General features: G+C 39.8%; 62 protein-coding genes, 1 tRNA gene, 1 other RNA gene and 1 pseudogene (1 of these 65 running past the window's edge). 14 read left to right on the top strand and 51 right to left on the bottom strand.

Going from position 1 to position 57,157, the window contains the following annotated elements; genetic code table 11:
* Nucleotides 1-2,562 carry the 5' portion of a DNA polymerase III subunit alpha gene (locus tag IGI38_RS04570; RefSeq protein ID WP_438727260.1) on the bottom strand. Its footprint begins 696 nt before the window's first position, so the window shows 2,562 of its 3,258 coding nt (coding positions 1-2,562); its start codon is at nt 2,560-2,562; the stop codon falls past the left edge of the window.
* 211 nt (nt 2,563-2,773) lie between these two features.
* On the opposite strand from IGI38_RS04570, the gene IGI38_RS04565 reads away from it, so the two are divergent.
* Nucleotides 2,774-2,953, top strand: coding sequence for a YjzD family protein (locus IGI38_RS04565; protein ID WP_438727258.1), 180 nt, complete (start codon nt 2,774-2,776; stop codon nt 2,951-2,953).
* 191 nt (nt 2,954-3,144) lie between these two features.
* Here IGI38_RS04565 and IGI38_RS04560 read toward each other — a convergent pair whose 3' ends face one another.
* A complete protein-coding gene (locus tag IGI38_RS04560) occupies nt 3,145-4,347 on the bottom strand; it encodes a multidrug efflux MFS transporter (RefSeq protein WP_438727254.1) in 1,203 nt (400 codons plus the stop codon).
* A 293-nt stretch (nt 4,348-4,640) separates the two neighbouring features.
* Between IGI38_RS04560 and IGI38_RS04555 the strand changes: the two genes are divergently transcribed.
* Complete coding sequence (locus IGI38_RS04555) at nt 4,641-5,447, top strand: Cof-type HAD-IIB family hydrolase (protein ID WP_438727252.1); 807 nt, start codon at nt 4,641-4,643, stop codon at nt 5,445-5,447.
* A 45-nt stretch (nt 5,448-5,492) separates the two neighbouring features.
* Here IGI38_RS04555 and IGI38_RS04550 read toward each other — a convergent pair whose 3' ends face one another.
* From IGI38_RS04550 to IGI38_RS04520, 7 genes are all read right to left on the bottom strand, one after another.
* On the bottom strand, nt 5,493-5,993 hold the full coding sequence (locus IGI38_RS04550) for a flavodoxin family protein (protein WP_438727249.1): 501 nt from the start codon (nt 5,991-5,993) through the stop codon (nt 5,493-5,495).
* An 86-nt stretch (nt 5,994-6,079) separates the two neighbouring features.
* Nucleotides 6,080-6,862, bottom strand: a complete 783-nt coding sequence (locus IGI38_RS04545; protein WP_438727247.1) for a hypothetical protein — start codon at nt 6,860-6,862, stop codon at nt 6,080-6,082.
* A 216-nt stretch (nt 6,863-7,078) separates the two neighbouring features.
* Complete coding sequence (locus IGI38_RS04540; protein ID WP_438727244.1) at nt 7,079-7,714, bottom strand: DUF2922 family protein; 636 nt, start codon at nt 7,712-7,714, stop codon at nt 7,079-7,081.
* A gap of 54 nt (nt 7,715-7,768) precedes the next feature.
* Nucleotides 7,769-8,152: a hypothetical protein gene (locus IGI38_RS04535; protein WP_438727242.1), complete on the bottom strand. Its 384-nt coding sequence runs from the start codon at nt 8,150-8,152 to the stop codon at nt 7,769-7,771.
* A 337-nt stretch (nt 8,153-8,489) separates the two neighbouring features.
* Nucleotides 8,490-8,717 (bottom strand): hypothetical protein, encoded by a 228-nt coding sequence (locus tag IGI38_RS04530; protein WP_438727239.1) that lies wholly within the window; start codon nt 8,715-8,717, stop codon nt 8,490-8,492.
* A 173-nt stretch (nt 8,718-8,890) separates the two neighbouring features.
* Nucleotides 8,891-8,978: transfer RNA gene (locus tag IGI38_RS04525), tRNA-Ser, on the bottom strand.
* Nucleotides 8,979-9,019: 41 nt separating this feature from the next.
* A complete protein-coding gene (locus IGI38_RS04520; RefSeq protein WP_010746292.1) occupies nt 9,020-9,592 on the bottom strand; it encodes a TetR/AcrR family transcriptional regulator in 573 nt (190 codons plus the stop codon).
* A 393-nt stretch (nt 9,593-9,985) separates the two neighbouring features.
* Between IGI38_RS04520 and IGI38_RS04515 the strand changes: the two genes are divergently transcribed.
* From IGI38_RS04515 to IGI38_RS04500, 4 genes are all read left to right on the top strand, one after another.
* Nucleotides 9,986-10,738 carry a threonine/serine exporter family protein gene (locus IGI38_RS04515; RefSeq protein WP_438727236.1) on the top strand — a complete coding sequence of 251 codons (753 nt, stop codon included), beginning with the start codon at nt 9,986-9,988 and terminating at the stop codon, nt 10,736-10,738.
* 27 nt (nt 10,739-10,765) lie between these two features.
* Nucleotides 10,766-11,215, top strand: coding sequence for a threonine/serine exporter family protein (locus IGI38_RS04510; protein ID WP_438727233.1), 450 nt, complete (start codon nt 10,766-10,768; stop codon nt 11,213-11,215).
* A gap of 188 nt (nt 11,216-11,403) precedes the next feature.
* A complete protein-coding gene (locus IGI38_RS04505; protein WP_438727231.1) occupies nt 11,404-12,003 on the top strand; it encodes a TVP38/TMEM64 family protein in 600 nt (199 codons plus the stop codon).
* A 191-nt stretch (nt 12,004-12,194) separates the two neighbouring features.
* Nucleotides 12,195-13,769, top strand: a complete 1,575-nt coding sequence (locus IGI38_RS04500; RefSeq protein WP_438727228.1) for a glycerophosphodiester phosphodiesterase family protein — start codon at nt 12,195-12,197, stop codon at nt 13,767-13,769.
* Between the two features lie 58 nt (nt 13,770-13,827).
* Here IGI38_RS04500 and IGI38_RS04495 read toward each other — a convergent pair whose 3' ends face one another.
* The 6 genes from IGI38_RS04495 to gdhA all read right to left on the bottom strand — a co-directional run bounded on the left by IGI38_RS04495 (nt 13,828) and on the right by gdhA (nt 20,993).
* Entirely contained in the window at nt 13,828-14,628 is an 801-nt protein-coding gene (locus IGI38_RS04495) for an ABC transporter permease subunit (RefSeq protein WP_438727226.1), read from the bottom strand.
* On the bottom strand, nt 14,621-15,532 hold the full coding sequence (locus IGI38_RS04490) for an ABC transporter ATP-binding protein (RefSeq protein ID WP_438727223.1): 912 nt from the start codon (nt 15,530-15,532) through the stop codon (nt 14,621-14,623). The genes IGI38_RS04495 and IGI38_RS04490 overlap by 8 nt, the downstream gene beginning before the upstream one ends.
* 597 nt (nt 15,533-16,129) lie before the next feature.
* Nucleotides 16,130-16,348 carry a hypothetical protein gene (locus tag IGI38_RS04485; protein ID WP_438727220.1) on the bottom strand — a complete coding sequence of 73 codons (219 nt, stop codon included), beginning with the start codon at nt 16,346-16,348 and terminating at the stop codon, nt 16,130-16,132.
* A 339-nt stretch (nt 16,349-16,687) separates the two neighbouring features.
* Nucleotides 16,688-18,091: an IS1182 family transposase gene (locus IGI38_RS04480; protein WP_438725998.1), complete on the bottom strand. Its 1,404-nt coding sequence runs from the start codon at nt 18,089-18,091 to the stop codon at nt 16,688-16,690.
* Nucleotides 18,092-18,216: 125 nt separating this feature from the next.
* Nucleotides 18,217-19,563: a glucose-6-phosphate isomerase gene (locus tag IGI38_RS04475; protein ID WP_438727217.1), complete on the bottom strand. Its 1,347-nt coding sequence runs from the start codon at nt 19,561-19,563 to the stop codon at nt 18,217-18,219.
* 86 nt (nt 19,564-19,649) lie between these two features.
* Entirely contained in the window at nt 19,650-20,993 is a 1,344-nt protein-coding gene (gdhA, locus tag IGI38_RS04470; protein ID WP_438727215.1) for an NADP-specific glutamate dehydrogenase, read from the bottom strand.
* A 161-nt stretch (nt 20,994-21,154) separates the two neighbouring features.
* Between gdhA and IGI38_RS04465 the strand changes: the two genes are divergently transcribed.
* Nucleotides 21,155-22,411, top strand: coding sequence for an NAD(P)/FAD-dependent oxidoreductase (locus IGI38_RS04465; RefSeq protein WP_438727213.1), 1,257 nt, complete (start codon nt 21,155-21,157; stop codon nt 22,409-22,411).
* On the opposite strand, the gene ybaK is transcribed toward IGI38_RS04465, so the two are convergent.
* Nucleotides 22,408-22,893, bottom strand: coding sequence for a Cys-tRNA(Pro) deacylase (ybaK, locus tag IGI38_RS04460; RefSeq protein ID WP_438727210.1), 486 nt, complete (start codon nt 22,891-22,893; stop codon nt 22,408-22,410). The genes IGI38_RS04465 and ybaK overlap by 4 nt on opposite strands.
* A gap of 131 nt (nt 22,894-23,024) precedes the next feature.
* Here ybaK and IGI38_RS04455 point away from each other — a divergent pair.
* Nucleotides 23,025-24,063 (top strand): annotated as a pseudogene (locus IGI38_RS04455) (tagatose 1,6-diphosphate aldolase).
* A 103-nt stretch (nt 24,064-24,166) separates the two neighbouring features.
* Here the strand turns inward: IGI38_RS04455 and IGI38_RS04450 are convergent.
* Together IGI38_RS04450 and IGI38_RS04445 are read right to left on the bottom strand one after the other, a co-directional pair.
* On the bottom strand, nt 24,167-24,913 hold the full coding sequence (locus IGI38_RS04450) for a type I 3-dehydroquinate dehydratase (protein ID WP_438727208.1): 747 nt from the start codon (nt 24,911-24,913) through the stop codon (nt 24,167-24,169).
* A gap of 25 nt (nt 24,914-24,938) precedes the next feature.
* A complete protein-coding gene (locus IGI38_RS04445) occupies nt 24,939-26,108 on the bottom strand; it encodes a class I SAM-dependent rRNA methyltransferase (protein WP_438727205.1) in 1,170 nt (389 codons plus the stop codon).
* Nucleotides 26,109-26,285: 177 nt separating this feature from the next.
* On the opposite strand from IGI38_RS04445, the gene IGI38_RS04440 reads away from it, so the two are divergent.
* The 3 genes from IGI38_RS04440 to IGI38_RS04430 all read left to right on the top strand — a co-directional run bounded on the left by IGI38_RS04440 (nt 26,286) and on the right by IGI38_RS04430 (nt 30,749).
* Nucleotides 26,286-28,397, top strand: coding sequence for an LTA synthase family protein (locus IGI38_RS04440; RefSeq protein WP_438727202.1), 2,112 nt, complete (start codon nt 26,286-26,288; stop codon nt 28,395-28,397).
* A 121-nt stretch (nt 28,398-28,518) separates the two neighbouring features.
* Nucleotides 28,519-29,175: a hypothetical protein gene (locus IGI38_RS04435; protein WP_438727200.1), complete on the top strand. Its 657-nt coding sequence runs from the start codon at nt 28,519-28,521 to the stop codon at nt 29,173-29,175.
* Between the two features lie 134 nt (nt 29,176-29,309).
* On the top strand, nt 29,310-30,749 hold the full coding sequence (locus IGI38_RS04430; protein ID WP_438727198.1) for an NCS2 family permease: 1,440 nt from the start codon (nt 29,310-29,312) through the stop codon (nt 30,747-30,749).
* A gap of 38 nt (nt 30,750-30,787) precedes the next feature.
* On the opposite strand, the gene IGI38_RS04425 is transcribed toward IGI38_RS04430, so the two are convergent.
* Nucleotides 30,788-32,269 carry an ATP-binding protein gene (locus IGI38_RS04425; RefSeq protein WP_438727195.1) on the bottom strand — a complete coding sequence of 494 codons (1,482 nt, stop codon included), beginning with the start codon at nt 32,267-32,269 and terminating at the stop codon, nt 30,788-30,790.
* Nucleotides 32,266-32,988: a winged helix-turn-helix domain-containing protein gene (locus IGI38_RS04420; protein WP_438727193.1), complete on the bottom strand. Its 723-nt coding sequence runs from the start codon at nt 32,986-32,988 to the stop codon at nt 32,266-32,268. The genes IGI38_RS04425 and IGI38_RS04420 overlap by 4 nt, the downstream gene beginning before the upstream one ends.
* Nucleotides 32,989-33,196: 208 nt before the next feature.
* Here IGI38_RS04420 and ssrA point away from each other — a divergent pair.
* Nucleotides 33,197-33,563, top strand: a transfer-messenger RNA (tmRNA) gene (ssrA, locus tag IGI38_RS04415).
* A 174-nt stretch (nt 33,564-33,737) separates the two neighbouring features.
* Here ssrA and IGI38_RS04410 read toward each other — a convergent pair.
* The 31 genes from IGI38_RS04410 to IGI38_RS04260 all read right to left on the bottom strand — a co-directional run bounded on the left by IGI38_RS04410 (nt 33,738) and on the right by IGI38_RS04260 (nt 55,248).
* On the bottom strand, nt 33,738-34,814 hold the full coding sequence (locus IGI38_RS04410) for a GH25 family lysozyme (RefSeq protein WP_438727191.1): 1,077 nt from the start codon (nt 34,812-34,814) through the stop codon (nt 33,738-33,740).
* Complete coding sequence (locus tag IGI38_RS04405; RefSeq protein WP_438727189.1) at nt 34,814-35,080, bottom strand: phage holin; 267 nt, start codon at nt 35,078-35,080, stop codon at nt 34,814-34,816. The genes IGI38_RS04410 and IGI38_RS04405 overlap by 1 nt, the downstream gene beginning before the upstream one ends.
* 1 nt (nt 35,081) lies before the next feature.
* On the bottom strand, nt 35,082-35,366 hold the full coding sequence (locus tag IGI38_RS04400; RefSeq protein ID WP_438730301.1) for a hypothetical protein: 285 nt from the start codon (nt 35,364-35,366) through the stop codon (nt 35,082-35,084).
* A 57-nt stretch (nt 35,367-35,423) separates the two neighbouring features.
* Nucleotides 35,424-36,404 (bottom strand): metallophosphoesterase, encoded by a 981-nt coding sequence (locus IGI38_RS04395; protein ID WP_438730298.1) that lies wholly within the window; start codon nt 36,402-36,404, stop codon nt 35,424-35,426.
* Nucleotides 36,405-36,486: 82 nt separating this feature from the next.
* The gene (locus IGI38_RS04390) at nt 36,487-38,259 is read right to left on the bottom strand and encodes a hypothetical protein (protein ID WP_438727187.1); all 1,773 of its coding nucleotides are present in this window, start codon (nt 38,257-38,259) and stop codon (nt 36,487-36,489) included.
* A 15-nt stretch (nt 38,260-38,274) separates the two neighbouring features.
* A complete protein-coding gene (locus IGI38_RS04385) occupies nt 38,275-38,442 on the bottom strand; it encodes a phosphoribosyl-ATP diphosphatase (RefSeq protein WP_438727185.1) in 168 nt (55 codons plus the stop codon).
* The gene (locus IGI38_RS04380) at nt 38,432-38,644 is read right to left on the bottom strand and encodes a hypothetical protein (RefSeq protein WP_438727183.1); all 213 of its coding nucleotides are present in this window, start codon (nt 38,642-38,644) and stop codon (nt 38,432-38,434) included. The genes IGI38_RS04385 and IGI38_RS04380 overlap by 11 nt, the downstream gene beginning before the upstream one ends.
* Entirely contained in the window at nt 38,644-40,647 is a 2,004-nt protein-coding gene (locus IGI38_RS04375) for a phage tail spike protein (protein WP_438727180.1), read from the bottom strand. The genes IGI38_RS04380 and IGI38_RS04375 overlap by 1 nt, the downstream gene beginning before the upstream one ends.
* A gap of 12 nt (nt 40,648-40,659) precedes the next feature.
* Complete coding sequence (locus tag IGI38_RS04370) at nt 40,660-41,565, bottom strand: distal tail protein Dit (protein WP_438727177.1); 906 nt, start codon at nt 41,563-41,565, stop codon at nt 40,660-40,662.
* The gene (locus IGI38_RS04365) at nt 41,562-44,294 is read right to left on the bottom strand and encodes a hypothetical protein (protein ID WP_438727175.1); all 2,733 of its coding nucleotides are present in this window, start codon (nt 44,292-44,294) and stop codon (nt 41,562-41,564) included. Before IGI38_RS04365 ends, IGI38_RS04370 begins: the two co-directional genes overlap by 4 nt.
* The gene (locus IGI38_RS04360; protein ID WP_438727173.1) at nt 44,294-44,677 is read right to left on the bottom strand and encodes a DUF5361 domain-containing protein; all 384 of its coding nucleotides are present in this window, start codon (nt 44,675-44,677) and stop codon (nt 44,294-44,296) included. Before IGI38_RS04360 ends, IGI38_RS04365 begins: the two co-directional genes overlap by 1 nt.
* 14 nt (nt 44,678-44,691) lie before the next feature.
* On the bottom strand, nt 44,692-44,967 hold the full coding sequence (locus IGI38_RS04355) for a hypothetical protein (RefSeq protein ID WP_438727170.1): 276 nt from the start codon (nt 44,965-44,967) through the stop codon (nt 44,692-44,694).
* A complete protein-coding gene (locus IGI38_RS04350; protein ID WP_438727167.1) occupies nt 44,967-45,539 on the bottom strand; it encodes a phage tail protein in 573 nt (190 codons plus the stop codon). Before IGI38_RS04350 ends, IGI38_RS04355 begins: the two co-directional genes overlap by 1 nt.
* Before the next feature lie 11 nt (nt 45,540-45,550).
* Nucleotides 45,551-45,886, bottom strand: a complete 336-nt coding sequence (locus tag IGI38_RS04345) for a hypothetical protein (RefSeq protein WP_438727164.1) — start codon at nt 45,884-45,886, stop codon at nt 45,551-45,553.
* Nucleotides 45,886-46,122, bottom strand: coding sequence for a hypothetical protein (locus tag IGI38_RS04340; protein ID WP_438727161.1), 237 nt, complete (start codon nt 46,120-46,122; stop codon nt 45,886-45,888). The genes IGI38_RS04345 and IGI38_RS04340 overlap by 1 nt, the downstream gene beginning before the upstream one ends.
* A complete protein-coding gene (locus IGI38_RS04335; protein WP_438727158.1) occupies nt 46,115-46,453 on the bottom strand; it encodes a hypothetical protein in 339 nt (112 codons plus the stop codon). The genes IGI38_RS04340 and IGI38_RS04335 overlap by 8 nt, the downstream gene beginning before the upstream one ends.
* Nucleotides 46,416-46,835, bottom strand: coding sequence for a phage Gp19/Gp15/Gp42 family protein (locus IGI38_RS04330; protein ID WP_438727155.1), 420 nt, complete (start codon nt 46,833-46,835; stop codon nt 46,416-46,418). Before IGI38_RS04330 ends, IGI38_RS04335 begins: the two co-directional genes overlap by 38 nt.
* Before the next feature lie 4 nt (nt 46,836-46,839).
* Nucleotides 46,840-47,166, bottom strand: a complete 327-nt coding sequence (locus tag IGI38_RS04325; protein ID WP_438727152.1) for a hypothetical protein — start codon at nt 47,164-47,166, stop codon at nt 46,840-46,842.
* A 5-nt stretch (nt 47,167-47,171) separates the two neighbouring features.
* Entirely contained in the window at nt 47,172-48,080 is a 909-nt protein-coding gene (locus tag IGI38_RS04320) for a phage major capsid protein (RefSeq protein WP_438727149.1), read from the bottom strand.
* 3 nt (nt 48,081-48,083) lie between these two features.
* On the bottom strand, nt 48,084-48,554 hold the full coding sequence (locus tag IGI38_RS04315) for a capsid assembly scaffolding protein Gp46 family protein (RefSeq protein ID WP_438730295.1): 471 nt from the start codon (nt 48,552-48,554) through the stop codon (nt 48,084-48,086).
* Nucleotides 48,555-48,629: 75 nt separating this feature from the next.
* The gene (locus IGI38_RS04310) at nt 48,630-50,027 is read right to left on the bottom strand and encodes a terminase (RefSeq protein WP_438727146.1); all 1,398 of its coding nucleotides are present in this window, start codon (nt 50,025-50,027) and stop codon (nt 48,630-48,632) included.
* A 64-nt stretch (nt 50,028-50,091) separates the two neighbouring features.
* A complete protein-coding gene (locus tag IGI38_RS04305; RefSeq protein ID WP_438727143.1) occupies nt 50,092-50,406 on the bottom strand; it encodes a hypothetical protein in 315 nt (104 codons plus the stop codon).
* 5 nt (nt 50,407-50,411) lie between these two features.
* Nucleotides 50,412-51,173, bottom strand: coding sequence for a hypothetical protein (locus IGI38_RS04300; protein ID WP_438727140.1), 762 nt, complete (start codon nt 51,171-51,173; stop codon nt 50,412-50,414).
* The gene (locus IGI38_RS04295; protein WP_438727137.1) at nt 51,166-52,407 is read right to left on the bottom strand and encodes a hypothetical protein; all 1,242 of its coding nucleotides are present in this window, start codon (nt 52,405-52,407) and stop codon (nt 51,166-51,168) included. Before IGI38_RS04295 ends, IGI38_RS04300 begins: the two co-directional genes overlap by 8 nt.
* Before the next feature lie 149 nt (nt 52,408-52,556).
* Complete coding sequence (locus IGI38_RS04290; protein ID WP_438727134.1) at nt 52,557-52,898, bottom strand: HNH endonuclease; 342 nt, start codon at nt 52,896-52,898, stop codon at nt 52,557-52,559.
* A gap of 144 nt (nt 52,899-53,042) precedes the next feature.
* Nucleotides 53,043-53,258 (bottom strand): hypothetical protein, encoded by a 216-nt coding sequence (locus tag IGI38_RS04285; RefSeq protein WP_438727131.1) that lies wholly within the window; start codon nt 53,256-53,258, stop codon nt 53,043-53,045.
* 438 nt (nt 53,259-53,696) lie between these two features.
* On the bottom strand, nt 53,697-54,164 hold the full coding sequence (locus tag IGI38_RS04280) for an ArpU family transcriptional regulator (RefSeq protein WP_438727129.1): 468 nt from the start codon (nt 54,162-54,164) through the stop codon (nt 53,697-53,699).
* Nucleotides 54,165-54,257: 93 nt separating this feature from the next.
* Nucleotides 54,258-54,464 carry a hypothetical protein gene (locus IGI38_RS04275; protein WP_438727127.1) on the bottom strand — a complete coding sequence of 69 codons (207 nt, stop codon included), beginning with the start codon at nt 54,462-54,464 and terminating at the stop codon, nt 54,258-54,260.
* 169 nt (nt 54,465-54,633) lie between these two features.
* Nucleotides 54,634-54,855, bottom strand: a complete 222-nt coding sequence (locus IGI38_RS04270; RefSeq protein WP_438727124.1) for a hypothetical protein — start codon at nt 54,853-54,855, stop codon at nt 54,634-54,636.
* Entirely contained in the window at nt 54,852-55,025 is a 174-nt protein-coding gene (locus tag IGI38_RS04265; protein WP_438727121.1) for a hypothetical protein, read from the bottom strand. The genes IGI38_RS04270 and IGI38_RS04265 overlap by 4 nt, the downstream gene beginning before the upstream one ends.
* On the bottom strand, nt 55,003-55,248 hold the full coding sequence (locus IGI38_RS04260) for a hypothetical protein (protein WP_438727119.1): 246 nt from the start codon (nt 55,246-55,248) through the stop codon (nt 55,003-55,005). The genes IGI38_RS04265 and IGI38_RS04260 overlap by 23 nt, the downstream gene beginning before the upstream one ends.
* Nucleotides 55,249-55,521: 273 nt before the next feature.
* Between IGI38_RS04260 and IGI38_RS04255 the strand changes: the two genes are divergently transcribed.
* Both IGI38_RS04255 and IGI38_RS04250 read left to right on the top strand, forming a co-directional pair.
* Nucleotides 55,522-56,469 carry an IS30 family transposase gene (locus IGI38_RS04255; protein WP_438725454.1) on the top strand — a complete coding sequence of 316 codons (948 nt, stop codon included), beginning with the start codon at nt 55,522-55,524 and terminating at the stop codon, nt 56,467-56,469.
* A 132-nt stretch (nt 56,470-56,601) separates the two neighbouring features.
* Nucleotides 56,602-56,964: a hypothetical protein gene (locus IGI38_RS04250; protein WP_438727116.1), complete on the top strand. Its 363-nt coding sequence runs from the start codon at nt 56,602-56,604 to the stop codon at nt 56,962-56,964.
* The last annotated feature ends 193 nt before the right edge of the window (nt 56,965-57,157 follow it).

The following is a 57,157-nucleotide window of genomic DNA, read 5'->3' as shown; positions in this document are numbered from 1 at the left end:
GACATTTTGAATTTTGCCTTCCAGTCCGTCAGCCAATTCCCGACGATTAGGATGAAGTTCATCAAAAGCCCCAATGAAGATCAATGGCGCAATATAATCATTTTTTAGCCAGCGCGTCTCGATCCTCAGCAGAAATTGATCCAAAGATTTGAAGGGGCCTTCTGCTTTGCGGGTAGTCAAAATATCACTGACAAAGTCACGACGCATTCCCTTAATAGCGTCCAGACCGAAACGAATCAAATCTTTTTCAACCAATGTAAAACTGTAGTTGCTGCGATTGATATCTGGCGCTAATAGTTTTACGCCGGCTCGATTGGCCTCGGCGATGTATTCCCGTAATTTTTTTGGATCGTTTCGCACCGATTGCATTAATGCCGTATAAAAAGCCCCTGGATAATGAACCTTCATATAGGCCATTTGATATCCAACAAAGCTGTAGGCTACAGAATGAGATCGGTTAAATCCATAGTTGGCGAAGCGTTCGATATAATCATAGACCTCTTCGGCGCTTTTTTGACTATGTCCACGATTAACAGCACCACTGACAAAATGACGTCTTTCTTCATCTAATAAATCCTTTTTCTTTTTGCTGACTGCTCGACGTAAGATATCAGCTTCACCTAAACTGAAGCCCGCCATCTGAGCAGCCACCTGCATAATCTGTTCCTGATACACGATAAACCCATAAGTTGGTGCCAGAATCTGTTGAACAGAAACATCGGGGTACGTGACTTGTTCCTTGCCATTTTTCCGTGCAATAAATTGGTCAATAATCTGCATTGGCCCTGGGCGGTACAAAGCATTAACCGCTACGATATCCTCGAATGAAGTTGGATGCAAATTACGCAACACTTTTCGGATTCCCGCAGATTCAAATTGAAACACCCCGCTCGTTTCCCCTCTTTGAAACAATGCCAGCGTTTCAGGATCGTCTAACGGTACATTCTTCAAATCCAGCTCTTCACGATAGACTCGACGAATATTTTGTTGCGCATTATCAATAATCGATAGATTTCGCAGTCCTAAGAAATCCATCTTTAACAGGCCGATCGTTTCAACATCGGTCATAGTAAATTGTGTTAATAAAATGTCCTCAGAACCGTTTTGCAGCGGTACAACACCAATCAAGTCCACATCACTGATGACTACACCGCCTGCATGAGTAGAGACGTGCCTCGGCAACCCCTCTAAAGTCAAGGCGGTTTGAAACAACAGATTACTCCGTTCATCATGGGCTACCAATCGTTTCAACGGCTCGGACTTATCATAGGCCTCGCTTAACGTGATCTTCAATTGATTAGGGATCGCCTTTGACCAACGATTCGCCTCGCTTTGAGATAAACCAAATACTCTGCCGACATCCCGCAAGACCATTTTCGCCGCCATCGTACCAAACGTGGCAATTTGAGAAACGTGGAAGTGTCCATACTTTTCATGAACATAATGCAAGACTTGGTTGCGGCGATTGTCAGGGATATCCAAATCAATATCGGGCATACTATTCCGTTCAGGATTCAAAAATCGCTCAAACAATAAATTATACTTGATCGGATCAACATCCGTGATACTCAAAACGTAAGCAACCAATGACCCCGCCGCTGATCCGCGGCCAGCACCGGAAACGATTTTGCTGCGATGAACATAATCCATCACATCCCAAACGATCAAAAAATAATCATCGAAGCCCATGTTATGGATAATGCCAAGTTCACGGGTCAAACGTTGCCGATATTCTTCTGTTACATTCGCAATTCGCTCCGGCAGTTTCTGCCAGCAAAGCTCCTGCAAATAGGCATCCGCCGTTTGTGGCGTAGGTACAGGATAATGCGGCAATAATTTTTGGTGTAGCGGCAAGTCAAATTGACAAGCTTCTACCAACCTGATCGCGTTCGCCACCGCTTCCTGATCATCAAAACCAGCAGTCAACGTTTGCATCTCTGCCAAATAATTGTCTCCTAGCTGATTCGTCAGCTCTTCTCTAGGTAATTGACTGCCGTTTTGAATGTGGCTCATGACTTTAATCGCAAAAGCCTGAGTGGAATCCAAGTAAGCCACTTCGTGAATAGCGATTCTAGGAAAATCCGCTGGCAATCCAGACGTTTTGGTTGCTGGTGAAACACCTAAATAAAACTCCCCATTTACTTGTTCTGTTACTTTGGGTAAAACGGACTCGATCGGAACGTACAACTCATCTACTGGTAAAACAGTAATCAGGTTTTTCGTATCCAACTGATAATCCGATAAAGCGAATGGTTTTTCCGCCATCATACGAGTACTGGATAGTCGCATCAATTCCTGATACCCGGCAACATTTTTGGCGTAGAATAATAATTTTTCCGTTGCTTCTTCCAGATAAAAATCTAATTCCAGACCAATAATGCCAATCATTTGATTTTTTTGGCAAGTCTGAAAAAATTCTACCGCACCATATAAGACATTCTCATCAGTAATCGCAATCGCGGAATAGCCCCGCTCTTTCGCTGATTCCACATACTCTTTGATCGTCAAGGTGCTTCTCAATAATGAATAGGAAGTTTTTGTATATAGTTGTGGTAAATGCATAATATCCTCCTACTTCGTATTAATGGATTTTTTTCATTAGAAAAATAAATTTGATGTTCTATTGATCTATCATCCTACTCGGAATAATGCTGTTAAAAAGTAGAATGATCCGCCGAACTATTTTCTGGTTTCTTACACAAGACTTTTCTTTACATTTTCAAAAAAAATGCTAAACTAAACCTAGAAATTCCTGCGAAAAGAGGTGCTCTTAATGAAATATCTAGTTACATTTTTCTGGGCTTTCGCAATTGGACAAGCCGTTTGTTATCTAGGCGGTGCCTTGCAAAGCGGCTCTTATAACTTTGAATTATCTACGATTATCTCACTGATCGTTGGTGTTATCGCCCTTATTGCTGCACGTTTCGTTTCACCAAAAAAGGCCAAAGCATAGACAAAACAAAACCAGTTACTATATTGTAACTGGTTTTTTGTTTTTTTCATAGCTAGAAAGCAGCGTTTAAAAACGAGCTTCTTTAAACAATTTTTCCATGTTTAGCTGTTAGTATTATTATTTCTATTGAAGAAAAGAAGAACCCTGCCTGTCTCATCTCTTATGCAGTCTTTTAAACGAATCGATTTCACTTATATCTTCGTCTTAGTAACTAGTAACTTTCGGAAATTAAACACACTCAAAATAATATTCCCAAAAACACAGGCACTCGTTACAAGGAAAACAGCTGGATAGCCCATTGTATGAGCTACCGTCGAACCAAGCATCGGTCCAATAACTTGTCCAAAATTGTTGAACATCTGGTTATAACTAAAGATGCGGCTAACTCCTTCCGGCGGGCTGATTTTACTGATCAAAGTATTAATGGAAGGCATCAATGCTCCAGTGGAGAAGCCCAAGAAGAAGCGTAGTACTCCCAGTTGAAATGGTGATTTAACAAACGCCATTGGGATAAAACAAACTAGCGATAACACAAGACCCGCCAATAGAACTTTGTGATTGCCAATCTTATCGCCGATTTTCCCTAATGTAGGTGATGAGGCAATGGCTGATACCCCCGCGATTGATACAATGATCCCGCTGATCAATAAGGCGTTGTTGCTGCTCCCACTTAGATCCCGAATATAAAGTGTCAAGATCGGGCTAATACTAGTCGCTCCTACCTGTAAAATCAATGTGCTGACAAATAATCCGATCAAGATCGGCATATAATTGATTCGTTTACGCAATTCTCCCATACTAATCACATCTTGTTTTTCGATCGGTTCAAAATCTTCCTTCACCATGAAGATTGTCAAACACGTACAAATCAATAATATAATACCTGTGATAATAAAGACATTTCGAAAACCAAACCATTGAGCTAGCATTCCGCCCAACAATGGACCGATCAAGTTCCCGGCCACACCGCCTGTAGCCAGCGTCCCCAGTGCCCAGCCGCTTTTTTGCCTAGGAGCTTGCGAGGCGATCAATGCGGTCGCATTGGGCATATAACCCGACAAAACACCAGTCATAAAACGCATAATCAATAACCAATACACATTCGGTACAAATGCTAACGAGCCCATCGTGACTGTCATTCCAGCTGCCGCGCGGATCATCATGAGCCTGCGTCCTTTTCGATCAGCAAGATTCCCCCATAGCGGCGAAACAATCGCCGCGGAAAATGCGGTTACCGAGATCGCGAGCCCTGAGAACAGCTCGACCTGGGACTTCGGCGTCCCTAACTGTTCAATATAAACTGGCAAAAAAGGCATCACTAAGCTGAAGCTCGCACCGGTAAAGAAACAACCAATCCAAGAAATCAACAAGTTTCTACGCCAATTAATCTTCATCCTCTTTTCCCTCTTCCCCGCCATTCTTATCTCTATACTATAGCAGAGTCCACCGGAAAAAACTTTTCTTCTCCCTCCGAGGCTCCAGATTGTTTTTAATATTTTCTTCTTTTTTGGGCGCTACAGTTGCGTTTTCTGATGATTATGCTAGACTGAAACAAATTGAAATGAGAATATCAGTTCCACTTTTTTCACAATACGTTGAGGTTCAATATATTAGTGGAATGATTTATATGCTGAGAATCTAACTTATTTTTTTAAAATAAATATATTAATACGAAGTAGGGGTTTATATGAAAAAATTGATCGCTATTGATTTAGATGGAACCACTCTAAATCAAGATTCAAAAATTACTGATAAAACCGCAAGAACTTTGCGGCGTGCAATTGAAGATGGCCATTCTGTCGTAATCGCTACCGGCCGTCCTTACCGCATGAGCAAGAACTTTTATCAAGAATTGCAGTTAACAACGCCGATGATTAATTTTAACGGTGCGCTTGTTCATCTCCCTGGTAAGAAATGGGCTGATGAACAAGAAACATTGATTAATCGGAAAATCGTGTTTGACTTGATGGCAGAAAAGAAAAATTTAAAACTAGATTTTATTGCTGCGGAAAATCGCGAAACCTTTTTTATTGATGATCTGAATTTCTTTGACCAGCATTTCTTTGCTAGCGATAGTGCAACGGCGGATAATCTGTTGACTATCAATACCCTTCAAACGAATCCAACGTCGGTTTTGTTACGTAGTCAGCCAGAAAATGTCGACAGTGTTTCGGAAGAATTAAAACAGCAAATCGGAAACGAAGTTGAAGTCAATACTTGGGGCGGACCAAATCCAATGTTGGAGGTTGTAGCCAAAGGTATCCAAAAAGCGCATGGCTTGAAGCGAGTCATTGAAAGCTTAAATATGAAGCAAGAAGATATCCTTGCGTTTGGTGATGAACATAATGATGTCGATATGCTGAAATTTGCTGGTTGGGGTGTCGCGATGGCCAATGGAACGGACCAATTAAAATCAGTCGCAAACGATATTACTGAAAAAACCAATGCTGAGGACGGTATGGCCGATTATCTAACTAAATATTTAGACCTATAAAAAGCTGAGGGATGGAATCAATCACGATTCTCTCCCCCAGCCTTTCTATTTTTCAAATAGTTCTTTTGCTTTTTCCGCGAAGCGCTGACCAAAAATTTCAAACATTTGTTTTGATTCTTCATAATGATTTCCAACAGCATCTAACGCTACCGGGCCATGATGAATGAAGGGCTGTCCATGAGCTGAACCGCCAGAATAAACGATCATCCCTTTTACTAATAACATCCCTAACATGGAAAGGATCGCACTGTCACTTCCCCCCTGCGCATAATGCGCCGTTGCGAAGCCGCCGCCCAATTTCCCAGCCAACGAAATTTCGCCGCTTTCCTTCAGCAACCACTGAGTGATTCGCCAATGACTTGTTGCCATATACGTAGGTGTTCCTAATAGAACCCCGGTACACTCATTCAAATAATTCACACTGATCGGATCATCAACTGAAAATATCCGTACCTCACTGCCTACACTCCGCATCCCTTTCGCAATAACCTCAGCCATTTCTTTTGTCTGCCCTGTTTTACTATAATAGATGACCGCTAACTTCACTCGAATCGCCCCTTTGTTCTTTTCCTTGATAGTACCTCTTTATTAAAGGGGTTTTCAACAAAAAAAGGAGGCGCTCGAAAGCCCCTCTACTTCACTACAGTATACTCATCAATCGTTTTTCCATCTTTATCTTTCAGCACCAGCCAACCATTGGTGCCTGCATAGTAAAGAAAGATCCCGATCTCATTAACACTTTTCAAAACGATGTCTTCTGTTGTCGTATAATCTGAAATCTTCGCCTCGTAATCCGCTCTTAATTTTTCTGTTAATCGCGCACTAAAACCAACTGACCCATCTTTGTTCAACGGCATTTCTTGTTTCAATTTTGCGCCAGCTTTCAATACCATTTCATTCCGCTTACGCCAGACTACTTCTCCTTTTGAATCATTATAGTCAATATAAAATGGGATTTCGCTGACTTTTTTATTCCAGCGGTGCTGCGCCTTAGCTGGTTTAACCTTAACTTTTTCATTCTGAAAGCCGAAGGTAGCCAGAATTTCAAACAATTCCTTTTGATAATTCACTACTATTGAAAAATGATTTGGAGCAATTTTTTGCATCTCAAATAAGCCCGTTGTTTTCAGCGAACTCTCTTGCCAAGCAGTCAGCATTTGCTGCGCTAAATCACGACTTTCGATATCCCAAGGCACCTTGATCGTGACTAAGCTATCCGCTTCCTGCAACATTTTTTTATTAATTTTCTGCCCATAATCAATCGCCTGTGCTTCACGCCCTTTGAAATACAGCAATAAGCTCTCATCAGTAAATTTCGGCAGCTTTTTAAATTCGCGATAAATCACCATCGCACCTTGCTCTTCAAATTGGACTTTTGTTAGCGTCTCATGTATTTCAACCGCTAATTCAATCATAGCTTTTCCCTCAAATCTTTTTTCTTAAGCTTATAGAAAAAATGTTTGAGAGTCGACTAATATGTCTCGCCTAATTAAATTTTCAGAATCTTAAATAGTAGGTTTCAAAAGCCAAAGGACAATCCACTCCATAACAAATAGGCCATTGATTCACCAGCTGCATTTCAAGTGAGAATATTCCCTCGTTGATTCGTCTCAATATGACGGATCTGTCGGCTACTCCCGCTTTCTGATACGATTTATCAATCGTTTGCGTTTCTTTCTAGGTGAAGAAGCTGTAATTTCAGGGATTTCAGGCTCGCCTGACTTCAATTTCTCAGTCAAAATGAGCGTTACAGGGCTTTCTCGATCATCAATTTGAATATTCGCCAATGTATACCTATCTGACATGCAGGCTGCAATCACATCCAATGCTTGGCTCTCATTCAGCTCTAACGGATTGATGCTCTTTGGAAATTTGATTCTTTGGATTAATAAACCTGGCTCAGGTCTTTCTTCCTCAATCGATAAATCTTCTGGTATCTGAACCTTTTCAATGTCTGTTGGTATTTCCGCGGGTTCTTCTATTTGGGAAATTATGTTCTCTTGTACTGGTGCTATCGGTTCAACAGAATTCTGCTCATTTATTTCATCCGCTCGATCATAAATCGCCGTCTCAATCTTGTTAATGAATTTAGCATGCTTTACTTTTTTGAATAGACCGACCCCATTTTTCTCAAACAGACTCAATTTTGTCATTTTCTCTAAGGAAGCTCTGATCTGATCTCCAGTTTTACTTGTATCAACATCCTTCAAGCGTAAATGATGTTTTCTTCCGTTGCTCTTCTCAAATTCTGCATCCAATGTAGTCATTTTTTCAGTCCCTTCATATTCCTACTCTTGTCATTTCACAGTTGCCGATCATCGTCACGAACCGACTAATCCTGCCAAAGGCTCTTTAATAAATTGCGTATATAATGATTTAAGCTTTTCAGCTATATAAGTTTTCGCTGGAAATAGTTTGATCTGCAGCAGACGCCATTCTTTCTTCTCGAAATATTCCGCAAAGAAAGTATAAAAACGACGTAGCGTTGAATTAGATCTGGTTTTTAGAAAAATGTAGTGGACCAATTCGGCCAACATAAATGAAAAATCCTCTTGACAGAGTTCTTCTCGCACTTGAAGCGCTACCAACATTTCGATCGCGCTATTGCCGTCATTTGTTTCTCGATAGAAATTTTTTATTCTCTTTTCTAAAGTCTTGCGCTTTAATGAAAAGATTTGCTGACGGCTTAACCCATACTCTTCCATAAATGTCTCTCCTCTTTAAAATAATTTCTATATAAAATTGTGTTTTACCGACCCTGAAAAACACGAAACAGAATTCTTTTTTAACCCATCCTCGCAACACCACAAAACAAACATAAACCAGCGGATTCAAAAATTCTAGTTCAGCTTTTTTAAAATAATTAAACAATAGTAATTGTTCTTTGTTAATAAAGCCTGAATAAACATAAAATAATTTTTATCTACTTTAAAAAAACAGCAAATAAACAAAAAATAGCTTTACTTTTTCTGTTTAATTGACGATTTTCAACCAGGTAGCTCAATAAAAAATCCTCCGTTCAATCAACGAAGGATTTCACAATTATTCAATTATTTTTTTGACTTTGAAGGGCTCAGTTTTTTCTGAAGGTTCTTCTTGATCGGCCAAATCAAACAAAATAAGCGATTCTTTGCCTTCGCCTTCCACAATTACCAATTTTCCAAGCGGATCACGATTGTCCTTGACGATCTGTGCTTCCTTGATCAATTCTTTCGGATCTCGTTTAGCGGCGATCGCATTACCTAAGTTAAAGAATACAGTCTCTTCCATCCTTATCCACTCCTTATACTTTCTCTGATCATTATAGCAAAAACAGCGATAAAACGTTCTGGTAAGACCTTAAAGAACTTGTTTTGAACAAAATAGGCTTGCTCTAAATGTAAAAAAGGCTATAAACATCAGCAGATTACTCTGCATCCATGTTTATAGCCCCTATAATGGTAAGGAAGGTACGGGATTTGAACCCGTGCACCACATTACTGCGGCTCGCCGGATTTCGAGTCCGGTGCATTACCACTCTGCCAACCTTCCGCACCATTTATCTTACCTTTTTTCGTTTAAATGTCAAGATTTTATAATGTATCTAATACGGAAGTATCTTCTTCTTCCAAAATATTCGTGATTGTACGGTTCATCAAATGAACGATCTCATCTTGAGTCGGCTCGATGATCCCTGAAGACATCAATGTCGCGATCCCAGTTACACAGATCCATGTCCCTACATGCAACGCATTGATTCTTTTTTCAGATAAGTTTTTGTACTTAGGATGCTCCACAATTAATTGATGGAAGTAATTGTAAGAAAAGTCGTGCATCTTTTTCCCGCCGCCATACTCTTGAACGTATAACGCATTGTAAAGATTGCTTTGCTCTTTCGCAAAATAAACGTAGCTCAAGCCTAAATCGATGATCGTATCACCTGTGCGAACTTCTGGGAAAATATCGTAATATAGGTGATTGCAGATTTCATCTAGCAAGGTGTTTTTAAGATCACTCATATTTTTAAATTCTAAATAAATCGGTTGCGTACTGATTCCCATTTTTTTGGCAATGTTTCGTGCTGTAAATCCAGAAAAACCTTCATTTTCGACAACTTCATAGGCAGCCTTCAGAATCTGGTCTTTTGTGTAAACTTTTCTTCTCATTTTGATTCCTCCCAGAATGTTATTATTTTTACCGTCATTTTATTTTAATCAAAAACTGATTAGTTTTGCAACCCTTATGTAAGATGTTATCTAAATTTACAGATTTTTTTTTCGAAATAGAGCCTATATCCTCAATTTTTTTCTTATAAAGGGAGTGGAACCGTTTTATTGTTTTTTGAATTTTCAACTAATTTCATTAAAAAACAAAAGAGCCGTTATACATTTGAGGGTCTTTCTGTTTCTTTAACGTAGAATCAAAGTCCCCCGAAAAATATTCTGCTGTTACTTTATTATACTTTCTCTGAGGTTCAGTGACAATCCTTATTCTTTTTCTTGTTTAATTTATTTATTTTCACTACTATAGTATAGAAATAGAAAAAGGTGGTTAACTTGATGGAACAGCAAAATTATGCGCAACTCGTTTTGAATACTTGTTTGAAAGCCGGAAAAATCATGATGGAGTCCGGCTCAGAGGTCTATCGAGTGGAAGATACAATGAAACGAATCGCTATCAATGCAGGGCTTGATGATATACAAACGTATGTGACGGCTACAGGGCTGATCGTAGGCTTTCCCTCTGAACAAAGCAGCCAAGTGATTCAAATCACACCGCAGTCGATCAATCTCGAAAAAGTAACGGCGGTTAATCAGGGATCGCGACAATTTGCTGACGGCGAACTTTCTTTACCAGATTTTTATCTGTATTTGGAAGAAGTTGACGATGCGACGCCGGACTTTCCTTATTTATGGAAGATCATCTGCGCAGGGATTGTCAGTAGTACCTTGATGATCATCTTGAATGGTACATGGTTCGACTTTATTCCAACGTTCATCATCGGCATGATCGGCTTTGCCGTTCATACCTTTTTTGGGAATACGTTGCATATGAAATTTCTAAATGACTTTGTGGCGGCGCTGATCATCGGTTGTCTGGCTTTATTAGCCGTTTCATCGTCTGTCGCTCGTGATGTCAATAGTTTGATCATTGGGTCGATCATGCCGTTAGTCCCTGGCCTGGCCATCACTAACGCCTTTCGTGATATTATGGCAGGGCATTTGATCAGTGGTGTTGCTCGCGGGACCGAGGCTTTGTTTATCGCCGGTGCGATCGGCGGCGGGATCATAGTTGCTTTTAATTTCTTTTAGTATAAGTCATCATTTTTGGAGGTCGTCATGAATTTTATAGTCAACTTTTTATTCAGCATGTTTAGCACGATCGCTTTCAGTGTCATCACTAACATTCCTCGACGGGCATTTTTAGCTTGCGGATTAACTGGCGCTGCCGGTTGGATGACCTTTTGGATCTTGCAAACCTATTTCCATCAAAATATCGGTATCTCGAACTTTTTGGGAGCCTTAATGATCGGGCTTATCAGTATTCTTTTCTCAAAGACAATGCATATGCCGGTGATTGTTTTTAACGTACCTAGCCTAGTTCCTTTAGTTCCTGGCGGTCCGGCATACATGGCGGTTCGCCACATGATGAACCAGCAATTTACTGAGTCCATGGAAAAGGTTGTCACGGTCTTAGTGACTGCAGGCGCCATCGCGATCGGATTTATGTTCACGAATTTGATCGAACGAGCTTTAAAAAGAACACGTTCAAATTTCCAAGTAAAATAGACCGTTCGTAAACAGGAATTTTATTCCTGTTTTTCTTTGTCTTCAGGCTAACATTGTAAGCGCGACCATTAAATATCTAAAAATATTTTAAGTTTCGCAGGAAATTTACAAATTACAACCTCAGACCTATGCATTTTGTGAATTAATCCTATATACTTCAGTTTAGAAAGACAAAGGAGCTGAATCCAATGAGTGTTGTTCAATCTAGAAGATTATTAAATATTATTTCGTTGATGGGTATCGCTATAACCGTTAGTTTGACAATTTACTTCTATCACTTAGGAGTATTTAATGATATGGGGTCATTGCAGCAACTCGTCGGGCAATCACCCATCGCCGGACCGCTCATTTTTGTATTGATTCAAATTATCCAAGTAGTCATTCCCATTATTCCAGGAGGGATCAGCCTCGCAGCCGGAGTTTTGATTTTCGGTCCTTACTGGGGATTTGTTTATAATTATGTCGGTATCGTGATTGGCTCACTGATTCTTTTCTTGATGGGGCGGCACTACGGCAAGCCCTTGATTATGCATCTTGTTAGTGATAAAGTATATCAAAAGTATAGTCACTGGCTTGAAGATCAATCACGTTTTGATAAAATGTTCACCTTAGCTATTTTCCTACCTGTGGCACCAGATGATGCTCTGTGTTTAATGGCTAGCTTAACGAACATGTCCTTTAAGAAATATAGCGCGATCATCTTTTTAGCTAAGCCAGCTTCGATTTTCTTGTATAGCTTGGCGTTACTACAAGGTGGTAGTTTATTATCTAGTTTACTCGTCCACTAATTCGTTAGTGGATTTTTTTTGTTTAGCGAAGATCAATGCAAACCTTCAAAAAATGCACGTTAAAAATTCACAGAATATTTACAAACTAAACAGATAATGATTAATGAAAAACGTTATCTTACACCGAATCAGCAGAGCGTCTTCTTCTTGAAAAACGACTCTCCTTTAGATATAGAACCACAGGAGGAACTATGGACTACTTTCGACACCGAGTCACGCATTTTTTCAGCACGTTTTCTTTATATAATTTTTTGCTGCTTGCCTTCGGTCTCCCTTTTTTAACGGAGGGACTCTTTTTATTTCTACGGCAAAGCTTCTTAAATAATCTTTACCATCCGCTTTACCTATGTTTATTCTTGGCTTTGATCTTTCTTTATGGAATTCTCTTTAGCCAGATTCAAGCAAACGAAAAAGCCTTTCAAAATTTTTCTTTGAAGGCTGTATTTGTCAGTTTTGCTTTTTGGCTGATTTTATCACCCATTTTTTTCTTTCGGTTTTATCAAATGCTGCTGGTTTGGCAGCCGCTTCCAACTAAGATGCTTTCTTTCCTATTTCTGTATCGCTGGAAAATCTTGCCGGTAGTCATAGTATTATACTTGATCGTACTCTATTTTCTTTACCGGAGCATCTTAGTCCCTAAATACCTCAATCAAAACGAAAGCTTTAAAACCAGTCTGAAATTCAGCTGGCAGAAGACGAAAAAAAGTTTTCCTAAACAACTCGTGATCTTTTTTCTGATTCCGGTCCTCTTTTTGCTCGTAAGTCTATTCATCAAATTCGGCTTCATTTGGACCACTCAGTTATTATCTAGACAGAGCACTGCAGTGATCCTATTGGTTCTTTATCGTGTAGTACAAAATAGTTTATGGGCGTTGTTTTTCCTTTATTTAGCAGCACCTGATAAAGAGCCCCTTAATGATACCAGCGAATCAAAAACAAAGGGCACTATTATTTGGCTAGGTTTGATGGTGATCGTTTGCCTAGGTCTCTATTCACTGCACTTCGCTCATTCCTTTCAAGTACAACGGTCAAATACACCCTTAACTATTTCCCATCGCGGTGTCTCTAATCACAACGGTGTCCAAAATTCGATCGATGTCTTGAAAAAAACGAGTAACACTTGGAAACCCGACCTGATTGAAATGGACGTACAAGAAACAGCCGATCACCAATTGGTCGTGATACATGATGAGGACCTGAATGCCCTTGCTGATAAAAATTTGCGCGTCGATGAAATCACCTGGAATGAACTGAAAAACCTTACCTTAAAGGAAAATGGCTATACCAGTAAGATTCCATTATTTGATGATTATTTAGCAGCTGCGAATCAATTGAACCAAAAATTACTGATCGAACTAAAGGTCACTGCTAAAACTAAAAAGACGATCGTTCAAGAACTTCTTCCTTTGAAGAATCAACTCGCTAATCACCAACTGCAAAGTATGGATCTTGACACAGCCAATCGTATGAAGAAACTTTTTCCCACAATGAAAGTCGGGTATATCTTACCGCTGGATTTGTTAGGCAGCCCCAGAACTTCACTGGATTTTGTCAATATCGAATCGCGCACAGCCTATGGTGACTTGATTCAAGTTCTGCAGCATCAGAAACAAGATATTTACGCTTGGCCGATCAACTCCAAACAACAGGCCGCCGTATTCCGTTTCCAACAAGTCAACGGCATCCTGTCTGATGATATGAGTGTCATCTCCAATCAAGCAGATGATATAAAAACTCAGACCGCCAGCATTTTACAATTTGATTAAAGAGAAAAGCTCGTAACAATCTCCATTCTTGGGACATTGTTACGAGCTTTTTTGTTCGTTAGCGATCTAATAGCCGTTCATAAGTAAAGCCTGACATGGAATACCGTAGCAAGAGGAGCGCCACCAGCAACAGGATAATTCCAATAGAAATCACGACCCAGCCGCCGAATACCAAAATACCAGTAAACTGACCGACAAGCAGCAATGCCAACGGCAAAATCAGAAACGCCGCCTTTTGCTGTGATTCTTCAATCGTTGTAGACTTTGCGGAACCTTTAACGATCAGAACGATCGAGATGATCGTAATCGACGGCACGATCAATAGCATCACCCATAACCAATTGATGCTCAGCGGTAGTAGGATTCCTTCAAAAATATACACCTCTGTTTCCACTACGATCACAGTCAAAATAAATGACACGTAAGTCACTAAGATAGCAATAAAGAACGAGGCATAGACTTTCGCTTGAAAGATCTCTCGAATTGATAGTGGAGAATAGAACAAAGTCTCAAGCGTTCGTTTCTCCTTTTCCCCTACAAATGAGCTAGCGGCCATGACACTAGCCGTCATAATTGGAATGATCAAAAAGAAAATTGGGATGACATTATTGACCATTAAAGACAATAAATCGTGGATCAATTGTTCCTGGTCCAAATTCTGAAAATCCGGTAAAATACGAGCCATTTCATTGAACGAAGATGAATCAGTTGGACTCAATAAAACAGTCAGCAGCATAATCGTTGGAAAAACAACGGAAAAAAGCAGCGGGAGAATCGTTAATACTGAGAAGTAACGCTTATTCTCCGTGATCCCGCGAATATCCTTGATCATGATAGCCTTTTGTCGATTATTAAACATGTGTCTCCCCTCCTTCTAATAGAGCAAAATAAATATCTTCCAATGAATAATCCATCGGTGTAACCTGTGAGATATTCCCTCCCTGTTGGACGATCGTTTTAACGAATTGCGAAACCTCTGCCTTTTCTTGGAAGGCTAGCTCATAGGTATTATCCTTGATTCGTTTACTATTGATGCTTAACGGCATAACGTCCGTTTCAATGATCAATTTATAATGATTAAACGTTCGTTGCCGCAGCTGCTCCAAACTACCTAACGCTAGCAGCTGACCGTTGTCCATCAATCCATACTCGTTACAAATTTCCTGAGCATATCTTAATTGATGAGTACACAGAAATATCGTAGTGCCTTCCTCTTGCGCTAGTTCCAGCAAAAGCTCATTCACGCTTTTCGTACTTTCTGGATCGAGCCCACTTGTTGGCTCATCTAAAAAAAGAACCTTCGGATGATGGATCAATGTCCTGGCTAGAGAAAGACGCTGCCGCATCCCGGTCGAATAGCTCTTCAATTTCACTTCAGCCGCATCCGTTAAGCCCAATTTTCCCAACAGCTGCATTCCCCTCGTTTCACTTTCTGCTTTGGTCATTCCAAAAAGCTGCCCAAAGAAACGAAGATTATCGATGCCCGAAAAATGATCGTACATTCCCGCGTGTTCGGTTAAAACTCCCGTTGATTGGTGAAGCTTTTCCGCCTCGCTGACAGGATCAAGCCCGAGAACACGGATTTCACCGCTGCTTGGTTTTAGAATCCCATTCAATAACTTGACGGTTGTCGTTTTCCCCGCACCATTTGGGCCTAAGAATCCAAAAATCGAACCTTGAGGAACCACTAAGCTAATATCATCTAACGCTTTCTTTCCTTCTGTAAATACCTTTCCCAAATGTTTGATTTCAATTGCATACATCTATGACCCCTCATTTCTACTCATTGATTAAATCAATGGTTTACTCTCTTATTGTATTTCTTCCAGTCTAAAGCTTCAATGGAATCCTTGTTAACTTTTAGAACTATAAATCAACTGATACGATACTCGCAAATTGAAATACTAACTGTCTGCTTTTTACTAGGCCATTGTTGCAAGAAATGTAAACATTAGCAATTCGCCTCTCTTCCTGCACTGTCCTTAATCCCCCCTTACAAAATAAAATAAGCAAATTCGACGAATCACTTTATAAATACAAAGTTTTTCACGAATTTACTTTATATTCCGAAAGAAAAAACGAAATCAGCTTAACAACTTTCATTTTCGCTAGATGATTGATAACATACACTGACCAATTGGGCAAAGCTGTACAATTAATAGTTCTCTTTTGGATAATTTACAAAATGCACTGCTGACAACTACGCATTCGTTAGACACTATTTTCCGGCACCAGAAAAATAGTTGTATCCTCGTTTTACCGACCTTTGGATTAAACTTCTTAAACAAAAAAATCGAACCTCCCTCAAGGTCCGAATCTTTTTCCTGTTAAAATAAATAGTTCACATGCTCAGCTAAAACTTATGCCGAACATTCGATTTCTACGCAAGCGTGGATATTTTCGTATTTCACTAATAAACGATTTTGCAGTTCGATCACTGTCGCTCGGTCTGCTGACGCGCAGGTCACAACATTGATTAATACGGTATTGTTGTATAGTTGTTCTACGACTCCCACAACTTCATTCTCTATGCCAATTGCCTGACATTCATAAGCAAGTCCAATTTCAATAGTTTCCATAATAAATCCCCCTTTACTTCTACGTTCTTATAATAACATAATGGAAATAAATTGGAAACGTTTTTTAATACTTTTTTTGCTTTTATATCAATGTGTACAAGATAATCGTCAGAAAATTCAAAAAACACAAACATAAACTACATTGGTTATTTTTAATCTACCATTCATTTTCTACTTATCTTTATTTGTTTAAAATCAATTTCAACGAAGACGCATTATGCTTTTTATCATTAATTTCAGCTAATTGTATATTAATTTTACTATCCCAATTAAAAAGAGCCCTCGCGATGCGAGAGCTCAGACTGTAGACAAAAGACGTCCCAAACTCTTGATTTGAGTTTAGGCCGTCTTTTTATCTGATTTCTTACGAAATTCAGAACAAAAAAATAAAGGCTCTTTGCCTTTCCATAACCAAGTGGCCAATTTCTTTAAATTCATTGCAGCAAACACTAGCATCGTATGCGTCGCAACTTTTTCCAAGCCTCGATACTTGGTCCAACGCATTCCATGCTTTTCTTTTGCATCCGCAAATATTCGTTCAATCGTTTCTTTTCGTTTTCTGTAAATGGCTTTATTCAAGTCTGTCAGACGAAGATGCTCTATCTCATCCATCAAAGCTCCCCAAACATGTCTTGTGATGACTCGTTGATGATTCTTACTTTTGGTACATTGTTTTAGTAAAGGACAGTGGACACATTCTTTTGGATTAGATTTGTATTCTCGGTAGCCTTCTCGAGTAACCGTTGAAAAATTGAGCATTTGATCCTGCGGACAAATATAACAATCAAAATACTCGTCGTAGAGAAACTTATTTTTTAATAACAGGTCCTTTTTCCCTTTGGACCTTGAATAAGGCAAACAAGGCCGAAGGTTCAAATGAGTCAAAAAGTGAACAAACTTTGGTGTCTTATAGCCGGCATCCGCAACCACTCGTTTGATTTCTGGAAAAAGTCTCTTCGATTGTTTGACGAGTTGAAACGCGACTTGACTGTCATGAATATTTCCTGGAGTCACGATTGTGCTGAGAACAAATCCGTTGTCGTCGCATGAGGTATGGGCAGAATAAGCAAATTGTTTTTCTCGTTCGCCTTTGACGTAGTAGCCGCTTTCCGGGTCAGCCTTACTTATTTTTCTTTCTTTCAGCTTCACTTCCTTTTCTAAGTCCAAAGTAAAAGGGCGTTTTCCGGCTTCGATTCGTTGGCGATTGATTTCATCTTCTAGTTCATCCTGATAGGCTTTCGCTTCATCATGCGTCATTTCTTTCGTAAACCTATGTTTATTGGCATTGGCTTTGATGTGAGTCGAATCAAGATACAAATTATCTTCTGTTACAAAACCGGCTTTAATTGCTTGTTCCAAAATATAAGCAAAAATATCCTCAAACAGTGTCGTTTCTCTAAACCGGCGTACGTAATTTTTTCCAAAGGTTGAAAAATGGGGGATTTTCTCTTCGAAAGAATAACCTAAAAACCAGCGATAAGCGACATTGGTGTCGACTTCCTTGATGGTTTGTCGCATGGAACGGATGCCGAATAAATATTGGATAAACACTAATTTGATCAGAATCACCGGATCAATACTTGGCCTACCTAAATCGGAGTAAGTGGCTTCGACGATTGGATAAATAAATTCAAAATCAAGCGAGGCGTCAATCTTTCGAACGAGGTGGTCTTGAGGGACCAGGTCATCAATCGTGAGCATCGCGAATTGATTTCTGCCGTTCGTATTTTTTTTAGACATCATAAATACCACTCCTTGTATTCGGTTTCATAAATCTATTATAAAAGAAAAGACTGTAGACAGCATCCATAAAGTGGACTTTGTCTACAGTCTGAGCCCTCGCGATGCGAGAGCTCTTTACCAGTCTTTTATAGACGATTATTCAATTCTTTTGCTAAATCTTCAAATCCTGGTTTTCCAAGTAGGGCAAACATGTTTTTCTTGTAAGCTTCCACACCTGGTTGGTTGAATGGGTTAACCCCTAATAAATAACCAGAGATACCCACTGCGATTTCAAAGAAGTACATTGCATAGCCTAGAGTATAAGCATCCATTGTAGGAATGTTCAATACGAAGTTAGGAACCCCACCATCTGTATGGGCTAATAATGTTCCTTGATACGCTTTCGAGTTAACAAAATCAACATCTTTGCCTTCTAGGTAGCCTAAGCCGTCTAAGTCAGATTCTTGTGAAGGAATCGCTACAGATTTACGTGGGTTTTCCACTTTCACGATTGTTTCGAAGATATTACGACGACCTTCTTGGATATATTGTCCAAATGAATGCAAGTCAGTAGAGAAGTTTGCGCTTGATGGGTAAATCCCCTTCAAGTCTTTTCCTTCTGATTCGCCGTATAATTGTTTCCACCATTCGTTGAAATATTGCATACCTGGTTCGTAGTTAACTAAGATTTCAGTCACTTTGCCTTTACGGTATAGAATATTACGAAGAGCGGCATATTGGTATGCTTCGTTTTCGTCTAAGTTTTCGCTTGAGTAAGCTTCGCGAGCATCCGCAGCACCTTGCATCAAAGCATCAATGTCTGCACCACTAGCTGCGATTGGCAATAAACCAACGGCTGTAAGCACTGAGAAACGTCCGCCGACATCATCAGGAATCACAAATGTTTCCCAACCCGCTGCATCAGCTTCGACTTTTACAGCTCCACGAGCTTTATCTGTTGTTGCATAGATACGTTTGTTGGCTTCTTCTTCACCATATTTTTTGATCAATAATTCTTTGAAGACACGGAATGCGATTGCTGGTTCTGTTGTCGTTCCTGATTTAGAAATTACGTTAACAGAGAAATCACGGTCGCCGATCACTTCGATTAAGTCAGCAATGTATGTTGAGCTGATTGAATTTCCTGCAAAGAATACTTGCGGAGCTTTGCGATCTTCTTTATCCAACACGTTAAAGAACGTTTGGTGTAAGAATTCGATTGCCGCACGAGCACCAAGGTATGAACCACCGATTCCGATAACAACTAAAACTTCAGAATCAGATTTAATTTTTTCAGCTGCTTTTTTGATACGTGCAAACTCATCTTTGTCGTAATTAACGGGCAAGTCAATCCAACCTAGATAATCATTTCCTGCGCCAGTTCCTTCACGCAGTTCTTTGTGAGCTAGAGCTACTTCAGATTTGATGTAGTCCATTTCATGTTCGCTCACGAATGGTGCCACTTTCGAATAATCGAAATGAATATGTGCCATTGTTTTTCCTCCTTGAAAGTCACTTCATAACAACCTATACTTTACGTTTCTTTTCATCATTTTTCAAGCTTAAACCACTTAAAAAATTAAACTGTTCCTTGTGCTAGCATCGCTGCAGCGACTTTCGCAAAACCAGCAATATTGGCTCCGGCAGCGAAATTATCTTTATCTGCATATTTGTCAGCTGTATCTCGGCACGTTTCATAAATGTTTTTCATGATACCGTCCAATTTTCCGTCAACTTCTTCTTTCGACCATGCCAAACGTTGCGAGTTTTGACTCATTTCCAATGCTGATACCGCAACACCGCCAGCATTTGCCGCTTTCCCGGGTCCATACAGAACACCTTTTTCATGGTATAGCTTGATCGCTGCCATCGTGCTAGGCATATTTGCCCCCTCAGCGACAACTTTCACACCATTTTTCACTAAGATCGCTGCTTTTTTATCATCAATCTCGTTTTGCGTCGCACATGGCAACGCAATATCCGCCGCCTGTTCAAGCTCCCAAACAGATCCTTCATAGTATTCAGCCGTTGGACGTTCCTTCGCGTACTCTGTCAAACGAGCGCGGCGAACTTCTTTGATGTCCTTCAATAATTCAACATCGATCCCGTCTTTATCGTAGATGTAGCCATTTGAGTCGGAACAAGTAATCGCTGTTGCACCTAAAGCTTGAGCTTTCTCAATCGCATAAATTGCTACATTTCCGCTACCAGAAACAAGCACTTTTTTACCTTCAAAAGAATCTTTACGATCCTCTAATAAGTGTTTCACAAAGTAAACGGCACCGTACCCCGTTGCTTCTGTTCGACCTAAACTTCCGTTGAATCCTAACGGTTTGCCTGTCAGCACACCCATATCGTATTCACGTAAGCGTTTATACTGGCCGAATAAATATCCGATTTCGCGTCCGCCGACACCGATATCGCCTGCCGGTACATCTAGGTTTGGACCGATATGTTTTGATAATTCTGTCATGAAGCTTTGGCAATAGCGCATTACTTCAGAGTCAGATTTGCCTTTCGGATCAAAATCAGAACCACCTTTTCCGCCGCCAATTGGAAGACCAGTCAAACTATTTTTAAAGATTTGTTCAAAACCTAAAAATTTCAAAATACTTAAATTCACACTCGGGTGAAAACGCAACCCACCCTTATAGGGGCCGATCGCCGAATTGAACTGAACGCGGTAACCGCGATTAACTTGCCAATTCCCTTTATCATCTTGCCAAGGGACACGGAACTGGATTAATCGTTCTGGTTCCAGGATCATGCCCAAAATATTTTTTTCAACGTATTCCGGATGTTCTTCTAGAAAAGGAATCACTGTTGGTAAAAATTCATCCACCGCTTGTAAAAATTCTTCTTGGTTCGGATCTTTTGCCTCTAAGTTCTTTTGAATCTGTTCAACATATTCTCGTACTTCCATCAAATTCCTCCTCACAGTTAATACTCATAGTTTACATCATTTTCTAATAGAAGTGAAAAAAAATTCATGCTACACTGCAAGTTAAGCGCAAATTGTTCGTATTTAAGGTATGATTATCCAGACTATACAAACAAATTTATTAATAAATGAGGGCTAATAGAATGAGTAAGAAATTTGATGTAATTGTGATCGGCGGCGGTCCCGCGGGAATGATGGCTGCCATCACTGCCGCGATGAACGGCTCGCAAGTCGCTTTGTTTGAAAAAAATAAACGCCTTGGAAAAAAATTACTGATGACCGGCGGCGGACGCTGCAACGTAACAAATAACCGACCTGTTGATGATTTGATCACCCACATTCCCGGCAATGGACGCTTCTTATATAGTACATTCTCACAATTTGACAACCAGGACGTGATGACTTTTTTTAACGAGCACGGTGTTGCTCTAAAAGAAGAAGACCACGGGAGGATTTTTCCTGTTTCAGATAAATCAACTACGATCGTTAATGCCTTGAAAGATGAATTAGAAAAGCTGAGAGTTGAGCTTCATTTTAAGGAACCAATCGAGAAAGTCATTAGTGATGGAATAGCCATCCAAGGTGTCCGTACTTTTGAGGGGGATTATTCAGCAAAGAGTGTCATAGTAACAACTGGCGGAATCACTCATCCTTCGACCGGTTCACAAGGTGACGGGTATCGTTTTGCTAAAAGTGTCGGTCATCATGTAACACCTCTGTATCCAACGGAATCCCCGATTTTTCTAACAAATGATTTTGTCGCGGAAAAGACACTTCAGGGCTTATCCCTGCAAGATGTGGATCTAGCTGTCGTTGATGAAAAAAACAAACTTATCGCCAGTCATGAGATGGACTTGCTCTTTACCCACTTCGGCATCTCTGGTCCAGCAGCTTTACGTTGTTCAAGCTTCGTTAATCAATTATTACGGACTCAAGAAACAGTGACGTTAAGACTCGATTGTTTCCCTGAAAAATCTGCCGCAGCTTTAATAGAAGAAATCAACCAGCGCGCGGCCGGATCAACGAAACAATTAAAGAATGCTTTAGCAGGTTTCTTGCCGGAACGACTGTTGCTTTTCTTTTTAGAAAAAGTCGGGATTGGTGAACAAACATATGCTCAGAGCTCAAAGGAACAAATCGAAACATTTGTTTCTTATTGTAAGAACTGGTCGCTGACTGCCAACAAGACGTTTGGTTTGGAAAAATCCTTTGTCACCGGCGGCGGTGTCGAACTAAAGGAGATCAATCCGAAAGAATTAGCCAGCAAAAAAATCCCCGGCTTATATTTTGCCGGGGAAGTGCTCGATGTAAATGGCTATACAGGCGGGTACAATATCACTACTGCCTTTTGTACCGGCTATGTCGCAGGAACGCATGCCGCTTATTACGCCTTCACTTAATGAGTCAGCTCGACAAATAGCCCCTGCGTCAAGTCAACGATGGCCTGCGGGGCTATTTCTATTTGGAGCCCTCTTCTGCCTGCCGATATCGCGATTTGTTCAAAGTTCTCCGCCGAAGCGTCTAGAAAAGTTGGAAACAGCTTTTTCATCCCAATTGGTGAGCAGCCGCCGCGAATATACCCCGTGGTCGCTTCCAAATCTCTCAAGTGCAGCATTTCAACCTTTTTATTGCCGCTGGCTTTCGCAATTTTCTTTAAATCCAATTCATGATCACTGGGAATCACGGCCACCACAGGTCCTGTTTTATTCCCCACAGCTACCAATGTCTTAAAAATTCGGGCTGGTTCAATCCCCACCTGTTCAGAAACATGGCCTGCACCTAGATCGTCCTCGTTCCATGAATATTCATGTTCCGTATACGCTATCTTCTTTTGTTCAACTAATCGAATCGCATTGGTCTTTTGAATTTTCTTTTTAGCCAAGTCAATCCCCCCACTTCATTCATTTTCTAAATTCTAGCAAAAAAGCGGTAATCAAACAAATCGGTCGTTTCATTTGGCCTTTTCCTTTAAAAGTCCTACACTAGATTTAGAAAAGAAAGGATGTCTTCATCATGAAACGAATTTCAAGAGGAAAGTTTGAAAAGATGCAACAATTATCAAATGATCAAGGTGTCATTGCGGCCTTAGCAATCGACCAACGCGGCTCTATGAAAAAGATGATGCAAGCCGCTGTCGGCGAAGAAAGATTCTCTATGGATCAAGTTTATGAGTTCAAAGAATTGGTCTCGCAAGAATTAACTAAACACGTCAGCGCGATCCTGCTTGACGAACAAATACGGCTTTAAAGGAATTCAAGCCAAAGATTCCAACTGCGGATTGATCATGTCTTACGAAAAAACTGGTTACGATGCCAACACCCCCGGTCGTCTGCCAGAACTTTTGCCCGATGAATCACTAGACCGTCTATTAGACAAAGGCGCAGACGCAGCTAAAGTTTTAGTATATTATGATCCCGATGAGCCAAAAGATATCTTGGATGTGAAGCACGCATTTTTAGAACGTTTAGGAACAGAAGCGTTAGCCGCTGATATTCCCGTATTTGTAGAACCCATCGTGTACGATGGAACGATCACTGATGATCACTCGCCTGAATTTGCTAAGATCAAACCGAAAAAAGTAATCAGTACCATCAAAGAATTCACCAAAGAGAAATACCATATCGATGTTTTGAAAGTCGAAGTTCCTGTTCTCTTCAAATATGTCGAAGGTTTCAATAAAGCCAACGATCCAATCATCTACACACAAGAAGAAGCCGCTGCCTACTTCAAAGAAGCCAGTGAAGCAGCTACACGCCCATTTATCTATCTAAGTGCTGGTGTTCCTGCTGATATCTTCCGTGATGAATTGACATTTGCCGGAGAACATGGGGCGAATTACTGTGGCATCCTCGGCGGCCGAGCAACATGGCGTGACGGTGTTCAAGTATACGCCGATGAAGGCAAAGAAGGTTTAATCAACTGGTTGGATACTCAAGGCCGTGAAAATGTCGAAGAATTGAATGATATTCTAAATAAATACGCAAAACCTTGGTACGAAATATATGGTGGTTTAGATAATATAGAAGTATTTGATATCGATGTAATGAATTAACAAAAATCGTCTTAAAGTATTTTTGAAAAAAACTTTACAAAAAGAAAGCCGAATGCCCTTATGACTGTCGATTTCGATAGTCATAAGGGCATTCGGCCTTCATTTATTTAAGTTCGTTAATCATCATAACCAGTTTTTCCGCTTCAATTTGAGCATCCTCATATGGCTTGCCTTCCAAACAACCGTAAGTCATACAAGAGCCGTCCAATGAGCCGCTGATTTGCGAGAATTTTCCAAGTCGTCCCAAAGATACTGAACTAACTGGTAAAGTAACGAAGGTTTGCGCCTTCATCACGATCTCCATTTGACGTAAAACATCAGCTTCATTTTTCGGATACACGACGATCTTTGCCATGTCCGCTCCCCAATGCTCCATCAAATTCAAACGGAATAAGATCACAGCGTCCTCCGGTGTCTCTTTAAAATTGTAATAGCTCAACATCACACGCACATCTAAGGCCTGCATCCATTTGATAAAAGTTGTCGATAATTGATCAATGACCGACACCTCGACATCGGCCAAATCAATTGCTCGTGAGGAGACCGCAAATTCATAGATATGCCGATACTGATTCAGAGAAATTTCCCGATTTCCACCGGCTTCAACAGTTCGTAAATTAAAAATCAATGGAATGTTGCGGATTTCATCCCGTAACGCTAATAAAGTTGAGTTTAATTGATCGTCATCAAAGACATCTTCATAATAGTCTGCTCGCCACTCGATTACTTCGGCAACTTTCTTGGCCTCATTCGCCTGTTCAATGATCTCATCGAAAGTCTTTCCAACAATCGGCACGCAGATTTTAGGTTTTCCTGCATCAAATCGTACCTCTCTTACTTGAATATCCATCATACGCATCCCATCCCATTTTCTTCTATTTTTTTATCCTATAAAACAGTACCTTCAAATAATTGCTTTCTTCAAAATTGCTAACTGGAAAATCTGCAGGCAAACGATAACTCTCCGTCAATCGGAAGTTTACGTTTTTCTTTTTCAAAGCCGCTTCGATCGCTTGTTGAAATTTTTTTATCGGCAGATTCGCAGCATTGGTCGAGGCGATGATCATCCCCTCTTCCGTAAGAATCTCTACGCTGTCTTCAATTAAACGCCCATAATCTTTTGCCACCGAAAATGTTTTTTTCTTATTGCGGGCAAAACTTGGTGGATCCAGGATAATCAAATTATAACTTAAATTCTTTCTTACTGCATAGCGGAAATAGTCAAATGTATCCATTACAATGATTTTTTGCTGCTCCAATGGCAACCCATTTACTTCAAATTGCTCCTGAGTTTTAGGCAGGCTGCGTTGAGCCAAATCTACACTGGTCGTCTCTAAAGCCCCACCATAAGCGGCAGCAACAGAAAAAGCTCCTGTATAACTAAACATATTCAAGACTTTTTTACCTGCAGCAAGTCCTTCGGTTAGCCGGCCGCGAACTTCCTTCTGATCTAAAAAAATGCCAGTCATATAGCCTTCATCTAAGTATACGGCATATGAAACGCCATTTTCCAGTACTATTAGCGGTTCTGTCGGCTTTTCACCCGCTAGCCAGCGGCTCTCTTTTAGATCACTCTTGAAACGGATCTTCTCAACGACTCCTTTAGCATTTGGAAAGACGCTCAAAAAGCCGTCTACGATCATTTTTTGGAAATGATAAATCGTCTGGTTATACCAAGAAATCACCAGATAATCAGCGTAATAATCAACCGTAACTCCGCCAAAGCCATCACCTTCCCCGTTAAACAAACGAAAAGCTGTTGTTGTTTCATCAGCAAAAAAGGCTTGACGCTGGTCGATCGCCTGTTGGAATTTTTCCTTTAAGAAAGCTTGATCAATCGGGCGTTGTGTTTGATCAACTATCCAACCAAACCCTTTATTTTGCTTCCCTAAATAACCAGTTGCGACATATTTATTCTTATTATCAACGAATTCGATCCACTCCAAGGGAATTTTCTTTATATCCTGCTTCAGGTCCTCCGCCTGAATTAATGGGTTTCCTTGACGAATTCGTTTAATTCCATAATTATTTAACTCTATTTTCAATCTCATCCCTGCTTTCTACTATAGTATATCAAAAAAAATTAGTAATTTTCGCTTATAAAGTTTTCTTTAAGCATGATTGCTCTAATTTCAATAAGAATTGACTGTATTGTTGTAAGCGAGTAAAATGTTTACAAGTGAACATTCCGCATTTTTTCTGCGGCAGAAAGGAAGTTACTATTGAAAAAACTAAAAGCTCCTGCATTTTTGAATAAACGTCTCGGCTTTTATGCGTTACTGACATTCTTATTATGGGCGAAAAGTGTTTTTGCATACTTATTTGAATTTAATTTAGGGATCGAGAGTCTAACTCAATACTTCATCCTGTTTATCAATCCAATCGCATCGACAATGTTTCTACTGTCGATTGCTTTATATGTGCGGCGGTCGAAAGCCTCTTATATCACGATGATGGTCATCTACGCACTGGCGAGCTTCTTGCTCTTTGCCAACGTTGTTTACTATCGTGAGTTTACGGACTTTATTACCGTCAACACCTTCTTGGGTGCTGGTAAAGTTGCTAGCGGATTGGGTGAGAGTGCCATCCGGCTTTTCCGTCCATACGATGTTTTATACTTAATTGACATCGTAATCCTGCCCATTCTTTTATGGAGCAAACGCATTAAAGAAGAGCAGCGTCCTGTCCGTGCTCGCATGGCCTTCGCTATGACAGCTCTTTCGATCATGATTTTCTCAGGAAATCTATTCCTAGCTGAAGCTGATCGTCCGGAATTATTGACTCGTACGTTTTCACGCGACTATTTGATCAAGTATCTTGGGGTCAATGCCTTCACTGTTTATGACGGCATCCAAACCTATAAGACCAACCAAGTCCGAGCTGAAGCAAGTCCGAATGACTTGAAAGAAGTTGAGACTTATGTAAAAGATCATTATGCGGCTCCAAATAGCGACTACTACGGAATAGCTAAGGGACGCAATGTCATTACGATTCATTTAGAAAGTTTGCAGCAATTTGTGATCGACTACAAATTGAAAGATGAAAATGGGCAAGAACACGAAGTCACACCGTTCTTGAATAGCATTTTCCACAGCAACAGCACATTCAGCTTTGACAATTTCTTCCACCAAGTAAAAGCCGGAAAAACTTCCGATGCTGAAACCTTGATGGAAAACTCATTATTCGGATTGAACCAAGGCTCATTGTTCTCTCAACTAGGTGGAAAGAACACCTTCCAGGCTGCACCAAATATCTTGAAACAAACGGAAGGCTACACGAGTGCTGCTTTCCATGGTAACTCCGGAAGCTTCTGGAACCGGTCCGAAACTTACAAAAATCTTGGCTATGATTATTTCTTCGATTCTTCTTACTATGATGTAAACGATGAAAACTCATTCCAATACGGTCTGCATGACAAGCCATTCTTCCAACAATCTGTGAAGTATTTGGAACGTCTGCAACAACCGTTCTACTCGAAATTTATTGCTGTATCTAACCATTATCCATATAGTGAATTTAAAAATGACGAAGCCGGCTTCCCAATGGCAGATACTGGCGACGAAACTATCAATGGCTATTTCGCGACAGCGAACTATTTAGACAAAGCGGTAGAAGAATTCTTTAACTACTTGAAAACTTCTGGTCTCTATGAAAATTCGATCATCGTAATGTACGGTGACCACTACGGAATCTCTAATTCGAGAAACTCTGACTTAGCGCCGTTACTAGGCAAGTCAAAAGAAACATGGTCAAATTTTGACAATGCACAAATGCAGCGTGTTCCATACATGGTTCATGTACCTGGACAGGATAAAGGCGGCATCAACCACACTTATGGTGGTGAAGTTGATGCATTACCTACTCTATTGCACCTTTTAGGTGTTGACACAAGCAAGTATATTCAATTAGGCCAAGACTTGTTATCAACAGATCGTGACCAAATCGTTGCTTTCCGTGACGGCGACTATGTGACACCAGAATATACGTATTATAGTGGTAGCTTGTATAGTAATAGCAACGGTATGGCGATCACTGAACCAAGTGAGACTCTGCAGCAACAAACGGAGAAATGGAAAGAAGCCGTTTCTACTCAGTTAAGTACTTCAGATAACATCAACAACGGAGACTTATTACGTTTCTATTCAGCAAGCGGGTTAAAACCTATCGATGCTTCTGATTATGATTATAAAGACGGCCTGAGCAAGATGGAAAAAACCGAAAATAAACTGGGCGACAAATCAACCAGTTTATATGATCAAAACGGTAAGAAATCCACTCAAGAGCTATACAAGACAGAAACTTATAAGCAATATCAAGAACAAAGTCAACAATAACTAGACAAAACACTCTTCACGAATTCGTGAAGAGTGTTTTTTTCTGCACTTATTTCTTCCAATAGAATTCATAGTTCTTTCAAATTAGGATTTTATACTTATTAGTAAGAGGTGGAAATCCATGGAACTTATTTCAACAACGCTTTCGACAATTAAACGACATCGCATACAATTCTCACTTTCATGGGTGATCTGTCTGATCGCTCTCTTTATCTTGACGAGTTTAGGTATGCTGAAGCTCGTCTTAAATCAGTTGGATTCCTCCAATCAGATCCAGTTATTCACTACCAAGGAATTCCAAAAAATCCAGCAATATTTTTCCGATCGATTGATCGTCAGCGGAATCATCCTGTTCTTTTTGTTATTGCTGCTTTTCGGAATCAAGATCCAGCGCCAGAAAAAAACAACATCTTCAATGAAGCAGCTGATCTATTCAACCGGTTTAGAATTTTTCTTAGGATTGATGATGGCTTGCATTTGTTTGATTCTATTGTATACCCTTTTTGAGCCCATTTATGAATCTGCCTTACAGTCGTTTTACCATCACGGCTTGAATCAATTTAAGGACTTACCGAATTTTGTACTTAGCAACGGCTCAAGCGGAATCGCGTATTCAATACGCTCCTCCCTCTCCTTTGAGCTATCCTCAACGACGTTGCTTGACCTATTTTTCAGCTCCTTACTCAAAGCAGTTTCTTATATCATCCTATGTCTATGTCTGTTAATTCTCTGTTTCCGCCTAATAAATTTCGCTTCTAACAAGAGGAATGCTCGCTAAACACGAACATTCTTCTTTTTATTTTCTCCTTTGTTAAACTAATTCTTGAAAGTCGATTGTTCCTTCATTATACTTAGAAAGTATTCGGTTTTTACCGATATAATGAACTTATTCTTAAGGAGCGTTTAATTATAATGGAGAAATTCTTTAAATTAAAGGAACAAGGTACCAACATTTCCACTGAAGTAATGGCAGGTGTCACAACATTTTTTGCCATGAGTTATATTTTATTCGTTAATCCAAGTATTTTATCAGCTTCAGGGATGCCCTTTCAAGCGGTTTTCTTAGCAACAATCATCGCGTCTGTTATCGGGACTTTAGTTATGGGATTGTTTGCGAACGTTCCTTATGCACAGGCTCCTGGTATGGGACTGAATGCATTTTTTACTTATACAGTCGTATTCGGATTAGGCTACTCTTGGCAGCAAGCACTAGCGATGGTCTTTATTTGCGGGATCATCAATATTTTAATTACTGTCACAAAAATTCGTAAATTAATCATCCATGCAATTCCAGAAAGCATGCAGCATGCAATCGGCGGCGGTATCGGGATCTTCGTTGCTTACGTAGGGATCAAAAACGCTAGTTTACTTTCTTTTAGTGCTGACTCTTCTGCAATCACCAGCAGTGTTGTTGAAGGCGGCAAGGCAACAAACGTTTCGATCAACAGTGGAATCGTTCCCGCATTAGCAAACTTTAATAACGCGCCGATTTTACTAGCTGTAATTGGTTTAATCGTTACTACGATCTTAGTTGTTAAAAATGTTCGCGGTGCGATCTTAATTGGTATCGTAATCACAACATTACTAGGGATTCCTATGGGGGTCGTTCAATTGGGTTCTATCGATTGGCATGCAAACTCGTTAGGCAGTTCGATCCAAGAACTTGGCACAACATTTGGTGCGGCTTTCGGCTCTGCCGGTATGGGTTCGCTATTCTCTGATTCTTCTAAATTACCACAAGTTTTAATGACGATTTTAGCATTCAGTCTATCTGATACATTTGACACGATCGGTACATTTATCGGTACTGGCCGCAGAACTGGTATTTTCTCTAAAGAAGATGAAAAAGCATTAGATGATGGTTCACGCGGCTTCAAAACAAAAATGGACAAAGCATTATTCGCGGATGCGATCGCTACGTCAATCGGTGCAATCTTTGGTACATCCAATACAACTACTTATGTTGAATCAGCAGCAGGAATCGGTGCTGGCGGACGGACAGGTTTAACGTCTGTTGTCGTTGCCATTCTATTTGCCTTAAGCAGCTTGTTCTCTCCATTAATCGCAATCGTACCTGCACAAGCAACAGCGCCTGCTTTGATCTTAGTCGGTGTAATGATGTTAGCCTCTTTCGCCGATATCAACTGGTTAGATTTAGAAGAGGCTGTTCCAGCATTCTTCGCTAGTATCTTCATGGGACTTTGCTACAGCATCTCTTACGGGATCGCTGCTGGGTTCATTTTCTACACAATCGTTAAAGTCATCAAAGGTAAAACAAAAGAAATCTCACCAGTTCTTTGGATCGTAGATCTTCTCTTCATTTTAAACTTTATTATTTTAGCTATTCTATAGTTTGAAACTAAAAAAAGAAGTGTAAAACCAAAATGGTTTTACGCTTCTTTTTGTTCTTCTGTTGCTGCTGTCTCCTCTGGTTTATCTGGGAATACGACAGTAAACGTGGTGCCTTTATCCAGCTCACTCTCTACCTCGATCGTCCCATTGTGCAGACGTACTAATTCCTGCACGATCGACAAACCTAATCCCGACTCGCCATATTTTGTATTTTTTCGAGACGGGTCTGCTTTGTAATAACGATCCCAAATATTCTTCACTTGGTCTTCTGTCATTCCAATCCCCGTATCAGAGATTTGGATTTCTATTGCCTTTTCCAGCTTTTTGATCGCTACGGTAATCGTTCCATCTTTAGTAAACTGAATCGCATTTTGAATCAAATTTACGACGACTTGAACGAAACGGTCATAATCGGCATACACATTAATCGGTTCCTCTGTTTGCAAAATCAGTTGATCATTTGAAGCCTCGGCTTTTGCCTGCAACTGCGAAACCACTGTAGATAATGCTTCAGTGGCATTGAATTTTTGCAAAAGAATAGTAATTTGATTCGTTCGAATCTTTTCATAATCCAGATTCTCATTCACCAAGCGAATCAGACGCGATGTTTCATTTTGCATCAGTTTGATTGCTTTTTCTTTTTGGTTTTCCGGAATCGCATTATACTGCATTCCTTCCAACAGACCGTTGATAGTTGTTAAAGGCGTGCGCATTTCGTGAGAAGCATCCGCCATAAATTGTTTTCGTCGTTCCTCTTGCCGTTCGATCTCATCCTGCGATTCCTTCAACGAAATGGTCATCTTATTGAAGTCTTCTGCCAAATCATCAAATTCGTCACGATTTCGATTAGGCACAATAACATCGAAATTTCCCATCGCAACTTCTTTCGTAGCTGAACGCATTCGATTGATCCGCTTCACTTGCTGAGTTGCAAAGAAATAGCTGACGATAATCGCAACGATCGAGGCAATGATAAACGCCTTGAACAAGTCTGTCACGATCGAATTGACACTAGTCTCAACATTCATTGCTGGCTGACTAACTAGTAGTACACCAAAGAAAGATTCCTTTATGAAAAAGGGAACCATGGCATAGGAGGTCGTTTGATTCTCCCCCCAAACATTTTTCGAACTTGTTTCTTTTTGCTGCTGCCCAGCCTTTAGTGCCTGCCATTGCTTATCACTGACTAAATTTTTATTAACTTCTCCAGTTTTTTCTGGATACTGAACATTCCTGTCCTTATCAAGGAAAACAAACGAAACGCCCTGCTGATTCAAGCTAGACTCGGTGACACCTATCGCAAATTGAAAAATCTCATTGCTGGACATCCCTTCAAAACGGATATCCCTGCTCAAAGAAACATTGTTTTTTTCCATGGATTCCGCATAACCGAGTAATTCTTTATAGTTATTATCCTCCAAGGTCTTACGCGTAAACTGAGTAAAAGACAGTCCTAAAGTCAATAGAATTAGCAAAATCAACCCGCCAAAAGCCAGCAATTGTTGATAAAGGTATTTCATCGACCAACCTCGGTATCGTCAAACTTATAACCGACGCCCCAAACTGTTTGGATCACTTGTGAGCCGACCTTTTCAATTTTTTGACGTAATTTTTTGATATGAGCATCAACTGTCCGCTCATCACCAAAATATTGATAGTCCCAAACCAATTCTAACAACTGTTCACGGGTAAATACTTGGCGCGGTTTTTTCGCCATCGTATACAACAGATCAAATTCCTTCGGTGTCAGCCCTTCAATTGTCTTGCCATCCAAGTATGCCTCACGCGTTTTTAGATTCATCTTGAAGTGATCTGTTTGGATATCAAAACTGGCATTGTCAACGACGCCATCTTTTTGCGGTTCGGAAGTCAGTTCGCTCCGACGATGCAAGGCTTTGATCCGCGCTATCAAGGTCAACGGTGAAAAAGGTTTCGTCACATAATCATCCGCGCCCATTTCCAGTCCGATAACTTGATCACTTTCAGAGTCTCTGGCCGTCAACATAATAATCGGTACTGTTTTAGAAATTTTGCGGATTTCTCGCCCTACTTCCATTCCATCCATGCTAGGCAAATTCAGATCAAGCGTGATCATGTCCCACTTTTCTGGGTCAGCCTTAAAGGCCGCTAGCCCTTCTTTGCCGTCGTATTCAAATTCCGCTTCCCAGCCTTCATTCAAGAAAAACATTTGCATCATTTCAGAAACGGACTCATTGTCTTCAATCATTAAAATATTCATACTTTAACCCCCTGGTATCATCTGATTCTCATTCTAAGTATACTCTATTTCATTTTATTCAACCATTACCTTACCCGTATCTTCACCAACAATTTGTTTTTTTTTCAATTTTTCAAGCTTAAGCGACTAAATCTTCATTATTCATTTACATCTTTGCTTTTTTTATAACAAGATGGTATACTTTTTTCTGCACCAAATTATTTACTAAGGGGACGTTACGGATTCGACAGGCATGGTTCGAGCCTGAATTGCGCTTCGTAGGTTACGGCTACGTAAAAACGTTACAGTTAATATAACTGCTAAAAACAATAATAACACTTACGCTTTAGCTGCCTAAAAACAGTTAGCGTAGATCCTCTTGGTATCGCCCATGTGCTCAAGTAAGGGTCTCAAAATTAGTGGGATACATTTCAACTTTCCGTCTGCAAGTTGAAAAAGAGATCATCAGACTAGCAATGTTCGAGGCCTGTCATGCGGCAGAGGACAAAGCGAAATTTAAATAGTATGACTATGAGCGTAGATTTTTGGGTAATCGGAGTGTTTGGACGCGGGTTCGACTCCCGCCGTCTCCATTAAGTAGTTTTTACTTGTTTTCACTGGATAGCACACACCTTTTAAATCTTGATTTAATCATATTTTTATATGATTATGTTTTTCCTGGTTTTTACACAAAAATCCAACATGGCATTCAATATGGCATTCAAATTGACACCCTCCACAACCAACTAAGGCTGTAGAGGGTGTTTGCTTTATTTAATGTCGTGATACCAGCGAGTTTCCGTGAAGTCTTGAAAGCCACCAGCCGTGTTTCCTTTCGAATCATTTGTAGCACGCATAAGCACAATAACTGAATGTCCTTTAAACGAGTCCAGATCAAACTCTGTTTTGAAACCTACTTGATCAGTAGAAAGTCCGAATGCTTTTTTTACGTCAGGACGTGCAATTGGCTTCACTTCTTTTCTTGCTAACTCCTTGTTTTTCACACGATCAATGATGATAATAAACTCATGATTGGAAACTGTAGTGTGCCAACCTTCTACTACTAGTTTACTACCGACCGGTCCAAATCTATCTAAGTGAGCTTTATTTTGTGGGAACTTTGAATCTTGAAGAATCGAGTATCCTCCGCCAGCCGTCGTTGGATCTACTGAAGGCTTTGGGGATACCGGAGTGCTTGGGTTGGGCGAACTATCAGATGACTTGATTCCAGCGTATGCATCCCACGTTTTCTTATCGCCATAAAATACATTCAAATCTAATCGGCCACTCCAACCGGTCAACCTACCATTTGATGTGTACTGATACATCACTGTAGATTTCCAGTAAGGAGAAGCTGGAGGATTGGGCTGAGAGTACCCTTGTTGTGCATCAGACCCGTAGTTAGCCACCCACAAACCATAATCAGCATTCGCAATGCTGCTAAAGTTGTAGCTATTTAGGACGGCCGTGTACGTGTAAAATAATGGTTTCACTCCAGTCTTATTTTGGACATAATCTAACCAAGCTTTCGCCCATGCGACATCACCTTTATTGTCAGACTCCCAGTCCAAAACCAGAATGGCCTTTCCGATATATCCCTGAACGTTCTTCAAGAAAAACTCGGCTTCTTGTTGTGCTGTTCCTTGAAAGCCCAGCTCATGCGCATAATGATACACAGCAACTTTCTTCCCGCTTTTGATTGCTTGTTGGAAAGCTCGATCGCAATCAGGATTCACATAGCCGGTACCCCCGGTCGCCTTAATAATGACAAAATCTGCTGCTACACCATTGGCTCCAATGTTAATCCCTGTTTGCCAACTTGCAATATCAATTCCATTTAATACCATTATTCATCTTCCTTTCTTGGTTCTGAGTATTTCAAAGCTTTCGCGCTATCAGAGTACCCGCTTGTTGTGGGATCAGCTGTGATCCCAAGGAATGCTAACAAAGCAAACAAGGCATTGATGACTGCCAATACCTTGTCTCCATAAGAAGACAAGTCTAAGGTGTAGCCAAAAGATGCTGCAACTGCTTGAATCAGCAAAATGACTAAAGGAACTACTCCTACCCAAAATGCTTTTGACTTAATTCTTACTTTCCAATTTATGCTCATTTTATTTATTCCTTTCTTTGTATAGATTTTTGAGCTGTTGCGTATGCTCAACCAATTTCTCGTTATGACGATCGAGACGTTCATCGTGATTCTGCAACTCGTCATGAATGTTCGTACGATCTTCTTTACTCGCTTGTAAATCACGATTCAATAAATCTAAGCTGTGTGTCATCTTTGTCAGGTTCTCACTGATTTTATTAAAACTGTTCATAATAGGTCGAATAACAGTTACTACAGCAACGCCAATGACGGTAATCCATTCAATCCATCTAACTAATAAACCCATGTCTAGCACTTGACTACCCCTTCCTCTCTCAAAATAAAAAGCACACCCGTAAGTGTGCTAATAAGTAAATGTTCTGTTTGACGATCGACCAAAGCCTAATATCGAAACGCTTTTGCTGTCAGTGTCTATCTGAATCACTCGAAATGCATCTTCATTTACCGTTCCAGCTAATGAGTCTGCAGAAGTATCACACCATGCATTTCTACAAATAATGTTGTTGAAATTTTCAGTTTTTACAATCCCATCCCAATGCTCATGACCGCAAAAATGTCCAACGAAGTTACTTTGTTGTCTATTGGAGTAATCGACTGAGAAATTAACACTATAATCTGTCATCGTGCTGACAATATCAGCTTTTGATCGATTGATAAATGACTTGATTATTAAAGCCATTTGCTCAAAATTCCGTTTCAATCTATCCTCTGTAGCTGTTGTCCAACGGATTGGAAAATGACCAAAAGTAACAACATGATAATCATCTGGACATTCACCCAACGCTTTTTCTGCAATCCACTTTAGTTGTTCTTGCTGAAAACCGGCGTTTCTCCATGTCGGGTATTTTATCGCCCCATCTGAGTCTAGTATGTTCTCTGGGTTATCTAATGTATCAACCCAGATCACCCGAATCTTTTTATTTGGATAATCCTTGTATCCATAGAGACTATCTCCATTTCGTACTTCACCGAAATTTGATTCCTTCGTTCGATAGAGCTTTTTAAAATCCTCTTTGGATATTATGTCATTGGGTAAAACTTTACCGTTTTGAGCATAAGGCTGAATACCACCTGAATCATGATTTCCTCTTACTATAAATCTGTCACTATCTGGAAAAGCTGTCCAGAAGTAATTGCAGTACCTAACAGTATCAGATAGATTGGTTTCATAACTATAGTTACCCCCATCACCATTGTCCCCACCAGAAACTACTAAATCCAACTTTGAAGACAAACTAAGAATGTTATTTAAGTTTTCCAATCCCAGCCAGCTGTTAGCTTTGCCAACACCCCACACATAGTGTGCATCTGTTGTAAAACCAATAGCTATTTTGTTTGGGTCAATTGAACCCTTTAGCTGGTTTAGAGCGGATTGATAATAACTTCTAGGCTGAGAACCCGAGGGGTTAACTGGGAAAATTATCTGCAGTTACATATACAAGTGTACATCGATACTCATAATCAGTTGACGTATCAGCATCCATAATCGCTGCCCAACCATTTGCATTAGCATAAATCGTTCCACCTATATGCCTTGCACTTGTTTGCGTGACCCGTTGCGAAACGCTACCTAAAACTTGCGGAACATAACCAGTAGGGATACTTACTACCGTTTTCCATGCGATTGCTGACTTTGGAATAAATTTAAGTCCACATACCACTAAATTTCCAATTCTCCAATATTCGGCTGTGCCGTTCTTAATATCAGTTGTTTCGGCAATAGTATCTTTCCTGTAGCCCATCCCTTGATCAATCATAAGTGGCAAACCATTGACAGTTGGAGTATCGGTAAAATTTTTAACTCCTTCTACATCTTCGTCACCAGTTTTACCTACAAACTTACCTTTTACCCATGCAGATATCGATTGAACAACTCGAAGTGGTGTCATGAATTTATTTGAAGAAGAACCCGTTTCAGCTTCTTCTTGTGTTGCTACACCATAGTTTTCAACTGACCCAAGTCCAACTTGCGTCTTTGTGACAGCATGTGGATTATTTCTAGCGTCAGTATGCTCTTTTAAAGATTCTTTTGTCGCTAATGGTTCCACCTCGGAATCCACATACTCTTTTTTGGCGAAACCCGAAGTTTCCAAAACACTTAGCGGGTTCAATGAGATCGTTAGTTGAACTCCAGCGTAGTCTACATCAATCAGTGAGCTAGTAACACCGTTTGAACTATCTGAATATATCAAAATGTTTAATTCTCCAGCAGAATTTATGAAATTGCTGTCGTTGATGTCAATCTTGAAGTCTTCATAGTCTAAGGCTGTTTCTTGAATTTGCGTTGAATAGCTATCAGTTGATTCCAGAAATGCCGCAACTTTCAACACTTTATTATTTGGCGAGCTTGCTTTTGCACGAATAGATAAACTGAAAGAAACAAAATTATCTTTAATAAATTTAACAGCCTCTCCTACATCAAGACCGCTAAAAATGTTTGGTGCCAATTGTTTAACTGTTTCTAGAATATTAAAATATCCGCGCTGTTGGGGAATAACTCCGTTTTGAGTTGTTCCAGTAGAAACACCCGAATCGTCACGACCTGCAAGTTTATTGTAATTATCTTGGCTCATTTCATTCCAAGTGGCAGACGGTTTTTTTAGACTTGTTGCCGTGTAATCCGAATAGGCAGCATGAGGGTTACTAGAAGTATTACCTGCTGTTTTCCCTGAAAAATCCATCATTTTTGGTGTGTTTATGGGTCCGCTAAACATTTGCACAGCATCAGCAGTTGTCATACGTTCACTAAAATCTTTTGTCAGGCGCGATTGTAGCGTTGTTTGCTTAATACCTTGAGTGTCGGTACGTGCCTGAACAATTTCAGGGTTGCTATCTCCTGATTCAGCTACTAAATCTTGAAATTCATTTTCTAACGCATCAAATTCCTGTTTGTTTTGATTTGCACGGCTCAGCGCTTGGTTGGCTGTATTTACTGCAGTAGTTGAATCTGCAACGGCTTTATCAGCTTTTACATTTGCCTGCGCTCCAGCATCAGTAGCAATTTGTTTGGCTTCATTTCCAGCATCAGACGCAATCTTTTTTGCATCAATAACGCCTTTTTCAAGAGTCTCTTTGTAACCATCCACTTTATCTGAAGACTCATTCGCCAAATCAATAGCCGCATTAATCTTAATGCGCCCCTGGTTTAGCGTATCAGTTTCTTTAATTTGATCTGCCATTCTTAAAACTCACCTCTATTCTTCAACAACTGATTCAATCGTCATTTTCTGTTCAATACGATTTCCAAGCAAAATAAAAGAACTTTCTTGATTATTAGAAAGTTCTTCAAAGATGCTGACGATGGTTTTCTCTGTCTCTTCAGTAAATTCATCACCGTTAATTTTCTTTACTTTAATTTTCATCTTGTACTACTCCCTCCGATATATCAAAGACTTCAATCGCACAAACGGTTATCGGCTTAACCGTTAAACTGTCAGTTAGTTCGACAAATTTCTTTGAGTTGGAATTTTTCTCGACCTTACTTTTCAATTGTTTTAAATCTTCTAACTCTCCAAATACTTTCAGCTCGACTCCATTTTCTAAAACAAATTGCAATGCATGCATTAAAATTGACCTCCTAATTGACTTTGAATAAATACGCGACATGTTACTTGTGCTTCGATACGGGCTAATTTATTGGGTTTGATTTTTATTGTGTGGTTGCCACGCTGGATTTTTCCACTAGATGTTTTTTTCAAATAATCCACCAAGTTCAAGCGATCCTGACTCGTTTCATGTTTTGGTAAGGTAGTCCCATCAACAATAATATCAACGCTCGAAGCTGATTCACTTGCTTGAAAAATGCCCCATTCCAATGGGTGCGTATGTTCAGGTAAAACCACATTGTGTTTATGACTTGGAATATTAACAGTATGCGTATGATTTGGTATTTGCACAGTATGTGTGTGATTTGGTATCGAAACATTATGAGAGTGTGAAGGTATACTTGTGTTATGTGTATGAGCAGGTATGTTCACGTTGTGACTATGATTATCCGCAGCACTTGCCGTTCGAAATGTCGAACCAGCACCTTCTGAGTAAAGTGTCCCTCCGCCTCCACCTCTTAGTACAAGCTTTGTTCCAGATGGTGCAGGACCAGGCATTACATTAAACATTACGTGATCATGGCTACCATTTGCACTACTTGTTTGCGTTGAACCTCCACCAGCACTACTAGTTTGTGTCGAACCACCACCATATGTACTAGTTTGCGTTGATGATCCACCATTACTGCTTGTTGCTCGACTTGCACCACCAGCTGAGCTTGTTTGAGTGGATTGTCCTCCAGACTCGCTAGTGATCGTTTTTGAACCACCGCCTTTTACTGCTTTTGTATATCCACGGTAACGTTTTGTTTTGAATGTTAACTCCACTGTATTCACATGAAAAACATCGTCATCCAAATAGAATTCGATCTCTGCCGGATAAGCTGATTCGCAATTATCTTGATATGAGTAATTCAGAATATTTGTTGCGCCCTGCGAATAAGTTTCGTTTATTTGTTGCTTCCGATTTAAATCGGCCATCGTAGTATTAATGTCATCTTTCAAATTTCCAAGTTCCAAACTGATTGCCTGTGGTGCGCCAAAAACATCAGATTTGGTTTCTTTTTTTATCCTTAGGTTGAAAGACCCATACTCATTTGTGTTGATCATTACTACGGTGCCTTGTCGCAACTTATCAATCTCTAAAGGCGTATCTGTCAGCTTAATCAAATCTGCTGCGGAAACTTTCCAAGTCACTTTTGGAACTGACCATTTCAACAACATATTCACCGCGTTGTCTTTTAAAGCTTGCGGAATTGTAAATCGTTGATCCACCCAAACATACTCAATTAGCCCATATTTTTTAATAGACTCTGCATCTTCAACATAAGGTATATTATTATTGACTGAATTGATATTAAGTTGGTTTATCCCCTCGCCAGCTCCAAGTGGATAAACACGATTAACCAAATTATTCGGGTCTGTTTCTATTTCAAACCCTTCCATGTTATATCCTTCCTGAATACGACAAATTGGTTCTGTTGGTGGCTTAACAAGTGATAATTCAAATGGATAAACTCGTGTATTCCATTGCCAAATATAGTCTTCGTCAAATGCTTGAGGAATAGAAAACAATGCATCTGCAAGGCCATTCTCATTTTCCCAGGCATAACTAAAATATCGAATAAACTCATTTTTTTTGAGAACCCAATGTTTCGTTTTTTGCTTACCAAGAACATAATTAATAACATCGGTAGTAGTTCTATTAACTAATTCGTGATAACCAAAAAGGACGCTATCTAATAGCGTCCCTAAAACATGCATTGCTGTGTATTTAATTGAATAGTTAGTTTTATCCTTTTGTATCGTTGAAGGCATAATTCGATACAAACCAATATATTCTCCTTCGTTGTCGGTCAGTTCGACATATTGTAATGCTTGAATCATTGGGTTTTTTGTATCATATAGCGGCATCGAAAAATCAATAGTACCAATGTTATTCTCGATTTTTTCGTAACTCACATCGTAAGCATTTTCTAAGATTGCTGTATACTCACGACTGAGATTCATCGTCATTAACAAGTAATCAGCCTCCTATAAATATCGATTTGAGTATTTTATTGTTAGTTCAAAGTCCCCATCTTTACCCGACACATAAAGTGGTTCTGATGGGTAAATATAAAAGTCATTCATAGGTCGGATCATAGGATTGCCATTTTTTGTAATATTAAACGTTTGGGTATCTATTTCAATCATGGAATTATCAAAATCACCTAGATCGATCGTATCGCTACGAGTTCGAATTTGAACGTCTCTCCCCATACCTTCAATGATAATAGCGGGTTTAACTTTCAGCCCTTCGACTGTCGGATAAATTTCATATGGCTGTGCCTCTTTACCAGCATCACCCATCAAATACCCCTGATGTTGAAAGGTAATCAAATCTGAACCCCAATAAGCGCCGCCTTCAAACATGATCGGTAGTTTCACAGCACCCGATCCGGTATTCCCTAGTAAATAGTTAGCTTGAAAAGTAATAATTTCAGATCCCCACATCACACTCGTTGCATCTGACTTCGTGTACTTATACGGATCTCCACAGACAATTGATACTGAACCTGTAGCCCAATAACGGCCTGATTCAACTTGATCTATCGTTGCTTTGGTTCCTTTAAAAAGCATTTCAGGTTCATCATTAAACCAAATTGGAACTTCTTTTTCTGTGAACAAAGCTATATTTAATTTATTGAACTTGTCTCTAAAGGACACTTCATTTTCTGCTTTTATAAAATATTTCACCGTTAATTCTCTTGATGGAATGCGATTGTATATGTGTCGTTCTCCGTCTCGGATTCCTAACTGAGCATATTCGTTGCTTGTCTCAAAAAGCTCACGCCCTTCAACATCAAGTGTCTGATAGCCTAGTATTATCGACTCCAAAAAAGAGCCATTTATATTCATGGCTCTTGCTGGCAATCTATTTCCATTTTCTAGTATCATTTGAAAACACCCCGCAAACCACGCCGAATGTCCGCTTTTTGTTGACGCTTGAATAAGGCCTCTGCAATTTTATCGATGTCAGCATCTTCTCTTACAATGAATGTTGCGCCGTCCATCATTCCTCGATTATCGATCGTAACTGAAGTGTCGCTTGATTCACCGCCAACCTGTCTTGCGCTAATGCTTTGTGCGTCGATCGTTGCAGCTGCGAAAGACAATTGGGAATCAAACGAATCATCTGAAAACACTGTCGGGTCGATACCATCAGAAATGATACTTTGGATTTCATCAGCCATTGTGGACACCGTGCTTTTTACGTTAGCAAAGCGATTTTCAAGACCTTTGTTCAATCCATCCATGATCGCATTACCTGCCGGAATCAATAATTTACGGTCATAAGTAATTGGCCCTTTGTGATCCTTGATCCAATCCGCAATACCCCCAACAAAGTTTTTGACATCTTCATATTTTTGTTTCAGACCATTCAAAAATCCTTCGATGATCGCTTGTCCTGCTGCGAATAAATCAATCTGAGATAAAGAGTCAAACACACCCTTGACCGTATCAATAGCATTTGAAATCGTGTTCTTCATGCTATCCATAACGTTTGAGATTGTACCTATGATTCCATTGAAAACACTGGAAACAATTTGTTTGATTCCTTCCCAAACTTGTGACCAGTCGCCCTTGATTGCCCCAGTAATCACTTTTATTATCCCTTGTACGACACCCATAACAGTTTGAATGACAATACTTATCTGATTAAAAATTGTGGTGATCGTTGATAGAAGATTATTTACCACTCCAGAAATGACTGCTTGAATAGCATTCCAAACTGCAGTAGTAAATGCAGTGATCGTTGACCCCCATGTACTCCAAAAGGCTTGAACGTTCGTCAATACAGTTTGAATCACTAATTGAATCAAACCTAGAACGGATTTAATAGTCGTCACAATTGAATTCCAAATCGTTTGAGCTGTTGTTAGAAATGATTGTTGATTTGCATTCCACCATGCAGTAACTTGACCCCAAATGCTTTGGATAAAGCCGGCTATTCCAGAAATTAGCGGATTCAGCAACTCGGAAATCGCAGTCCATATTTGAATTACTGCTTCCTTGAATCCTTCATTCGTATTCCATAAGTAAATGAATGCCGCTGTTAATGCACCGACTGCAATTGCAATCACTCCAACTGGTCCAAGTAATGTCGTGAATACCGTGATCAATCCTTTAATTCCAAGATTGGATAATGCAAGAAAGACCGTTTTAAGGGTTCCTGCTACGGCAGATAGTTTACTGAAAATTGACGCCACACCAACAACAGCTTTGAATGCACCAAAACCAGCAACTAACGCTGTGACCGCTACTCCTAAGCCTTTCATAACTCCTTCATTAGCCCTGACCCAATCAATCATTTTTTGAAGCGCTGGAACAACCGTATTCATGACTACTTCCATGACTGCAGCGCTCAAATCCCAAAAGATTTGTAATACTTTATCAAGGATTGGTACAACAAATTCCACTAGACCATCGAAGGCCATTCGGAAAACATCAATCGCTAATGGGATCGCATAAGATAAGACAGTTGTAATCCCAACCGCCCAAGTTCTAATAATCCCGCCTAGTTTAGTAAAGATAGGTTCTAAAGAGACTAAAAGGCTTCTAAAAGAATCGTCTAACTCTGTCAATCGATCCTTCACCTGGTATCCAAGATTCTTGATGTTTGATAATACAAAACCAAATGCAGTCGTTAAATTAGCAATCAGACCGTTAAATACGGATGGCAAGCCAACTGAACCAAACATGCTAGCAAAAGCTTCTTTTACATATGGAATTGATGCTTTGATCAATGAGACAATTGCACCAGGCAAAGCTTTAAAAATATTGACCACCATTGGAATGAAATTACCAACAAAGAATGTTGACGTCGTCTCGGCTAACGCATTCAATGACGGTTGAATATCTTGACCTAGCGCCATTTTCCCAAGAAAGTTTGAAGCCGCTGCTTTCATTGCTGCAAATGATCCGCTAAACGTTTCGGATGCTTCTTTCGCTGTTGTACCTGTAATGTCTAAATTCTCTTGAATTGCATGGATGGCGTTGTACACGTCACTTAAATTATTGATGTCATACTTAACACCAGTGAGCTTTTCAGCATCTGCTAAAAGTCGTTCCATTTCGGTTTTTGTACCGCCGTACCCAAGCTTCAAGTTATCCAACATGGTATAGTTTTGCTTCGCAAAACCTTGATAGGCATTTTGAATATCGCCCATGTTCGTACCCATTTTGTTGGCATTGTCCGACATGTCAATCATAGCCATGTTTGCAACATCAGCAGCCTTTTCGGTGTCACCACCAACTGACTGCAGCAAACTTGCACTAAAACTCGTCACGTTTTCCATGTAGTCATTTGCAGACAACCCCGATGTTCGATAAGCTTCATCCGCATATTTTTTTACTTTATCTGCACTGCCTTTAAACAGTGTTTCAATACCTCCAAGTGATTGTTGAAGATTAGCGCCTTCGGTTAGAGCCATTCCGATTGATTTGCCAATTGCTGCAGTAGCAATCACACCTTTAACGACTGAAACCAATTTTCCTGCTAAATTGTTCCCGGCGCTTGTGCCTGCGGCAGATGCTTCCGGGTCTAACTGATTTCTAATCGCGCCGCTAATTCCCTTTGCAGATGGAACAATCTGAACATAAGCCTGACCTAAATCCGTTGCCATTAATCTTCACCTCCGCTAGCTACTTGACTAAGTAGCTCTTTTCTTCTTTGTTCGAAGTCCTCGCCTGAATTAAATACGACCGTTTCTCTTGGTTTCGATTCCGTCTGATTCAACGCGTCTAAAATCATTGCTGGACGGTTCTTCCCTTTTTGGCCATCCTTTGACTTAGTCCATAAAAGGACGCTAATTTTGTCAGACAACCCAGCTAAAAGAAGTGTTTCCATCGGTACTGCTTGATTGTTCAATCGCATTTTGATTCTCGAATCTTCATTCAAACCACAAGAAAAGACAGCAACCGTCAGAGCCGGTAGCTGCCTATAGTCGTATATTTGATAAGTCTCGGCCAGATCACAAATCAATGCATCTTCATCGAGCTTGATCATTCTAGCAAGGCTTATTATTTTTTTAGTTCAGCCTGCTTTTGCAGAATTTCAGTAATTTCCGCTTCCATTAGGTCACTTGGAACGAAACCATCATCAGTCCTCAAGTGATCCTTGAGTTCTTGGGTCTGTTCTTTCCCTAACATAAGTTTTACTACTTTTCCCATTAAAAGTGGATTATCTTCTAAATCACCCAGTGTTTCAGCTAATTCGTAGTTGTTCATTCGTTCCTTGGAAAGAGCATAGCTGAATCCAGATTTCGTTGTACCTTTTAAAACATCTTTTTTGGCCATTATTCGCCACTCCCTTCACTAGCTGGTTTTTGAATGTATTCATAGTGAGTGTTTTCGTCTGTGTCTGGAAGAGCTGCAATCGTTGTTTCGTATCCGCTCGCCTCGTCATCCTTATAGACGATTTCGCCGACTTCGGACACTTTACCAATCGGAATAACAATCCGTTTCAAGATACCGCCTTTCAATACCATTTCAACAACCAAGCAATGTTCTTCCATAGGTGAGGAGTTCGCTTTGATCGTGATTCCGGTTTCTAACGTTCCACTTACATTTTTCTCGCCGTAAACTTCTTTTAGCACATCGGGATTCAAAGCTTCAATCAATGTATAAGAAAAAGTATCTGCTTTTTCCGTTTGCACATTATCAACAACATCTCCACCCCAAGCTTTGATATTGTCTGTTTCCGGTGAGTTTGAGTTGGTCATCCCATCTTCTGAAATATATCCCAAACTTTTGAATGCAGCGCCTAATGCTGTTGTTGCGTCTGTTGGCAATGCTGTTCCTAATGGCGCGGAATAGACAGCACCGCCGACTTTCGGCTTTGCTGTTGTCACGTATTTTACATCTGACATATTTGTACCTCCTAATAATGGTTAATGTCGAATACCGCTTGATAACGGTATTCTTTTGTTTCTGTATCCGTAAAGTTGTAGTCACTGTTAAGCTTAATTTTGCTTATTTCATCAAGTCCGATCATTGATTCAATAACTTGTTTAAGTTCATCGTTCAAAACGGCTGCTTCATATAAAGATGGTCCATAACTTTGAAAAGCGAATGTTGACGATGGCAAATGGTTGTTACTGCCTCCGCTTGTCTTTTCAATGAGAACAAACCTTTCTGGCATCTTTTTTTCACGCTCTAAAAAAGACGGTACAGATAGATGACCGTCAAGAAATTTTTTAATTACAATCTCGATCATTACCGCACCGCCTTCAAAAGTGTGTTGTTTTTCTTGTTGTCGCGCTTGGCTTTGTAGGAGTCGGCATAAACCATTGCATTCGCCCTTGTTTTCCCAACGTAAACATCTTGCTTGTAGCCTTCACCAGCTCGATTTTTGATCGCTGAGGCTTTTTCTTCCAAAACACCTTGCATTTCGGATGATTTCAACAACTGACCAACACCAGAATGATTTAACTTGAATTTCATTTTAGCCATAGCGTTCCACCATCACTTTCTTATTCCAATCCAAAGGAATCAATTTTTCAATTCCTTCTAGTGGAATCCCGAAAGTCCGCCACCTCTTGCCAAAGAACTTAACTTCTTTATCTTCCCAATCATGCATATCGCCTTTAGGAATTGCTAAGGTATAAACGGCTTTCTTTCCGGTCAAATTTAACTGATTGACAATGTCATCTGATGATGTAGGCTGAATCAATACATTTTCAATTTCTATATCCTTATCTTTGTATGTCGGTTTACTGAATGGGTCTTTTCCATCTTCGATTTTATCAACAAGGATAATCGTTATGCCTTTCAATTTTGCCATAAGGTTCAATCACTCCCATTCTTTGACGACGTAATCCTAAACGCTTAAGCTCCAAGTCTTTGATGAATAATCCACCACCAGGGATAAGATAGGACCCTGAAACGCTATAGCCCATTGCACCCTCTGCAAATTGCGTCATTGGCTCCTGATCTGTCGAAGTCATAAGTGTACGAGCTACCACATCAACCACCACTGACTTAACGACAGTGGCATAGGATGGCCGCTCTGTTGTCATGGCATCTAAATCTTTCCCAACTTTATGGGCTTCCTCTCTTAACGAATCAGAAACCACTTCAAGCAAAGATTCTGCACGGCTCACTTCATCCATTTTAAGCGTGCGCCATAGAATGCTTAAATCGTCGATTGTTGCAAATGGTTGCATTGGATCACTCCCCATGCGACATCATTAAATCGTACAGGACTTGTTTTTTTGCACGGTTATCATATTCAATCCCCATTGAATCTAGTTCCTGCATGATATCTTTCCTAGTAACATCAGCAATTCCTTCTGGGTCTTCACTTGTCGGTTCTTCTGATGTTAGCTCTGCTTGCTCTTGTTTTTCGAGCAACTCATTTGCAGCCGTATCTTCGATTACTGGTTTTTCTTCTGTTTTAAGAGGCTGGTTTTGCGAACCAACCTCAACCCAGTCACCACGAAGCACGCTATCAACATCAATAACAGTTTTAGTTTTTTTGTTGATGTATTTCGTCATAACTATTAACCTCCGATTTCTTCTGCTGCTTCGACGCGTGCGAATGAATCAGCATCCAAGATTCCCCATCCGATATAAGACTCAGCACGAAGACAAACTTCGTTATAAGCTTTTAAGTCACGTCCAGTTTGATCAGGGTCACCGTATTCAATAATTTCCAAAGGAATGTTTTCAGCATATCCCCATTTGAATGCACTTGCGAAGTCTCCAGTAACAACGTGGTCAGTTTTTGCCGTTCCACCAATCATAGTCAAAGTTTTGTTGACATCCGATTGCATGCTGTAGAAAGCATTTGGATTTTGGCCAAAACGGAATTCTGGATACTGAACAACACCATTGACTTTAATTTTTCCTAATGCGGCGCCTGCTGCTGGCGACAAAGCAAGACCAGTAACTTCACCGTCAGTTGCCGTAACGGCTGCAATTGCTGCATCAATATTTTCATCAATTTTTGTCGCATCATAGACAACAACATTTGAGGTAACAAGACCATCAAAACTATTTGTTGCTTTAAAAGAAGCATCAGTCATTGATTTTGGTTCTAAACCATGAAATGCCGCAATATCAAATGCTTGTGCAATCTTTTTAGAATAACCATCCACGAAAGAATTCAAATATTGAAGTTGCTTTTCTTCCGAACAGTTAATAAATTCATCTGTTACACGAGCTTGATAAATGATTTTTACTGGCTTAATGACTTTAGGTGTGAACGTTGCTTTTCCTTCTTTTTTCTGTTCTCCTTCGCCGACAATCTGAGCATTTCCTTCTAGGTTGAAAACAAACTCAGTCGTTCCTGAAAAAGGAATAGGCGTTTGAGCTGATAATTTCGCTAAAGCAGAGTGACCTTTCACTTTGCCAAAAATATTTGTTACAACTGCTTCTGGGAAAAGACTCCCGCTTTTTAATACTGCCATTTTTTATTCTCCTTCTTGTCTCATACTTTGGATCATTTCTTTCATTGGATCGTCGCTACCTGTTTGTCGCGGTTCTGTTGACTTTGTTGGTGGCGTAAATTTCGGCTTCATGAACTTAGATAACCGTTCAGCATCTGCCTTCAAACTGTCCTCGTCTTCACCGACTAATCTATCTGCTAAATCAAGCGGCAAACCATTTTGCACAGCGATTTTCGTTCGTAGATTTGCTGTTTCATAGCCAGCAATCTTACTTTTCAACTCTGATACTGTTTGATCATGTTGACTTGTCGCGGTTTTAGTTTCTTCGATAGTCGATTGAAGCGTTCCAACCTCAGTTTCAAGTTCACTGTTGCGTGTTTTGAGTTGTTCAAGGTCTGCAAGTTCTTTATCAAAAGATTCTTTTTGACGTTTCAAACGATCCTTAATGATTTCGTCTAATTCCTCTTGTGTTTCAATTACTTTAAATGTCATGATAAAAAATCCTTTCTCCTGCTTGCCCGGCAGTTCGGTAATTTTGTGTATTAAAAAAACGACTTCCGCAAAAGTCGTTTAATACCTGAGTTGTTGTTTTTTCTTAGGCTTTGTATTATTGCAAGCCCAGTGCGCTAAAAGAGCGCTATCCATAAGACTGATATCCATATCGTCAAATTGCGATTTATAGCCAAAACCACCACTAGAACCAATGTTTCGCTTGTCACAGTTCGTAACAACAGTTGTCAATGACGGTTGATCGTTGTGGCTGATTATTTGCTGAAAGATACCTTGTTCCCATGAAGCATTCGCATTAATGATTTCTGCGACTTTCGGTAGAATCGGTTCTTTCAAGCGAAAATCTTTCATATCATTTGCTAAAATGCTTTGTCCGCTTTGACCATCAATCGCAACGGCCTCGACATCCGCATTTTTCAAGAAATTGATTATCCATTGATTACCGTTCCTGATAGACTGGCAATCAATCACTTCGACGAATATTTTTCCTGACAAAGTTCGAACAGCGATACTCATTGCAACGTTCGCACCATTGTTGCCGTACTTCACGCCAACAAAGAGACGACCTTTGAAAACTGGCAATCGTTTAACTTTTAATTCTCGCCACTCATTTTCTGAGATAGCCGACTTTTGGTTGTATTTGATCCACAGTCCAAGTCGTTGAATATTAAAGTCGATTTCGTCTGATCCCAATTCTGCTTTTATGGATCGTTCAGTGAATATCGTGCCTAAAGATGGATTACACAGGTACCAAAGTTCTGTATCTCTAATATTCGACTGATCTTCGACACCCCATTCAGCCCAACCAGCATCTTCAACCTTTTTAGCTAAAACGTCTTTTCGATAATTGACAAAAACCGTTCCGCTAGATAATGGAGTTGGTGGCGTACCACAGTATATTGTTTGAGGATTTTTCGAATCAGTTACAACGTACTTTAAAGCCGATTCTTGATCTGCCGTGTACTCTTGCGCCTCATCAATAACAAGTAAGTCAAATCCTTCACCTAAACCACCTAAAGACGTTCGTGTTCTGAAAAAAATTCGACCACCTGTTTCATCAATAACAATTTCTTCGTTCCCCTTTGCACGAATTGATCTATACTCTATCCCTGCATTGTCTAACAACTTACAAAGACGTTCCCATGCTGCATGACTAGTTGTTGTTCGGTGTGCAGTATGCAGAATTTGTTCTCCATCTTTCAATCCTTGCATTTCTCGGATTGCTACGACTTCATTTTTTCCGTTTCGCCGTGGGAGACTATAGCCAAACTTTGCATGGGTCCATAGACCATCATCATTGACTGCATAAATTGGCTTTGTAAGATTAATTTGCCATTGTTGCGCCGTTCTGCCAGATTCTTCGTAGGTATCGATTGCGGTTTGATAACGTGATTCAGTATATGGAAGAATTACCGATTGAGTAGGATGCTGATTACCAAGTCTTACTTTAGTAGTCATAATGATCCCCTTTCAATCTCAATCACGCATGTTAACCCTATCGCTGGGAGATAGTAGATCACCTTCACTTTCTACGCAAATTGCCTATTTTACGGTCAGGAGGTTTTTTGTCCTCTTCAATAGCAATTCGGTGCGCTTCATTTATGAGACAAAGAAATTCTTTCAACGACACTGGCTTGCCTGTGCCTGAAATACTTAGATCTTCTTTTTTGTAATCCTGAACAGCCTCACAAATGTCACTGATCTGTTTCATTAAATCCCAAAGAGCACTTGCGATTTCTTTTAACGACCTTTTTACACCAGCAATCGCACTTTCTACTTCATCACTTGATAGATTCCAAAATGCAGCAACTTCATCAATGGATTGTTCGTAATCCATAACAATCAACCTCTTTTCCTAAGATTTAATGTTTTCCTTTGTTCGATTTTGGTTTGTCTCTCAGGATCGCGCCATTTTTTCGTATGTGAATTTTGGAAACCGCGCGCATCTTTTGGGTCATATTCTACGGTACATGTACAACGTTCATGACGGTGATAAACTTCGGCTGGTTCGCTATAATACCCGTATGTTCCAGCCAAATTACGGCACCAATCACAAGCATTCCCACGAACACGACGTGTAATCGTCGGACTGAGTCCAGCCTTTGCATGAAAATCAGCATTCTTTTTGATTGAATCATCAACAATGCTTTGGCAAAAATTTATAATCGGATCATCAAGAATCCACTTTATTTCATCAAAAATTGATTCACTAGCAATACGATTAATCAATCCGTCGATACGGTCTTGATTTAATTCTGGAACTTGTGCTTTTAATTTGAGTCCTGCCTCATGATTCAAAACTGTTTGCACAGTATTGACGTAGCTGGATATCAGTTCATGATTCCTTTTCAACGTCGTATTTAGGACACGATCTGCAATGTTGAAATACATTTTTCCGTCTGGAAGTATTTCAGCAGTAATATTTGCACCAAAAACTTTTGCAAGAATTTCCCCAATCTCAATTGCATACTCATTCGCATCTAGGTAAGTCATTTTCTTTGACCGCGAATATTTCAGTAATTCCTTTATTTTTGAGCTATTGTTCCAACGATCATCAAATTGCGCTTCGATTGTTTCTAACAGACTAGGTACGATATCATCCATTGTTTCCAGCTCCTTTGATTCCTGTTAGGTCACGTAAGACATCAGCATCGACAAAACCTTCGATTGCTTGATTTAACTTGATTGCACCGTCACCGATCAATGATAGAGCACTGGCATCAGATTCAAATAACGGTTCCCATTTCGGTGTTGTTCTAACAAATTGTTCGCGACGATAAGCTTGATCATCTCGTAGACATGCTGCAACGTATGCAACATTTAGAAAACCTGAACCGATAGAGCGTTGCGCTTTTCTTCCAGCAAGACGTAAATTTTCGTGACTTGCTTTGATTGCTTCAACGCTTGAAGGGTTATCCGAAACGAAACCTAAATCATCTAGCGTCAAGCCTGTTTCACCCGCAAACCCTGCCGCTGCTGTTTTTAATTGTTCCGTAAAGGGCGACATGGATGAAGTAGTAAACTGACCAACTGTCGGCTTATCTTTATCTTCATCTTTTGTAAAGTCCAACATACTTGAAATCGTTGCTTTCCAACTGTCCATAGGCTCAGAATCTTGACTTCGACCAAGGACATATTTTTGGGGGAATGAATAAAATTCCGCAGTTACGTCTGCACGTTCAAGCGTTCGTTTTGCATATTGCTGATAATACATACCTGATCGACTGATTCTTGATCGCCCAAACGGTCTCACTGGATCAGGCCTATGAATAATCGGAACTAAAAGCGGATGCCCTGTCGGATTCTCAACCGGAGTGTCTTTTCGAGCGTCAGCAAAACAAAAAGTCGTTTCTGTAGACGTGAAATAGGCTTCAATTGTCGGCTTGTTTTTGTCGTCTCTTTCAAGAACGGCGTAACCCTCCGTTAACAATCCAGTGATTGGATCAATTATTCCAGTTGCATTGCTTGCCTCAATCACCTGGAGTCGCGGCAAGTCCTCGTCATCGTCTTTTGAAATGTAAACGAAAGAGCACGATGCAATCAAAGTTGAAAGCACCGCGCTATCGAAAAACACATCTGGATTATTTGCTGCAAAGACTTCATTAACCGTAAAATCATCATTTTGGAACTCACGGAATACCAACCGATCTGCAAGACTATCAACACCCTTTGCACACCAGCCCAACACTGAACGATAATTTTGCCGAACATGTTGCGGGATCGTAATACCAACGTCGCGCCCTTGGTATTTCATTGCATATTGTCTGTACCTCATATTCACTCGGCTTTGGTGTAATGCAAGCTTTTTCCTGAGATATTCAATGCCTCTTTCTTCCATTCTGCTGCCCCTTTCTTCTTTGCATGAGAAAATTTGTACAGTGACTGCGTGAACGACGGCTGTCAGCCGGTCGGGGGAGGTATCCCCCCTTCTATTTTCTCGCTGGTTGCTTTTAAATTTATTTTTTGATTAGTTATACCTTATTTACTTTAAGACCTGTATAACGCCCAATTACGGCTTTGTGGAAGGTTCCTATTACCTAATACTTTTGTTTCTTGTGGATTGTTTTGCTTATTGTTGAATAACTTGTCAGACTTCTGACGGTTACAGGTCCAGTGTGCTAGCTGCAGGTTCTCTATCGCTGATGGATGTCCACCTTTGTTAATCGGAATGATATGATCGACAACTGGTGACAGCGGATCAGGAGCCTTCAACCGTTTATCAATGGGCTTGCCACAGATACCACAGACATTCTGAGTCTTAAGAAGTATCTTCCTATTCTTATCAAAGGCAACTCGATGCGCTCCTTGTCTGTCTGCTCTCAGTGCCACGGGGTAGGCTCCTTTCACTGGTAGGGTATCTGATTAAGGGTGGGTACTAATCTTTACGAATACATAGTATAATCACAAATACTCTTAAATCGTTCTATCCCTTGATACTACTGGTTTAATTACTGATTATTTAAAATGATTAATTCAACTGTTTATATCCTGTGGATAACTCAATGATTCAGTAAAGTAACTCGACAGCAAATCATTGCTTACCTTGAATAAAATTTCTTTTTCTTTCTCTCCGTCCTGCTCTACTCGTTTCACAATGGAGTATTTCCCTTTTCGCTTATCAATCGTCACTGTTGCTCCTTTCAAGCAATACACGATTCCATTTAATACAAGATTCACTTGAGCAATCATTTGCATTCCTCCAAATTAAAAAGACCACTCATAGTGAGTGATCTCAATTATGTATTGCACAGGCAGGGACGTTTCCGATCCTGTGCTGGTACTATCACGGAGTTACACCGTACAGCAATGCCGAGTCCATCTAACCTACCATATGTATTGACCGACACACCAAGTAGCGTACGAAGAGGAGCTACTCGCTTTCTATATTAGATGTATGTGCCGGTCGTTTTGATCGTCTTGCAAACAATCGTTAAGAATACAGAAGGGAAGCTGTTCACCTCCTTCATATATTCTTTATTTGTTGTGGTCTGAGCAGTAGACCACGTTTATATCAACGGCTGAGCCGCTTATATACTATTTTGACAATATCATAATACCTCAGAATCTAGAGGGTTAATGGTTAGATTTTGTTTACAAAAGGTGTAGGAAAAGTGTATAAAATGGTGATTATTTGAAAGCTACTAATTCCAATGCAGCCGCAAACTGTACAACAATTACACTCGACTCCTGCTTTACCGAATCTTCACTGATATTGTTTCTTTGAGCTGTGATGTAAATAGTTTGCCCTTTGATATAACGATCCATAAATATTCTTTTTCGTCTTACTGTTACATCCGGCTTAAATGGATGCTGTATTGCAACATACCCTTTCACAAAAAGACCATGTAAATACTCAAACTCTTCTTGTGCTTCTTGTTTCTGAATTAGCATTTGCTCTGCTTCAAACCCATGGTCTACTGTTGATGGTGGAATTAGAGAATAGCTCGTTGTGATTTGCGGTTCTCTAGGCTGACCGACTCTACAGCGTGCAGATTGATAAGCAGATAGAAAAACCGAAACATTATGTTTTGTACTTTCTAAATCTACATCTTTTGGATCTGGTGTTTCATATTTACTTACATCAAAAAGCGCCATATTTTCAATTCCCCCTGTGGTATAATAAACTTGTCGGATTTATTAATTAGCTGGGGAAACCCGGCTTTTTTTGTATGCTATTGGCGACCTCCATCAATCTGTATCTTGGGTATCACGTTTATTCAAAATATCATTTAATTTCATAATGAAATCGATGTAGATATCGTTTTGTGTCTCCAACCTTTTCATTCGTTTACTCAACTCGCTTATTTTTTTGTTGTACGATTTGTATATATAAGCGACTAAACGCCACGTAATGATAAATGAAATGATTCTAATCACAGCCTCTGTTGTGTTCATTTCTATCCCTCCAAATTGACCCAGGTTGCAAAATTCCCTCTATTCTTGTAATTTGGTTGCAACGACTCATAAGCATTGATATAGAGCCTTTTTCTATTTTTTACAACTTTGATACAATTTTCGCCTATTTTTCACAACCGAAGCTACGTGATAGGCGACGTTAGCGAATCTATTCGATGCCATCCTTTTTGTTTCTTAAATAGATTCGATACCAAAGAATATCGATGCCTTTGATAATATCTCTTAACCGATCACCGATTAAACAAACGGCATATAACATTATGAACAAAAGCGATCTATTCCAATCTTCTATGAACACAAATACTGTGGCCATTCCCAACAAAAATATAGGATAAGCGACGACTAAAAATTCTTGAATCTTCTTTTTCATCCTTCCACCTCCAACAACTCTGGCTTAACTTTCAAAATACTTGACTCATGAACTGGTGGGTAAGCGAGATTATGATCTGTTATCAAATCATATTTGCGTTCTCCACATTCGCAATGACCGCATAAAACAACTTTTAGTGTATGCTTCTCAATTAGTTCTTTTAACCCCATCGTCTTCCTCCTCATAGATCACAGAATACATCCCGCTACTTAGAACATGAGCAAAGCCTCCGTGCTTAACTTCAATCGCAGTGTAATCGTTCATATTCGTAAGATTTCTCCCGTACTCATTAATTTCTATCACTTCATATTTTGCTGTAAACATACGATCATAGCCCTGCAATACATATATTGTTTCTCCTGTCGAATCGTTAACAATTGCTACTGGTTTCACTCGTTCAAACCTCCTCTAAAGCTTCGGTTACCGGAACTTTTATTTCAGTCTTTATAAATGGTACAATTCTTAAAAAAGGAGTCTTAATCTATATGCACCTATCTGTTTCCGATACAATTCAACTCATATCAATAGTTCTTTCGGCCTTATTAACAATAGTTTCCTTGGTAATTTCTGTTAAAGGCTGAATTGTAATATTAATCGCAACAAAGAACCCATCAAAAATTTCTAGTAAAATGAGTTTAGGATAACAAACTACTAGGAGTGATTTTGATGGGTTCACACAAAAAGCTTACACGAGATAATCGAAAATGTATAGAGACGATGATTTATGATGCCAAGAGTATTCAAGAAATAGCGGACAGAATTGGTGTTAGCCGAACAACGATTGATCGTGAGTTGAAACGAGTACCCGAAGATTTGATCTATAATGCCGACAATGCGCAATTAGATGCGGAAATGAAGCGCAGTGCCTGTGGTGCGAAGTCCAAATGGACTTCTGAATTCGCTTATCAGATTGAATGTGATCTTGAAGACAGCTGGTCCCCTGAACAAATTGCGAATGATCGTCAAATAGTTTCATTCAAAACCATTTACAATTGGCTCTATGCCGGTATTCTTAATGTGTCTAAACAGTGTCTGAGACATAAAGGCAGAAGACAAGAAAAACAAGAAGAGGCACGAGGCAAAATGACTGTAGGGCATACCATTGATGAACGCCCAGCTTCTGTGTCAACTCGAGAAGAATTTGGACATTGGGAGTTGGACACAGTTGTTTCTAGCAGAGGGGAAAGCAAAGCCTGCGAAGCAACGTTTATTGAACGGAAAACACGCTTTTATTGGGCGATCTCAATGAGGGATCGTACCGCGAAGTCAATGGCACAAGCGATTAAAGCTTTTGTGCAAGACCTAGGGAGTCACAAGGCATTTTTAAGCTTTACGGTCGACCGTGGGAAAGAGTTTTCTTGCTGGAAAGAAATTGAGAAAGATTTAGACGTACCTATGTATTTTTGTGATCCATACTCCCCATGGCAACGCGGATCTAACGAAAATGGGAATGGTTTATTTAGAGAATTCTTCCCTAAGGGAACTGATTTTTCAAAGGTACCCCCTACGGAGAAACAGGAAGCATTACGCAAGATAAATATGCGTCCTAAAAAAACATTGAACTGGAAAAATTGTTGGGAAGTCTTTCAAGAAGAAATGTTGCAATTAATTTGACAATTCAGCAAAGCATTAAAGCAATCTCAAAAATCAATTGAGCTTACAGAAAAATCAATTCTTGATTCCAATTGACCGTATGTCGTAATTTACAGAGATTACATCCAAGTATCTTCCACTGTCCACGAATATGTGATAATCAAAAACTTTGGAAATACTGGTGCTATCATTGATCAAATACTCTTTTCGCCTGTGCTTTTAGACGATATTAGAGGTAAAAAAATATTTGAGCACATTTCAGGTACTTTCATAGCACCAGGGCAATCAATATCTACTGTTTCATCTGTGAACGTTTTTAAAAGAGAGAAGGACTTACCTGACACCAATATTTCCATTACCTATCATGATGATATTAAAAAATATGAAAATCGGTATTCGTTTAGTGATAATATCCTCCATGACATTTCCGTTTCTAAAACCAATCCATCAAAGAACAAATCAATTCAACAAATCATGACTTCAGTCACTGAAGAAATATTAAGACGGCAACTTTAAGAAGTAGTTTCTACTTCTTTTTTAATTGATAAATTGACCATATTAGCGCAATAATCTGTGCAATAATTATCAATGTAATTATAAGAATGAAAGTCATATGCGAATACCTCCTTGATAGGCTGAGTTAGCCTTCTTTTTAATTACAATCGTTTTGTAAATGCTTTATTTGATATAATCTCCTTATCAGTGAGTG

The organism is Enterococcus sp. AZ128 (assembly GCF_051714485.1).
Taxonomy (GTDB): Bacteria; Bacillota; Bacilli; order Lactobacillales; family Enterococcaceae; genus Enterococcus_A.
Note: the sequence above shows the minus strand (reverse complement) of the source record. Positions and strands in the feature narration are given on the sequence as shown.

Excerpts from the sequence above, each read along its gene's own strand:
- IGI38_RS04565 (WP_438727258.1), top strand. The coding sequence starts at position 2,774 with ATGAAATATCTAGTTACATTTTTCTGGGCTTTCGCAATTGGACAAGCC.
- IGI38_RS04560 (WP_438727254.1), bottom strand. The coding sequence starts at position 4,347 with ATGAAGATTAATTGGCGTAGAAACTTGTTGATTTCTTGGATTGGTTGT.
- IGI38_RS04555 (WP_438727252.1), top strand. The coding sequence starts at position 4,641 with ATGAAAAAATTGATCGCTATTGATTTAGATGGAACCACTCTAAATCAA.
- IGI38_RS04545 (WP_438727247.1), bottom strand. The coding sequence starts at position 6,862 with ATGATTGAATTAGCGGTTGAAATACATGAGACGCTAACAAAAGTCCAA.
- IGI38_RS04540 (WP_438727244.1), bottom strand. The coding sequence starts at position 7,714 with ATGACTACATTGGATGCAGAATTTGAGAAGAGCAACGGAAGAAAACAT.
- IGI38_RS04535 (WP_438727242.1), bottom strand. The coding sequence starts at position 8,152 with ATGGAAGAGTATGGGTTAAGCCGTCAGCAAATCTTTTCATTAAAGCGC.
- IGI38_RS04530 (WP_438727239.1), bottom strand. The coding sequence starts at position 8,717 with ATGGAAGAGACTGTATTCTTTAACTTAGGTAATGCGATCGCCGCTAAA.
- IGI38_RS04520 (WP_010746292.1), bottom strand. The coding sequence starts at position 9,592 with ATGAGAAGAAAAGTTTACACAAAAGACCAGATTCTGAAGGCTGCCTAT.
- IGI38_RS04515 (WP_438727236.1), top strand. The coding sequence starts at position 9,986 with ATGGAACAGCAAAATTATGCGCAACTCGTTTTGAATACTTGTTTGAAA.
- IGI38_RS04510 (WP_438727233.1), top strand. The coding sequence starts at position 10,766 with ATGAATTTTATAGTCAACTTTTTATTCAGCATGTTTAGCACGATCGCT.
- IGI38_RS04505 (WP_438727231.1), top strand. The coding sequence starts at position 11,404 with ATGAGTGTTGTTCAATCTAGAAGATTATTAAATATTATTTCGTTGATG.
- IGI38_RS04500 (WP_438727228.1), top strand. The coding sequence starts at position 12,195 with ATGGACTACTTTCGACACCGAGTCACGCATTTTTTCAGCACGTTTTCT.
- IGI38_RS04495 (WP_438727226.1), bottom strand. The coding sequence starts at position 14,628 with ATGTTTAATAATCGACAAAAGGCTATCATGATCAAGGATATTCGCGGG.
- IGI38_RS04490 (WP_438727223.1), bottom strand. The coding sequence starts at position 15,532 with ATGTATGCAATTGAAATCAAACATTTGGGAAAGGTATTTACAGAAGGA.
- IGI38_RS04485 (WP_438727220.1), bottom strand. The coding sequence starts at position 16,348 with ATGGAAACTATTGAAATTGGACTTGCTTATGAATGTCAGGCAATTGGC.
- IGI38_RS04480 (WP_438725998.1), bottom strand. The coding sequence starts at position 18,091 with ATGATGTCTAAAAAAAATACGAACGGCAGAAATCAATTCGCGATGCTC.
- IGI38_RS04475 (WP_438727217.1), bottom strand. The coding sequence starts at position 19,563 with ATGGCACATATTCATTTCGATTATTCGAAAGTGGCACCATTCGTGAGC.
- gdhA (WP_438727215.1), bottom strand. The coding sequence starts at position 20,993 with ATGGAAGTACGAGAATATGTTGAACAGATTCAAAAGAACTTAGAGGCA.
- IGI38_RS04465 (WP_438727213.1), top strand. The coding sequence starts at position 21,155 with ATGAGTAAGAAATTTGATGTAATTGTGATCGGCGGCGGTCCCGCGGGA.
- IGI38_RS04450 (WP_438727208.1), bottom strand. The coding sequence starts at position 24,913 with ATGGATATTCAAGTAAGAGAGGTACGATTTGATGCAGGAAAACCTAAA.
- IGI38_RS04435 (WP_438727200.1), top strand. The coding sequence starts at position 28,519 with ATGGAACTTATTTCAACAACGCTTTCGACAATTAAACGACATCGCATA.
- IGI38_RS04430 (WP_438727198.1), top strand. The coding sequence starts at position 29,310 with ATGGAGAAATTCTTTAAATTAAAGGAACAAGGTACCAACATTTCCACT.
- IGI38_RS04425 (WP_438727195.1), bottom strand. The coding sequence starts at position 32,269 with ATGAAATACCTTTATCAACAATTGCTGGCTTTTGGCGGGTTGATTTTG.
- IGI38_RS04420 (WP_438727193.1), bottom strand. The coding sequence starts at position 32,988 with ATGAATATTTTAATGATTGAAGACAATGAGTCCGTTTCTGAAATGATG.
- IGI38_RS04410 (WP_438727191.1), bottom strand. The coding sequence starts at position 34,814 with ATGGTATTAAATGGAATTGATATTGCAAGTTGGCAAACAGGGATTAAC.
- IGI38_RS04405 (WP_438727189.1), bottom strand. The coding sequence starts at position 35,080 with ATGAGCATAAATTGGAAAGTAAGAATTAAGTCAAAAGCATTTTGGGTA.
- IGI38_RS04400 (WP_438730301.1), bottom strand. The coding sequence starts at position 35,366 with ATGGGTTTATTAGTTAGATGGATTGAATGGATTACCGTCATTGGCGTT.
- IGI38_RS04390 (WP_438727187.1), bottom strand. The coding sequence starts at position 38,259 with ATGGCAGATCAAATTAAAGAAACTGATACGCTAAACCAGGGGCGCATT.
- IGI38_RS04385 (WP_438727185.1), bottom strand. The coding sequence starts at position 38,442 with ATGAAAATTAAAGTAAAGAAAATTAACGGTGATGAATTTACTGAAGAG.
- IGI38_RS04380 (WP_438727183.1), bottom strand. The coding sequence starts at position 38,644 with ATGCATGCATTGCAATTTGTTTTAGAAAATGGAGTCGAGCTGAAAGTA.
- IGI38_RS04370 (WP_438727177.1), bottom strand. The coding sequence starts at position 41,565 with ATGATACTAGAAAATGGAAATAGATTGCCAGCAAGAGCCATGAATATA.
- IGI38_RS04365 (WP_438727175.1), bottom strand. The coding sequence starts at position 44,294 with ATGGCAACGGATTTAGGTCAGGCTTATGTTCAGATTGTTCCATCTGCA.
- IGI38_RS04360 (WP_438727173.1), bottom strand. The coding sequence starts at position 44,677 with ATGATCAAGCTCGATGAAGATGCATTGATTTGTGATCTGGCCGAGACT.
- IGI38_RS04355 (WP_438727170.1), bottom strand. The coding sequence starts at position 44,967 with ATGGCCAAAAAAGATGTTTTAAAAGGTACAACGAAATCTGGATTCAGC.
- IGI38_RS04350 (WP_438727167.1), bottom strand. The coding sequence starts at position 45,539 with ATGTCAGATGTAAAATACGTGACAACAGCAAAGCCGAAAGTCGGCGGT.
- IGI38_RS04345 (WP_438727164.1), bottom strand. The coding sequence starts at position 45,886 with ATGATCGAGATTGTAATTAAAAAATTTCTTGACGGTCATCTATCTGTA.
- IGI38_RS04340 (WP_438727161.1), bottom strand. The coding sequence starts at position 46,122 with ATGGCTAAAATGAAATTCAAGTTAAATCATTCTGGTGTTGGTCAGTTG.
- IGI38_RS04335 (WP_438727158.1), bottom strand. The coding sequence starts at position 46,453 with ATGGCAAAATTGAAAGGCATAACGATTATCCTTGTTGATAAAATCGAA.
- IGI38_RS04330 (WP_438727155.1), bottom strand. The coding sequence starts at position 46,835 with ATGCAACCATTTGCAACAATCGACGATTTAAGCATTCTATGGCGCACG.
- IGI38_RS04325 (WP_438727152.1), bottom strand. The coding sequence starts at position 47,166 with ATGACGAAATACATCAACAAAAAAACTAAAACTGTTATTGATGTTGAT.
- IGI38_RS04320 (WP_438727149.1), bottom strand. The coding sequence starts at position 48,080 with ATGGCAGTATTAAAAAGCGGGAGTCTTTTCCCAGAAGCAGTTGTAACA.
- IGI38_RS04310 (WP_438727146.1), bottom strand. The coding sequence starts at position 50,027 with ATGACTACTAAAGTAAGACTTGGTAATCAGCATCCTACTCAATCGGTA.
- IGI38_RS04305 (WP_438727143.1), bottom strand. The coding sequence starts at position 50,406 with ATGGATTACGAACAATCCATTGATGAAGTTGCTGCATTTTGGAATCTA.
- IGI38_RS04300 (WP_438727140.1), bottom strand. The coding sequence starts at position 51,173 with ATGGATGATATCGTACCTAGTCTGTTAGAAACAATCGAAGCGCAATTT.
- IGI38_RS04295 (WP_438727137.1), bottom strand. The coding sequence starts at position 52,407 with ATGGAAGAAAGAGGCATTGAATATCTCAGGAAAAAGCTTGCATTACAC.
- IGI38_RS04285 (WP_438727131.1), bottom strand. The coding sequence starts at position 53,258 with ATGATTGCTCAAGTGAATCTTGTATTAAATGGAATCGTGTATTGCTTG.
- IGI38_RS04280 (WP_438727129.1), bottom strand. The coding sequence starts at position 54,164 with ATGGCGCTTTTTGATGTAAGTAAATATGAAACACCAGATCCAAAAGAT.
- IGI38_RS04275 (WP_438727127.1), bottom strand. The coding sequence starts at position 54,464 with ATGAACACAACAGAGGCTGTGATTAGAATCATTTCATTTATCATTACG.
- IGI38_RS04270 (WP_438727124.1), bottom strand. The coding sequence starts at position 54,855 with ATGAAAAAGAAGATTCAAGAATTTTTAGTCGTCGCTTATCCTATATTT.
- IGI38_RS04265 (WP_438727121.1), bottom strand. The coding sequence starts at position 55,025 with ATGGGGTTAAAAGAACTAATTGAGAAGCATACACTAAAAGTTGTTTTA.
- IGI38_RS04255 (WP_438725454.1), top strand. The coding sequence starts at position 55,522 with ATGGGTTCACACAAAAAGCTTACACGAGATAATCGAAAATGTATAGAG.